Here is a 50,731-nt window from a genome sequence, read left to right as displayed (position 1 = left end):
GGACGGTCCGCCGTTGCTGGGTCCGCCGTTGGACGGTCCGCCGTGGCTCGGGCCGCCGTGGCTCGGACCGCCGTGGTTCGGGCGACCCGGGCCCGGCCACTGCGGACGGTCGCTCCAGTTGCCCGGCCACTGGCCCGGACGCCAGCGGCTGTCCCAGCGGTCGCTCCAGTCGTCCTGCGACACGATCAACGCGTAGGCGCCGCGGCGGATGCCCCGGCGAACCCGCTCGCAGTCGTGGTCGTCCCAGGCGTCGAAGCGCTCGCCGGTGCGGCCGGCCCGGTCACAGGACCGGTAGGTCCGGTAGTAGCCGACGACCTCGTCGTCGTCCCACCGCGCCTGCGCCGGGTTCGCCGAGGTGCCGCTGCCCGACTGCCCCGCGGCGGGCGCCGCCAGCGCCGGCCCCGCGAACAGTCCGGCGCCGGCCAGCATGCCCAAGCCCGCCAGCGTCAGCATGCGTGCTGCCTTCTTCATAACCATTCCCTTCAGTCGCCTCCCCCGGAAACACTCCCTAACCATGTCAGAACGGACTTAATACCCCTAAAGCCGCGTCTCATACTTTCGGCCGGAACTAGATCACGAACGATGACGGCGGGCTCGATGCGGACGACCCGGCCCGGAGCAGGCCGGACTGCTCAGGTCGTACCAAAAAGGGTCTTAGAAGGTCGTGGCGGGCACGTAACGACGAGGACGTTTCGTCACGCGCTGTATAGACAGCCAACAGGTAACAATCCGTAATGGACTCTCGGATGCTCAACCGTGACCATCGTGAGTGGTCGATTCGGGGGGATTACCACCTGTCCTTAGTGGGCCGCACCCCGTTCCGTTACCTGATCGAGAAAAGAACGTCATCGACCGCCCCTAATCTCCGCCCCACTCACTTCCATCGGAGGACCTATCTCGATGCGTCCATATACACGCAGCGTGAACCCCGGTGCTCGGGCGAACCAGACGGCACGGAGCCCCCACGCTCTTCGTGCCCTCGGTGCCGCGGCACTGGCCACCGCGCTGGGTCTGGGCTTCTCCGGGCCGGCTTTCGCCGCCGAAGCACAGATCCCCTTCATCAGCGAGATCCACTACGACAACGTCGGCGCTGACAGCGGCGAGGCGATCGAGATCCAGGCCCCGGCCGGGACCGACCTGTCCGGCTGGCAGATCGTTCTCTACAACGGCGGCGGAAACCCCGTCGGTGCCAGCTACAGCACCACCACGCTCAGCGGTCTGGTCCCGGCGTCCGGTGTGGTCGTGACGACCTACCCGACCGACGGCCTGCAGAACGGCTCGCCCGACGCGATCGCACTGGTCAAGCCGGACGGCACGCTCGCCGAGTTCCTCAGCTACGAGGGCGTCGTCACGGCGTCCAACGGCCCGGCGCTCGGACAGACCTCGACCGACATCGGTGTCGCCGAGTCGACCGCCACCCCGGTCGGGTACTCGCTCCAGAAGATCGACGGCGCCTGGAAGACTGAGGCGGCCAGCTCGTTCGGCACGCTGAACGGCGGCGGCGGCACCACCCCGGACCCGGAGCCGACGGTCGGCTGCGACACCGCGGTCACCAACACCATCGCCGAGGTGCAGGGCACCGGCGCGGCGTCCCCGCTGGCCGGTACGAAGGTCACCGTCGAGGGCGTCGTCACCGCGGTGCACACCACCGGCGGCTTCAACGGTTTCTACATCCAGACCGCGGGCAGCGGCGGTGACCGCAAGGTCGCCGAGGGCACCGCGTCGGACGCCGTCCTCGTCTACGGCACCGTCGCGAACCTGCCCACCGTCAACATCGGTGACCAGGTCCGGGTGACCGGCTCGGTGACCGAGTTCAGCGGCCTCACCGAGATCACCCTCGCGGCCAAGGCCGACACGCAGATCTGCGCCACCGGCGTGACCGTGCCGACCGCGGTGTCGCTGAGCCTGCCGGCCAGTGACGCGGTCCGCGAGTCCGCCGAGGGCATGCTCGTCGCCCCGGCCGGCAAGTACACGGTGTCGGACACGTACTACCTGAACACCTACGGCGAGGCCGTGCTGGCCGCCGGCGACGCGGTGGCGAAGGTCCCGACCGACGTGGCCAAGCCCGGCAGCGACGCGGCCAAGGCCCTGAAGGCCGCCAACCGCGACGCCCGGATCCTGCTGGACGACGGCAAGACCGCCAACCTGTCGACCGCGAAGATCGCGCCGCCGTACATCTCCAAGGACGAGCCGATCCGGACCGGCGACAAGGTCGCCTCCTTCGGCCCGGTCGTGCTGGACTACGCGTACGGCGACTGGCTGCTCGAGCCGACCACCCCGGTCTCCGCGGAGACCCCGGCGGCGAACCGGACCACCTTCACCGCCGCCAACCCGCGCACCACCGCACCGGTGGCCGTGGGCGGCGACCTCAAGGTGGCCAGCTTCAACGTGCTGAACTACTTCGTCCACTTCGGTGGCGAGGCGCGCGGCGCGACCGACGCGGCGGCGGCTGCCAAGCAGCAGGCGAAGATCGTCTCGGCGATCAGCGCGATGAACGCCGACGTCGTCGCGCTCATGGAGATCGAGAACTCGGTCAAGTTCGAGGCGAACGACCCGCAGCTGGCGCTGAAGACCCTGGTCGGCGCGCTGAACGACGTCGACGGCGCGGGCACCTGGGACTATGTCCGGTCGCCCGCCGAGCTGCCGAGCGCGGCCGAGCAGGACGTGATCACCACCGCGATCATCTACAAGCCGGCCAAGGCCACGCCGAAGGGCGCGTCCCGCTCGCTCAGCGACGAGACCGTGTGGTCGAACGCGCGTGAGCCGATCGCGCAGACGTTCCACGCCGGCTCGATCGACTTCACCGTGGTCGCGAACCACCTGAAGTCGAAGAGTGCCTCGGTCGCTCCGGCCGGTGACAACGTGGACTCCGGTGACGGGCAGGGCCCGTACAACGGTGACCGCAAGCGTCAGGCCGCGTCGCTGGTCAACTTCGTCAAGGGTGTCGAGAAGGACAGCGGCACCGACAACGTGATCCTGCTGGGTGACTTCAACTCGTACACCCAGGAAGACCCGATGCAGGTCCTCTACGAGGCCGGCTACACCGACGTGCACACCACGAAGGCGCCGGGCAAGTCCTCGTACGTCTTCGGCGGCGAGTCCGGTTCCCTGGACCACGCGCTGACCACGGCGGCGCTGACCGACCGGGTCACCGGCGTGGACATCTGGAACATCAACTCGGTCGAGTCGTACGCGTTCCAGTACGACGGTTACGCGCCGTTCTACGGTGCCGACCCGTACCGGGCCAGTGACCACGACCCGGTCGTCGTCGGCATCGACACCGACCCGATCGACCTGCAGCTGCTCAACATCAACGACTTCCACGGCCGGCTCGAGCAGCCGAGCACGAACGTCGGCGGCGCCGCGTACGTGGCCGGTCTGGTCGACAAGCTGCGGGCGCAGAACCCGTACACGATCTTCAGCTCGGCCGGTGACAACATCGGCGCGTCGACCTTCATCTCGTCGATCGACGCGGACAACCCGACGCTGGACGCCCTGAACGCGGCCGGCCTGTCGGTCTCCGCGGTCGGCAACCACGAGTTCGACAAGGGCCTCGCCGACCTGACCGGACGGGTCGAGGACCGGGCGAACTTCCCGTACCTCGGCGCGAACGTCTACAAGGACGGCGCGCGGGTCCTGGACGCCTACACGGTGAAGACCGTGGCCGGCATCCGGGTCGGCTACGTCGGTGTCGTCACCTCGCAGACCGGCTCGCTGGTCAGCCCGGACGGCATCAAGGGCGTCGAGTTCCACGACCCGATCGCCGAGGCGAACACGGTGGCCGCCCAGCTCTCCGACGGCGACGAGTCGAACGGCGAGGCGGACGTGCTCGTCCTGCTCGCCCACGAGGGTGCGGCGACCGAGAACATCACCTCCGCCGCGACGCTGCAGGCCGACCCGGTCTTCGGTGACTTCACCAAGGTGAGCGCCGAGTACGAGGCGATCCTCAGCGGACACACCCACCAGCCGTACGCCTTCGAGGTCCCGGTCCCCGGCACCACGAAGACCCGTCCGGTGATCCAGGCCGAGGACTACGGCGTCCGCGTCGGCCAGGCCACCCTGACCATCGACCCGGCGACCAAGCAGGTCACCGCGTCGACGGCCAAGCTGATCGACGTGCTGGCCAACGCCGGCACGCCGGACACCACCGCCGACGACATCACGCCGAACGCGGCGGTCGCCAAGATCGTGGCTGCCGCCAAGGCCAACTCGACGGTGCTCGGCGCGAAGCAGCTCGGCACCATCACCACGGACATCAAGCGGGCCTACAACGGCACCGCCGAGGACCGTGGCGCCGAGTCGGTGATGGGCAACTTCATCGCCGACGTGCAGCTCGACCAGACCAGTGAGGCTCGTCGCGGCGGCGCTCAGATCGCCTTCATGAACCCGGGCGGCCTGCGCAGCGACCTGCTGGTCGGCGAGGACGGCGTGATCACCTACTCCGAGGCGTACGCGGTCCAGCCGTTCGCCAACGACATGGTCACCCAGACCCTCACCGGTGCACAGATCAAGCAGGTGCTCGAGGAGCAGTGGCAGCCGTCCACCGCTTCCCGGCCGATCCTGCACCTGGGTGTGTCCAAGGGCTTCACCTATCAGTACGACGCCACGCAGCCGGCCGGTTCGCGGATCATCGCGTCCACGGTGAAGCTGAACGGCGTGGTCCTCGACCCGGCCGGTCAGTACCGGGTCTCGTCGAACTCGTTCCTCGCCTCGGGTGGCGACAACTTCTTCACCCTCGGCAAGGGCACCGCCAAGGTCACGACCGGCGACAACGACCTGACCATGCTGGTCAACTACTTCGCCAAGTACACGCCGATCACCGCGGACACCACGTTCCGCAGCAGCGTGTACGTCCCGGCGCCGTCGGACACCACCGCGCCGACCGGCACCTACCAGGCGAACGCCACGACCATCTGGCCCGGCCAGACGGTCACCCTGACGCAGACCTCGCTGACCGACGACAGTGCTGTCGCCGAGGTCACGCAGGTCGTCAACTGGGGCGACGGCAGCACGCCGGAGACCCTGACCGGCAAGTCGGCCGCTCACAAGTACGCCAAGGCCGGCACGTTCTCGATCACCGTGACCCTCACTGACAAGGCCGGCAACACGGCCACCGTCAGCGGTGGCACCGTGACGGCGGCCGCGCAGGCCGGCAAGTACTCGCTGAGCGCCGGTTCGATCTGGGCCACCCAGTCGGTCACCCTCCGCGTCAGCGGCGTGAACGGCACCTCGGTCAAGATCACCTGGGGCGACGGCACCACCGGCTCGGCGTCCGCCAACACCCCGGTCACGCACACCTACACCAAGGCCGGCACGTACTCGGTCAAGGTGACCCCGGTGAACGCGGCCGGCGCGGGCAGCACCGTGACGGCGGGCACGCTCAAGGTCGTCAAGGACGTCTTCGTACCGAAGGTGACCCTGACCGTCCCGCACAGCTCGAACAAGGCGACGTCCTGGAAGACGGTCACCGGCAAGGTGAGCGACACCGGTCTGGGCGTCAGCAGCGTGCGGGTCAAGCTGGTCGAGCAGCGCTCCGGCAAGTGGTACTACTACAGCCACGGCAAGTGGACGAAGGCGTCCTCGAAGTCCGCGGCGCTGAGCAAGGGCGAGCTGCTGACCGCGAAGGTCAGCGGCGGATCCTGGAGCCTCAAGGTCTCCGGGGTCGCCAAGGGCACCCTGCGGATCAGCTACCTCGCGACGGACAAGGCGGGCAACAAGTCGGCCGCCAAGGTCTACACCGTCAAGATCACCAAGTAACTCGGTAGTCCCGGGAGCCCTCGCCGCGGTTGCGGCGGGGGCTCCTGCCGTTTTGGCTGTTTTCGATCAGCTGAAAGCGGTGCGGCAGTGCTTCAGGAAGGCGGACAGGGCCGGGCTCGCGCGCTCCTGCCAGATCAGCGCGAGCAGGGCCGGAATGCCGACGTCGTCGATCGGGACCGCGACCAGGTCCGGGTGCGCGGCGGCCATCGACTCGCTCAGCACGGCGACCCCGAGACCGCGACGGGCCAGACCGGCGACGGTGTCCGGGGACGTGGCCACCAGGGCGACCTCCGGTCGCACACCGACCGCTGCGAGGACGGCGCGGTCGAGCACGTCACGGATGCCGGTCCCCACCGGCAGACAGACGATTTTGTACGACGTGAGCCCGGCGACCGGGACGCTGCCGCGCTGCGCCAGCTCGCTGCCCGGCGGGGTCAGCGCGACCAGGCGCTCGCTCACGATGATCTGCGCCGCGAGGTGGTCGGGCGGTTCACCCGCGAGTCCGGCGAGCGCGACGTCGAGGCTGCCGGTGCGTACCCCGGCGACCAGGTGATCCGAGTTCGCCTCGGCCAGCTCCAGCTCGATGCCGGGGTGATCGCGGTGGAACGCGGCGAGCGCGTCGAACAGCGGCGTCACCTCGCATCCGGTCACCATGCCGATCGTCAGCCGGCCCCGGATCAGCCCCTTCACGTCGTCGATCGCGTCGCGCAGGTCGAGGGTCGAGTCGAGCGCCGCACGGGCGTGGCGCAGCGCCACCGAACCCGCGTCGGTGAGGCGCGCGGTGCGGCCGCTGCGGTCGAAGAGCTCCGCGCCGAGCTCGTGCTCCAGGGCCTTGATCTGGGCGCTCACCCCGGACTGGGTGATGTGCACCCGCTCCGCGGCCCGGGTGAAGCTCCCGGTCTCGGCCACCGCCACGAAGTACTGAAGCTGCCGCAAATCCACAAGTGGGAATTGTAGTAGTCATAAGAACTATGCGTTGGACTTGTTGACCCGGGCGCGGAAGGCTGGAGCCATGAGCGAACGCGAGAAGGCACTCCAGCCGGAAGACCTCACCCGCCTCTTCGTCGAGCGCGCCAACGCGAAAGACGCCGAGGGCCTGGCGTGGCTGTATGAGGAGGATGCCGTGATGGCCTATCCACCAGGCAGCCAGACCGTCGGCCGCGCGGCGATCCAGAAGTTCTGGGCCGAGGTGCTGCCGAGGATGCCGCGGTTCGAGCCGGAGTCGCCGCTGCCCACGCTGATCAGCGGCGACCTGGCCCTCACCTCGACCCCGCCGAAAGACGGCGCCGGGGCACGGGCGCAGGTGGTGCGCCGGCAGCCCGACGGTTCCTGGCTGCGTGTGCTCGACCAGCCGGAGTTCACCCGGCCGGCGAGCTGACCAGGCGCGGGGTCCCTTGCCGCGGGACCCCGCACCCGCTTGTCAGAACGCCAGGCGCTGTCCCACGCGGAGGTGGTTCGGGCTGCTCAGGCGGCCCGCGTTGGCGCGGTAGAGCGCCTTCCACCCGCCCCGCACGTGATAGCGCGCGGCGAGGCTGGAGAGCGTGTCGCCGTGCTTCACCACGTAGGTGCGGCCCGCCTTCAGCGGCTTGGTGTAGGCCGCGAGGCGGTAGGGGCTCACCGAGGTGGTCCGTACCGTGGCGGTCTTCCGGGACTGGGTGAGGCCGCGGCGGCCACACGTCGGCCACGCGCCGATGCCCTGGTTGCGCAGCACCCGCTCGGCGACCGTGATCTGCTCGGTCTTGGAGGCGAGATTTGCCGTGGAGCCGTAGGAGCCGCCGCCGTGCGAGCGCCACGTGCCGCGGCTGAACTGCAGACCGCCGTAATAGCCGTTCCCGGTGTTGATTCTCCAGTTCCCGCCGGATTCGCACTTGGCGACGGCGTCCCAGTTGACGTTCGGCGCGGCGCTGGCCGGTGCGGCTTCCACGGCCAGCAGGCCGATGGCGCCGGCCAGGCCGGCCACCGTGATGCCGAGCGCGCGTTTCAGCCGGGTGCGTGTGAGCCCGGGCTGCGTGGACGTGACCTGCGCGGCCCGAAAATGGGCGCGCGGTGCCGGGGCTCGCCGGGAGAGGACACGACGAACCCGCTTGTTCAGGTGAAGCATGAAGTTTTCCCTCCACGCCTGCGAGGTGAGCTGTCGGGTTCGGGCCGAGGAGCCCGGCCGCTAGGTGCGGCTTCACCCCGAGGCGCGCTCCGAGGAGCGCGCCGGAGAACTTGTGGGTCCCCCGCTCCATGCCTGTGTGTTGTTGACCGTGACCAGCAGGCAGGACTCGGCGTTCCGGCCACGGTGTCCGCTAGTGCGGACTGCCGACGGTAGCCACCGCATCACGGAACTGACCACGTCCGATAGCGGGGCTGGTGACTTTGTTCTCACAAATTAGCCGCTTTGATCTGCCTTTGGTCCGACAACCACCCGTTTTCTTGAGTGGAGGGGAGACTTTCCACCACCGTGGTCGGCCGTACGGGGGAAACCCGTTGTCAGTCTGCATAGCCCGGTCGGGAGTGGGTAAACAGCGGCTTTTTTCGGGTCACCGCTGCTTGTTCGGTTCTTTTGTGGCGTCCGGATGTCCCGCCGCTGCGGTCCGGGGTGCACAATCTCGGACCATGAGCGATCGTTCACGTGACTTCGAGGTGATCGTCTACGGTGCCACCGGCTTCGTCGGGGCCCTCGTGGCAAAGCATCTCGCCGGATTCGCACCGGCCGGCACCCGTATCGCACTGGCCGGCCGCTCACCGGAGAAACTGGAGGCGCTCCGCTCTCGGCTGAACGTCGACTGGCCGGTTCTGATCGCGGACGCCACCGATCCCGACGCGGTGGCCACCCTGGCCGGACGCGCGCACGTCATCATCACCACCGTCGGTCCGTACGCGAAGTACGGCCGTCCCCTCGCTCACGCCTGCGCCGCGTCCGGCACCGACTATGTCGATCTGACCGGTGAGGTGCTGTTCGCCCGGGACAGCATCGACGAGAACCACGAGCTCGCCCGCACTACCGGTGCGCGGATCGTGCACTCCTGCGGCTTCGACTCCATTCCGTCCGACATCGGGGTGCACGTCCTGCATCAACTGATCGAGCAGGACGGCGCGGGGGAGCTCACCGACACCACGCTCGTGGTGACCAGCCTGAGCGGCGGGGTGAGCGGCGGCACCATCGACTCGATGCGTAACCAGGTCGACGTGATGAAGAAGGACCCCTCGCTGCGCCGGGTGGCCGGCAGTCCGTATTCGCTCAGCCCGGACCGGGCCGCCGAGCCGAAGGTGGGCCGGCAGAGCGACATGGACACGTTCCCGGCCTCCGACGTGGACCCGCGACTGCGCGGACGGCTCGCGCCGTTCGTGATGGCGTCCTACAACACCCGGGTGGTGCGGCGGAGCAACGCGCTGCGGGGCTGGGCGTACGGTCGCGGTTTCAAGTATCGCGAAGCGATGAGTGTCGGCGCGTCGCCGCTCTCGCCGGTGATCGCGGCCGGCACCAAGATCGTGCTCGGCGCGCTGTTCGTCGGGCTCGCGGTGCCGCCGGCCCGCTTCCTGCTGGACCGGCTGCTGCCGGCGCCGGGCACCGGGCCGAGCGAGAAGACCCAGCAGAACGGCCACTTCACCATGGACATCTTCACCACCACGACGAGCGGCGCGCGCTACACCGCGCGGTTCCGGGCCAAGGGCGACCCGGGGTACGCCGCGACCGCCGTGATGCTCGGCGAGTCCGCCCTGGCCCTGGCCCTCGACCGAGATGCCCTGCCCCCGTCCGAGGGCGGCGTTCTCACCCCGGCCACCGCCATCGGAGACGCCCTGGTCACCCGGCTGCGCACCGCCGGGGTGGAGATCACGGCCCGCAAGCTCTGACCCCGGCCACCCGCTCCTCCCGCCGCTCGTCGCTCCGGTCGCGCGCGGCGGGGTGGGGTCAGGTGGGGCGACGGGCGATCAGCTGGAAGACGTGCCAGTGTTTGGGGCCGCTGCTGGCGGCGCCGAGCTCGTCCTCCTCGTGCCAGTGTTCGATGGTCAGGCCGTCGGCCAGGGATTTTGCCTCGGTCTCGGTCAGGAACGTCATTCCCGGCGCACCGGCCCAGCTGTCGCGCACGCCGAACAGGTCCACGGCGATCCAGCCGCCGGGGCGCAGCGCCGAGCGGATCAGGGTCCACAGGCGATCGAAGTGCGACCGGTCCTGCCACGGGAGCGCGTAGGCGGCGTGGATCAGGTCGGTATCGGGGAGTTCGGTGATCTGCTCGAAGCTGAGCCGGCGGGCGGTCAGCGCCAGGTGCGGCTGATCGACAGCGGACAGCATGGTCGGGTCGCCGTCGAAGGCGGTCACCCGCCAGCCGGACTCGAGCAGCGCACGAGTTTCCCGGCCCGCTCCGCAGCCCAGGTCGACAGCGGTCCGGCCAGCACCGGGGCCGGCCAGTTCCATCGCCCGGCGGCAGGTCGCACGGACGTCACGCTCGGACTGCCGGGCGTTGTAGAGCGCCCAGTGTTCGTTGGAGTTGACCGGGTAGGCCGAGGACGTACCGGAAAGGGAAGACATGCACCGGATCCTGCCGTGCCGGACGCAAGCGGCGAAGCCGCCCGGAAGGCCCGCGGTAAAGCGATCGGCTATCCGACGGATGGACGGTCAAGAATCGTCAAAGACGACTTGTCGATCGCCACTAGCCGCAAACGGGTCCTTTTAGGCAGGATTCGAGGAGTGACCACCAGCCCGCTGCCGCACCCGCTCCGGTTGGCGGGCTATGGGGTCGTGCTGCGCGAATGGATGCCCGACGATCTGGAAGATCTGGTCACGCTGCTCGACGAGCCGGACATCGCCCGCTGGACGCCGATGCCGTCGCCGTTCGACGTCGAGGCCGGGCTGGCCTACCTGAAACGGGCCCAGCAGGGGCGGCTGACCGGGCGCCGGATCCAGCTCGCGATCACCGTGGACGGGCTCGCGCCGCTGGGCGAGGTGCTGCTCTTCGGGGTCAACCCGGTGCCGCGCGAGGCCGAGCTGGGTTATCTGGTGGGTGCGGCATACCGGCGGCGCGGGCTCGCGGTGGGCGCGTTGTCGCTGCTCACCGAGTACGCCTGCGGCACGCTGCACCTGCGTCGGCTGCTGCTGCGGATCGATCCGGGCAACTCGGCGAGCACGGCGGTGGCCCGTCGCTGCGGGTACCGTCTGACCGGCGAACCGCCGATACCGCAGGAGGGCCCGTACGGCCCGACCAGCCTGGACACCTGGGAATACGTCGAGGGACTGCCGGGCGCCCGCCGGGAACGCCTGAGAAATGTCGCATCCCGGCGGTACGGTCGTCGCACCTGATCGGGAGGTGCAGCGATGATCAACGTGGATCGTGCGCAGGTGATGGCATTCCGGCTGGCCGCGCTGGGGCTCACCGAGCGGGTCAGCGCCCGCCCCGCCGACCTGCCGGTGCTCGACCTGGGCGTGCAGGAATACACCCCGGGCTCCACCCACGTCGCGCTGGCCGCCCGCACCAGCGCCGAGCTCGACGACGATCGCCTGCTCACGGTGTGGGCCACCCGGGGCGCGCCCCACCTGCACCGGCGCGCCGACATCGCGTCGCTGACCGCCCAGCTGTGGCCGATCAGCGACGCCGACGCGACCGCGAGGATCAAGAGCGCACAGATTCCGTACGGTATGAGCCAGGGGATCGCGGCGATCCGGGCCACCGCGGCCGCCTTCCGCGAGGTGGTGCACAGGCCGATGCCGCGTGGCGAGGTGAGCACCGCGGTGAGCAGCCGGGTGCCCGCCGAGCTGACCTTCGACTGCAAGCCCTGCCAGGCCCGGCACGTCTCGGGCAGCGTCTGGCAGCTGGCCGGCCTGCCCGGTGGGGTCCAGGTGCTCTCCCGTGGCCGCGACGCCATGCTCGGTCCTCTCGACGCGCCGTTCCCGGAGCGCAATCACGGGTTCGGGGAGCTGGTCACGACGTATTTGCGCTTTTTGGGCCCGGCCACCCCGGCCGAGGTGGCGAAATATCTGCAGAGCACCACCGCCGAGGTCCGCGCGCACTGGCCCGCCGACCTGGTCGAGCTGCACGTCGACGGCCGCCGCTCCTGGCTGCCGGCCGACAGCGTGCCCGCCCTGGAGTCACCGCCCACCCCGGCCTCGGTCCGCCTGCTGCCGGCGATGGACCCGCTGCTGCAGGCCCGCGACCGAGACCTGCTGATCCCGGAGCGAGACCGGCACAAGGAGGTGTGGCGCGCACTCGGCAACCCGGGCGTCCTGCTGCTCGACGGCGAGATCGCCGGGGTGTGGCGCCCCCGCATGGCCGGCAAGAAACGAGTCGACCTCACGGTGACCCCGTTCGCCCCTCTGACCCCGAAGCAGCAGCACCGAGTCGAAGCGGAAGCGGGCGAGGTGGCCCGAGCCCGCAACGTCCCCACCGCCACCACCACCGTCACCTGACCCCGCTGCCACCCAAGCCGTCCCGCAGCCACCGCGGTGCCCGCGCGGTCACGTCGTGATCGTGCGGCCGTTACCGTGGCCGAGTGAGCACGATCGGGTTTCTGCATACCGCTGAAGTGCACGTGGCGACGTTCCGCGGTCTGGTCGCGGAGCTGGCGCCGGGCTGGCAGGACCGGCACGTCGTCGATCCGCAGCTGCTGGCCGACGCACGCGCCGGGCTGCCGGTCGAGGATCGGCTGCGGGAACGGCTGGCCGAGCTGGCCGACACCGACGTGATCGTCTGCACCTGCTCCACCATCGGCCCGGAAGCGGAACGCGCCGGCGCTCTGCGCGGCGACCGCCCGATGGCCCGAGCCGCGATCGCAGCGGCGAAGGGCGGCCGGATCGCGGTCGCCTACGCGGTCGAGTCCACCGTGGAACCCACAACGGCCGTGCTCCGGGACGAGGACGCCACCGCCGACCTGGTGCTGGTGCCCTGCCTGGACGCATGGCAGTTCTTCGAGGCCGGCGACCTGCCCGCCTACCACGCGGCCATAGCCGCCCAGCTCCGCGCCGTCGACGCCGAAGTGATCGTGCTGGCCCAGCCGAGCATGGCCCCGGCCGCCGCCCTGCTCCCCGGCCGCCCGGTCCTGACCAGCCCCCGAGCCGCCGTCCTAGCCGCCACCACCTGACCCACCAACGCGCGATTGCGGTGCGGAGCGCGCCCAAAGTCCCCACGCAGTGTGCGGCAACCGCGAGTGTGGGGGTTTTCGGTGTGGAGCGCGCCCAAACTCCCCACGCAGTGTGTGGCAACCGCGAGTGTGGGGAGTTGGGCCTGGAACTTCACACGCTTGCTGGGGACGTGATCGAGCCCGCGCCGTGCCGGGCGCGGGCTCGATCGGGGCAGGCTCAGCCGGCGACGACCACGAGGTCAGACGACCACGGGATGCGCGGGGTCAGCGGGAGCGGAACTTCTGGAAGCGGTACCCGGCCGCCGCCGCTGTCACCGCGCCCCACACCGCGACGATGATCGAGGCGATCCACCAGCCCACCGCGCCCAGGACGATCGCGGCGACAGCGATCACGGCGGCGGCGATGAAGAGGGCTATCGGGGGCCGGGGAGCCGGAACACTGAAGTTCCCGCCGCCCATCCGGGCACAGAAGTCGGGGTCGTCCCGCCGGAGCTGGCGCTCCAGCTGTGACAGGCGTCGGGTGTCCTCTTTGCTGAGCATGTGCTGCCGCCTTCCGGTCTGCCGCGCCGGTGAAGCAAGGATCGAGAGTCGGCTATCCCGATCAAAGCCCATTGTTACCTCTGAGTTGCTTCCGTGATACGTCTGCGTGTGCCGAATTTTCCGGCCGAACTACCCGAGACCCCGGAAGGCGCGCCCAAGAGGTGAGATGACCGGAAAGGGTTTCATCAGCCGGTACAACGGTTTTGCCGTGTTTTGGCGGCGGCACCGACACGGAGAGTGTCAGATGGCGATACAAGCGGCGGGCAACGCAACGCGGCGCCCGTAGTGGACGGACGCCGCGAAAAGGGTGAACCGGACGAAGGGCTCAGGACCGGGAGCCGCGGAACACCCACACCCGCATCATCAGGAACCGCACCGCGGTCGCCACCAGGTTCGCCAGCACCAGCACCGACAGCTCGACGAGACGGGACGGCTGGGTGGACGCCGCGTCCAGCAGTGCCAGCGAGCCACTGGTCAGCGCCAGTCCGATTCCGAACACCACGAGCCCCTGCGCCTGATGCCGCAGCGCGCCGTCGTTACCACGCACCCCGAAGGTCAGCCGCCGGTTGGCCGCGGTGTTCGCCACCGCGGTGACCAGCAGCGCGACCAGGTTCGCCGCCTGCGGCCCGACACCGACCCGGAGCAGCGCGTAGAGCACCAGGTAGGCGAGTGTGCTGGCGACGCCGACCGCGGCGAACCGGATCAGCTGACCGGTCAGGCCGGTCGGCACCCCGTCCACCGGCAGCGGATTGCGGCCGAGCTGTTCGCGGAGCGCCGCCAGGGGGATCTTGCCGGTGCTCAGCCCGCGGGTGATCCGGACGATGCCCTTGAGGTCGGCGATCGCGGTCGCCACGATGTCGACGCGGCTGTCCGGATCGTCCACCCAGTCGACCGGCACCTCGTGGATGCGCAGGCCGACCCGCTCGGCGAGCACCAGCATCTCGGTGTCGAAGAACCATCCGGTGTCCTCGACCATCGGCAGCAGTCGACGGGCCACATCGGACCGGATCGCCTTGAAGCCACACTGCGCGTCGGAGAATCGCGCGGCCATCGTCGTACGCAAAATGAGGTTGTAGCTCCGGGAGATGAACTCGCGCTTCGCTCCCCGGACCACCCGCGAACCTCGCGCCAGCCGTGATCCGATCGCCAGATCGGAGTGCCCGGAGATCAACGGCGCGACCAGCGGCAACAGGGCGCCGAGGTCGGTCGAGAGATCGACGTCCATGTAGGCGAGCACGGCCGCGTCCGATTGTGTCCAGACGTGGTTCAGGGCGCGGCCCCGACCCTTTTCGGTCAGGTGCACCGCCTCGACCTCGGGGTAGGTGGCCTTCAGGCGCTGCGCCACGGCCGCGGTGCCGTCGATGCTCGCGTTGTCCGCGATGGTGATCCGGAATTGGTACGGGAAGTAGGCCGCGAGGTAGGCGTGCAGGCGCTGCACGCAGGGCTCGAGGTCGATCTCCTCGTTGTAGACCGGGACGACGACGTCGAGCACCGGAGCGGTGACGCGGGTCGGTCCGGCGTCCTGCGATGGCAGCGTCGAGAGGCTCATGAGGACAATCTCCGCCGCGCATCTTTGCCCGCTGTATAAGAACGCTGTGCGCCGACTGTGAGTTCTTGGGCGTTGTTTCCGATTTATCACCAGGATCAACACCCCGAAAACCACTTTTTTGTACGACGTGAAAGCCGAGCGGGCGGCCGCCCCGAGAAGGGGAGACCGCCCGCGCCGTCGATCAGTGCTGTCAGGCCGTGGTGCCGGACACTCCCGTGGTCAGGTCGTAGACCGTGGTGCCGCCAACCGTCGTGGCGGTGAAGTTCTCGGTCACCCAGGAGGAGATCTGACTGCTGTCGCTGCTGCCCGAGCTGCCGCCCCCGCCGAAGCCACTGCCGCCGATGAAGTAGTGGATCTTGCCAGCGGCGACGTAGTCCTTGAACTGGGCCAGAGTGGGGGAGGGGTCGGTGCCGTTGAAGCCGCCGATCGCCATCACCGGCTGCTCGGTGGCCAGCTGATAACCGGAGGCGTTCTGCGAGCCGATCGCCGCGGCCACCCAGGTGTACTTGCCGGCGTCCTGCTCCAGCAGGGCCTTCATCTCGGCGCTGACGGTCGCGGCGTTGAGCAGGCCGCCCATCCCGCCGCCACCCATGCCCCGGCCCCCGCCGTCGGTGCGGTTGCCGCCACCTTGAGTGCCGCCGCCTTGAGTGCCGCCACCGGGCGCGCCACCTTGAGTCCCGCCTTGGGTGCCGCCTTGAGCGCCGCCTTGCGTTCCGCCGCCGGGGAAGCCGCCACCGTTCTGACCGCCGCCGGGGAAGGTGCCGCCGCCCGGGAACCCGCCGCCGCGGTTGCCGCGACCGGCGCCGCCGCCACCCGGCCCGCCGCGACCGCCGAAGCCGCCACCGGACACCGCCGGACCGGCCGACGGGATCGAGCCGGTGTGCGCCTCGGCCGCGGTCTGCACCGCGTACGCCGCCGGCCCGGCCAACGCCGTGATCAGCGCAACCGTCCCGCCGATCAGCGCGATCCGCCGGGACAGCCGGAACGACGCGACCACCGCGACCGCCGCCACGATCCCGACGATCAGCACCGGCAGCCGCAGCCAGGGCAGGAAGTCCGAGCTACGCCCGAGCAGCGTGTACGACCACCAGGCGGTGACCGCGACCGCCGCACCGAGCGTCAGCGCCGCGACGATGTTGGCCCGGTGCTTCCAGAGCAGCACCACGCCCATCCCGACCACCGCGCCGACCGCCGGCGCCAGCGCCACGGTGTAGTACGCGTGGAAGATCCCCTGCATGAAGCTGAAGATCAACCCGGTGATCAGCAGCCACGAGCCCCACAGCACCAGCCCGGCCCGTTGCAGATCGGTACGGGCCCGCCGCGCCGTGATCACCAAGCCGGCGGCCAGCACGATCAGCGCGGCCGGCAGCAGCCAGGAGATCTGCCCGCCCTGCGAGCTGTCGAACATCCGGGTCAGGCCGGTCGACCCCCACATGCTGCCGCCGTTGCCACCACCGCCCCCGCCGCCACCACCGACGCTGCCGGTCTCCTCGCCGTTGAGCCGGCCCAGGCCGTTGTAGCCGAGGGCCAGCTCGAGCAGGCTGTTGTTCTGCGACCCACCGATGTACGGCCGGGCCGACGCCGGCACCAGCTCGACGATGGCGATGTACCAGCCGGCCGACACGACCACCGCGCCCAGCGAGAGCAGCAACTGCCAGATGCGTTTGCCCAGCTTGGGCGGGCCGGCGATGAGGTACGCGAGACCGTACGCCGGGACCACGAGCAGGGCCTGCAGCATCTTGGTGAGGAAGCCGAAGCCGACGAACACGCCGGCCAGCACGATCCACTTGGTCGAGCCGCTCTCCACGGCGCGCAATGTCGCGTACGCCCCGGCCACCATCAGCAGCACGAGCAGCGCGTCCGGGTTGTTGAACCGGAACATCAGCACGGCCACCGGGGTGAGCGCGGAGACCGCACCGGCGATCAGGCCGGCCGCCGGTCCGAAGCCGCGCCGGACGGTCGCGTAGAGCAGGCCGGTGCTGGCCACGCCGAGCAGCGCTTGCGGCACGAGGATGCTCCAGGCGCTGAGGCCGAACATCCGTACCGAAATTGCCATGATCCACAGCGAGGCCGGGGTCTTGTCGACGGTGATCGAGTTCGCGGCGTCGGAGGAGCCGTAGAAGAACGCCTTCCAGCTCGCCGAGCCGGCTTGCACCGCCGCCGAGTAGAACGCGTTGGCCCAGCCGGACGCGCCGAGACCCCAGATGTAGAGGACCGCGGTTCCGATGAGCAGGGCGAACAGGGACGGTCGGACCCACGGGGCGTCGGTACGGCCGAGCAGGTACCGCGCAGCGCCGGTGCGGTCGTGCGGCGGGGGAGGCGGCGTCTCGGCGGGTGTCTCGGCCGGGCTCGCCTCGCCGTCGATCACGGCCGGCCGCTCGCGCTCGCGCTCGGCGAGAACGACTGCGGTGGCCGGCGCGGCAGGGGCGGCAGAAGCGGCTGCCGGAGAAACAGCGGCAGGCGTTGCGGCCGGCGTGGAGGGTTCAGCTGGCGCGGCAGCTTCAGGGGATGGTTCGGCGGGACCGGTGTCGGCGTCGACGAGCGATTCTTCGCCCGTCGACGCCGCCGACTTCGAGGTCATCGAGGTACTCCCAGAGCTGGCGGATTCGTACCTGATGAACTATTTACACCGCCGCTGTCGCGTCCTTGTGCCGCCGCTGTGTGGTCCCTGTGAGTACCGCGTCCTGCGGGTTACAGCGTGCGGCGCTTGGCGGACGCCGCGGCCAGCCGCTCCAGCACCGACACCGTGTTGTCCCAGCCCATGCACGCATCGGTGACCGACTGGCCGTAGGTCATCTCGGCGCCCAGCTCCTGCCGGCCCGGCACCAGGAAACTCTCCAGCATCACGCCGCTGATGGCGTGCTGCCCGGCCTCCATCTGCGCGGCGATGTCCTCGGCGACAAGCGGCTGCCGGTTGTGGTCCTTGCTGCTGTTGCCGTGCGAGCAGTCGATCACCAGGCGCTCCGGCAGGCCGCCCTTGCGCAGCAGCGCGATCGAGGCCTCGACGTCGGCGGCGCTGTAGTTCGGCTTGCCGCCCCCGCCGCGCAGCACCAGGTGACAGTCCGGGTTGCCGGTGGTGTGCAGGATCGCCGGGGTGCCGGAGTAGTCGATCCCCGGGAAGACGTGCTGCGCCGCGGCGGCCTGGATCGCGTCGACGGCGGTGGAGACGCTGCCGTCCGGGCGGTTCTTCATGCCGATCGGCATCGACAGGCCGGACGAGAGCTGGCGGTGCACCTGCGACTCGACGGTCCGGGCGCCGATCGCGCCCCAGGCCACGGTGTCCGCGATGTACTGCGGGGTGATCGGGTCGAGGAACTCGACGGCCACCGGCAGACCCCGGTCGACCACCTCGAGCAGCAGCTTGCGGGCGATCCGCAGGCCCTCGCCGACGTCACCGGTGCCGTCCAGGGCCGGGTCCATGATCAGACCCTTCCAGCCGACCGTGGAGCGAGGCTTCTCGAAGTACACCCGCATCACGATCAGCAGGTCCTCGCTGAGCCGTTCGGCCTCGACCTTCAGCAGGTCGGCGTATTCACCGGCGGCGGCGGGGTCGTGCACCGAGCACGGCCCGACCACGACCAGCAGGCGTTTATCTCGTCCGTTCAGCACGTCCTCGACCTGCCTGCGGCCGGCCAGCACGGTGTCGTGCAACGCGGAGGTGAGCGGCAGCTCGTGGTGCAGCAGCGCCGGGCTCATCAGCGGGACGACCTTCTCGATGCGCTGGTCGCGGACGCGCTGCACCTCAGGGGCGGTCATGATGGCTCTCCTTCTCAACCGGCCCTGCGCGAGAGCCGGTTTGCTCGAGGCAAACAAAAAGGCAGCGACGTCGTCGCTGCCTTGCCGGCTCTGGCGGGGTGTCTCAGGTCATGCGGTCATGGCCGAGGCACCGGCGCGAGCCGGCCCCCGAAAATAAAAGTGCTGCAACCAATAGAACGCCCAAGTCTGAGACACGCCGCCAGCATAGCCGGATCAGCCCACCCGCGGCAGATATGGCGTGTGATGTTCAGCTGATGGGACGACCTGAGGCACGGTGGCCGGCAGCATCACCGTGAAGATCGTCTGTCCGGGCCGGCTCTGCACGCCGACCTTGCCGCCGTGCGAGGTGACCACCGCGTGCACGATCGACAACCCCAGGCCGGTGCTGCCGGCCGCCCGGGATCGTGAGCTGTCGCCACGGGCGAAGCGCTCGAAGATGTGCGGTACTAGCTCGGCCTGGATGCCCTGACCGTTGTCGATCACCTGGAGCACTGCCGCGTTCGGCATCGTGCCGACCTTGACGGTGACCGTGGTGCCTTCCGGGGTGTGCGTGCGCGCGTTGGCCAGCAGGTTCGCCAGCACCTGGTGCAGCCGGGCGCCGTCGCCGATCACGGTGACCGGTTCGTCCGGCAGGTCGAGCTGCCAGTAGTGGCGCGGGGCGGTAGCGTGCGCGTCGCTGGTGGCGTCCACGGCCAGCATGGTCAGGTCGACCGGGTCCTGCGCCAGCGGGCGACCGGCGTCCAGGCGGGCCAGCAGCAGCAGGTCCTCGACCAGGGTGGTCATCCGCTTCGCCTCGGACTCGACCCGGCCCAGCACGTGGGCCAGCTCGTCCGGGATCGGCTGCCGGCTGCGCCGGGTCAGCTCGGCATAACCACGGATAGCCGCCAGAGGCGTCCGCAACTCGTGGCTCGCGTCCGCGACGAACTGCCGGACCTGCATCTCGCTGGCGTGCCGCGCCTCGAGCGCGTTGCCGACATGGTCGAGCATCCGGTTCAGCGCGGCGCCGACCTGGCCGACCTCGGTGCGCGGGTCGGTGTCCTGCGCGGGCACTCGCTGCGCGAGTTGCACCTCGCCGCGGTCCAGGCGCAGCTCAGCCACCCGGCTCGCGGTGGCCGCGACCCGATCGAGAGGCTTGAGGGTACGACGGACGATGAGCGCACCGGCCCACCCCGCGATCAGCAGCGAACCGAGGATGACGCACCCGGTGAAGCCGGCCACCTTGATCAGGGTGTCATTGGCGTCGGAGAGCGGCAGCGCGACGACGGTGTAGCCGCTGTTCTGACTGCTGCCCGGCTGGCCCGAGCGCGTTCTGAAGATGGTGACCCGGTAGTTGCCGATTTCACCGACCGAGACGGTCTTCTTGTTGCCGACCGCCCCGACGGAGAGCAGCGCAGCCTTTTCCACATCCGTCACGGGCTCGAAGTAGCCGGAGTATCGGCTGTTCGTGTTGGTCGTCGAGGTATCCCGGAACAGCAGCCGGCCGCCGTCCTGCTGGACCATCGACGAGTCGTAGTAGAGGAAGATCCAGTTGGCTTCGGCGCCAGGCGGCACGTTCACGCTGTCCTGGCTCGAGTCGCTCGAATCGGGGTTCTTCTGCCCACCCGGTCCGCCGCCGCCGAAGCCTCGGCTCAGCTTCTGGACCTCGTCCATGCGAGCGTCGATCTGGCTGTAGAGCGACTGTTTCAGATAGAGCTCGGCGGTACCGCCGACGACCAGGCCCAAGACCGCCAGCAGGGCGATCATGGTGGCGACCAGCCGGGTGCGCAGCGGCCAGCCCGCCGGGCTGCGCCAGCGGGCGGGACGGGTGTGGGCCTTGTCGGCAGCGCTCATCGTCAGTCAGCCGGCTTGAGGACGTAACCGGCGCCGCGCATCGTGTGGATCATCGGCGCGCGCCCGGCGTCGATCTTCTTGCGTAGGTAAGAGATGTACAGCTCCACGACGTTGGCTTGCCCGCCGAAGTCGTAGTTCCACACCCGGTCCAGGATCTGCGGCTTGCTCAGCACCCGGCGCGGGTTGCGCATGAGATAACGCAGCAGCTCGAACTCGGTCGCGGTCAGCGTGATCAGGTCACCGGCCCGGCGCACCTCGTGCGAGTCCTCGTCCAGCGAGAGGTCCCCGACGACGAGCTGCGACTCGGTACGCATCGGCGCGTGCCCCATCCGGCGCATCAGCCCGCGCAGCCGGGCCACCACCTCCTCCAGGCTGAACGGCTTGGTGACGTAGTCGTCCCCACCGGCGGTCAGCCCGGTGATCCGGTCCTCGACCGAGTCCTTGGCGGTCAGGAACAACACCGGCACCTCGGGGGACTCCCCGCGTAGCCGGCGCAGCACCTCCAGCCCGTCGATGTCCGGCAGCATCATGTCCAGGATGACGGCGTCCGGGCGGAAGTCCCGGGCCGTACGCACCGCGGAGAGCCCGTCGCCGGCGCTCCGGACGTCCCAGCCCTCGTATCGCAGGGCCATCGAGAGGAGCTCGGCCAGCGTCGGCTCGTCGTCCACCACGAGGACCCGCACCGGGGTCCCGTCGGGCCGCCGGAGTTCGGTGCTGGAGTCTGCGTTCGCCATCGTCATGCCCCTACTGTGGTGGGCGACGCTCTGCGCCGGCTTTCCGTTTCCTGTGTACCAGCTGTGACCCTGGCGCACAGTGAGGTCACGCTGATCGCACAGCGGGCTGACATCGTGCGCCGTCATGGTCTTCGGCATGACGGTTATGACGATTGAGGCAATCGGCGGCAGCACCCGATCGGCAACCTGGCGCTGGCGGGCGGGTGTGACCGCGGTGGCCGCCGCCCTCGCGGTGACCACGGTGTTCGGCCCCGCGGCGCCGGCCGTGACCCGGCTGGGCGCGAGTGAGGCGATCGGCTTCGCGGTGGACTCGATGACCGGTTCGGTGATGCTGACCGGGGCGGCCGACCAGATCAGGCGGACAAAAGCCGTATAGCGCCACGGTGTGGCCCCGGAACACTCGCCGTTCGCGCGATGTTGTGCAAGCGTTGGTCATTGTCGGCGGCGCAAGCGTGGGGAGCTGCACGTGGATCTTCTCGAGGAGTACCGCAGAGCCAATTTCTTCTTCGAGTCCGGTGACCCGCTCGGGGCGTCCCGGTTGCTCGAACCGATCATCGAGGCGGAGCCGCACAATTCGGCGGTCCGTCAGCTGCTCGCCCGGGCCTATTTCAACTCGGCCCAGCTGAACGCGGCGGAGACCCACCTGCGAGCCCTGGTCGACCACGACCCCTCGGATCACTACGCGCACCACGTGCTGGGCCGCACCCTGGAGCGGGCCGGCCGGTTCCGCGAGGCGTTACCGCACCTGCGCCTGGCTGCCGCGATGAAGCAGCAGCCGGATTACCAGGAGGCGGTCCGCCGGGTCGAGACCTGGCTCGGCAAGTCCGCCGCGGAATAGGGTCGTGCCATGAAATTGAAGCTCGACCTGCACGACATCTTCAACAAGGGCCAGCAGATCGACAAGGCCCTGCGGGGGATCATCGACGAGGCGATCGACAAGAAGGCCGCCATGGTCGAGATCATCCCGGGGAAGGGAACCGGCGCCTTGAAGAAGAAGGTGATCCGTTTCCTCGACCAGAAGGAGATCAAGCAGCTCTACCACCGGATCGAGAAGGACGGCGACAACTGGGGCCGCCTCTTCGTGCACTTCCGGCACGACGCCCCGACCGGCCGTCGCGGCCGGGGCAGATGAGGGTCGGTCAGAAGCTGTAGGTCTTGGCGACGGCGACCATCTCGCTGCTGTGCGAGCCGAGGACGCCGACGCCGGACGGTCGCGCGTGGAAACCGGGCATCTCGGTGACGGTGTCGCTGGCGTCCATCGCCCGCAGCCTCACCGGCCCGGTGCCACCGACCGTGAGCACCACCTCGACGCCCTCGGCCGGCGGGGCGTGGAAGACGAAACCGAAGCCCCAGCCACCCCCGGCCGACGTGGTCACCGGCAGCGGCCGGCCACCCACCGTCGCGGCGCTGACCTGGGTTCCCGCGGCCACGTGCAGGGTGACGAACCGGACCGTCCGCTGCGGGGCCAGGCGGAGCGTGAGCACCCGGCCGTCCGCCGCCGCGGTGTCCGAGACCAGGGTGAGGTTCGGGGCGGGCAGGGTGGCGGCCTGAGCCGGCCCGGTCCGCAGCTCCTCGGCGCCGAACGCCGGCAGGGTCCCGGCCACCGGCTTCGGGTCGCCGGCGACGTACTGCGAGGTCCACTTCTGGGTGTCCGTCTCGGCGCTGAGCCACTCCGCCGTGCCGGTGTCCGCGTCCAGCGCGTACATCAGCTGGGTGAGCGCCGGGTGCTTCGCGTCGAACCGGTCGACCACCAGGCCGGCGGCGGTGCAGGCCAGCACCGCGAGCGAGGCGACCAGGGTGGGCAGCGCGCCGCGGCGCCGGGCCCGTGCCGCGGGCAGCCCCTGCACCGGCTCGGCGGACGGGTGGAGCAGGTCGACGACCGGCAGCAGCGCCAGCATCATCAGTACGGTCAGGAACGCCCCGGCGGCGCCCAGGCCCATGCCCAGCGCCGGGAACAGCATGACCACGGTGGGCAGCAGGATCACCACGGCGACCAGGCCACCGGCGGTGATCACCGCGGTGGCCGCCCAGTCGCGCAGGTAGAGGGCCGCGATCCCGGCCAGCGCGCCGGCCAGCGCGGGCAGGGTGGCCAGGTAGGCACCACCGGGTACGGCCGCGGCCAGCACCACGCCGAGCGCCGCGAGCCAGCCCAGGCCCGCGACGGCGAGCGCGGCCGCACCGAGCTTGCGGCGCAGCAGCGCGAACCAGCACACCACCACGGCCACCGCCAGCGCGATCACCGCGATCCGGTACAGCCCCGGGCGGTACGGGTCGATCGGCAGCGCCGCGTACTCCGGCCGGATCAGGGTGAGCACGGTCCAGTACAGCTGGGCCAGCACTGGCGCGACCGCGATCGGGGCCAGCCCGAGCGCACCGGCCAGCGCCAGGTTTCGGCCGGTCAGCCGGCCCTTCCGGCGGGCCAGCCAGCCCAGCGCCACCACCGCGATCAGAGCCAGCCCGGCCAGCGGCCAGACCAGCGCGCCCGGGTACCGGACCAGCAGGCCGGGCACCGGGAAGTAGGTGGCGTCCCCGCCGCCGCGCAGCGTACTCAGGTCCCGGCCGCCCAGTTCGCGGGTGACGGCCAGCGCGTTCGACCCGTGGTGCTGCAGGCTGTCGCGGTCCATCGCCTCGGGAGTGTCGGTGGGTGCGTGGTAGACCGCCGCGCCGTCGATGTACGCCGAGTTCAGGCCGAGGAAGCCGGCCTCCCGGAACGAGGTGAAGTCGGTGTCGTTGGGCAGCCTGCGGTAGATCTCCACCGCGAACGAGGTGCCGACCGGGTACGGCGCGTGCGCATACGCCCCGACCAGGCTCGCGTTCCCGGTCGAGGTCTCGAACATGATCGCCGGGCCGGAGCTGCCGCGCGCCTCCAGGTTGAGCACCACGCCGCCGTCGCGGGCCAGTGGGTGCTGCCGGACGAACGCCTCGGCGCCGCACAGGCAGGCCTCCTCGGCGTCGGTCAGCACCAGCACCACGTCGTTGCGCAGCTTGCCGCCGCTGGTCAGCGCGCGGGCGGTCTCCAGGATGGTGGAGGTGCCGGCCGCGTCGTCGTTGCCGCCCGGCCCGGTCTGCGCCGAGTCGTAGTGTGCGACCAGGAAGATCCGCCCGGTCGAGGCGCTGCCCGGGATCAGGGTGACCACGTTGCGGACCCGGGCCAGGCCGGTGCCGCCCGCGCTGGCGGAGAGCTGGCCGCCCTGCGTCGAGACGGTGTCCTGCACCTCGGGGCTCAGGCCCAGGCCACGGAGGGTTTCGACGAGGTGCTCGCGCACCCGGTCGTTCGCCGCGCTGCCGGCCGGGTGCGGGGCGGCGGCGATCGTACGTACCTCGGAAAAAGCACGCTGGGCGCTGAACTCGTCGGCGGGCGCCGAGGCCGGGATCGCCGGAGGCGGCAGGATCGAGCGGACCGCGGCGAAGCCCGCCAGGGCGAGTACCGCGAGGACGGCCAGTACGGCGAAGCCGCGCCGAGCCGGCCGGATGAGAGCAGCGTCACGCATGGGTGACATCTAAGCTTGGTGGTCCGGCCGCCGGGTACCCGGTAGATCAATTGTTGCGTGCAATAGCGTTGTACGGGTGACTGCCTCGCTCGACCCGGCCGCTGTCATCGCGGAGTTCATCGACGCGGTGGCGCCATACGACCCGCATCCGGACGCCCCGCCGGTGGCGCTGATCGGACTGCGCACTGCTCTGGGTGATGAGATGTTCACCATGAGCGACCATGTGATCCGCGCGATGTGCCGGGCCCTGGCGTCCTATCGCGACCCGCAGGACCGCGGCGAGTGCGTCGAGTGTGGCGGTCGCCACCTGGACGAGAACCTGCACTGCCGGGACTGCGGGCGGTTGCACGGCATCCTTGGCCAGGTGATCGCTGATCATGCCCGCCGGGTGGCCGCGTCCGGGGATGGCAGCGCTCCCAGCGAGCCGGCGTGAAGCCAGGTCACGAGCTGGTGACCGGTGTTGTGCCGCGGGTCCCGGTGGTACACGATTTCCCGGTCACCTCAACGTCGAGTGGGGATTCTTCGATGATGGATCGTTCGCTCGCCTCCAGCACGTATGCGCTGAACCAGCAGCAGCTGGAGCATCTGCGCATCCTGCTCGTCGAGGACGACGAGGGCGATGCCTTCCTGGTCCGCGAGCTGCTGACCGAGGCGTCCGCGCCGTTCGAGCTGACCGTGGCGACCACGTTGCGTGAGGCCCGGGCCCTGATCGGCGGCGCCGAGTGCGTGCTGCTCGACCTCGGGCTGCCGGATGCCGAGGGCATCGATGGGCTCCGCAAGCTGCTCGCGGTGGCCGGCAGTGCCGCGGTCTGTGTGCTCACCGGCCGCTCCGACGAGCACCTGGGTGTCCAGGCGGTCGCCGAGGGCGCCCAGGACTACCTGGTCAAGGGCCAGGTCGACGGTGTCTGGCTGGTCCGCGCGCTGCGGTACGCGGTCGAGCGCAAGCGGGCCGACGAGAACGCCCGGCGGCTGCGCGAGATCGAGCTGCGCCAGGACGAGTCGGCCCGGCTGGAACGCGGCCTGCTGCCCAAGCCGCTGATGAAGACCACCGAGGTGGCGGTCGAGACGTTCTACCGCTCAGGGCGGGCGGCCGGCCTGCTCGGCGGCGACTTCTTCGACGTGGTGCAGATCGGCGAGGACCGGCTGCACGTGATCGTCGGCGACGTCTGCGGCCACGGGGTGGACGAGGCCGCGCTCGGTGTCGAGCTCCGGGTCGCCTGGCGCGCGCTGGTGCTCGCCGGGGTGCCCGAGGAGCAGGTGCTCGCGTCGCTGGAACAGGTGCTGATGTCCGAACGGCGGGCCCGGGAGGTGTTCGCCACGGTCGCCTCGGCGGTGATCGACCTGCCCGGCAACCGCGCGACGGTACGCCTGGCCGGCCACCCGCCGCCGGTCGTCCTCTCCGGCGGCCGGGCCGCGCCGGTGCACGCGCGTACCGGCATCGTTCTCGGGGTACGTCCTACTCCTACCCCCGCTACGGAGCTGGAGTTCACCGGCGATGACTGGTCCCTGCTGATGTACACCGACGGACTGATCGAGGGGCGCATCGGCGCCGGTGAGGAACGCCTGGACGTGGACGGGCTCTGCAAGCTGCTGGACGACCCGGACGCGCGCCAGGTGCCGCTGCCCGGGCTGCCGGCCTGGCTGGTGGCCCGCGCCGACCAGGACAACGGTGGCCCGCTCACCGACGACGTGGCGATGCTGCTGATCTCCCGGGGCACCGGACGGTGAGCGTGCTCAGCGTGCAGTCGTGGAGTCTCCGTGGCCGGATCCTCGCACTCACCTCGACGGTCGGCCTGATCCTGATCGGTCTCGGGGTGTTCGCGGCGCTCACCGCGACGGCCCACAACCGGCAACTCGACGACGTGCTGAACCGGGTGAGCCCGATGCGGGCCGCCGGCGAGACCCTGAACACCGCGCTCGTCGATCAGGAGACCGGCGTCCGCGGCTATGCGATCACCGGGCGCGACACCAGCCTCGACCCGTACCGGAAAGGTCTTGCCGACCAGAACGCGCAGATCGCCCGGATCGAGGGTTATCTGCACCCGGAGGACCGGGACATCCGGGCCACCCTGAACGACGTGAAGGCGCGGATCGTCACCTGGCACCGGGACGTGGCCCAGCCGGTCATCGACGCGGTCCGGGACAGCGGCACCGACGCCGGCCAGGCCCGGGTGACGGCCGGTGACACCACCGAGTTCGACGGGCTGCGCTCCGCGATCGGCGTGATGCAGAACCAGATCCAGGTGGTGCGGGCCCGCAGCGCGAACGAGGCCAAGGCCTCCAGCCAGACCATGGTGGCCATCGAGATCGCCGCGGCGGCGATCGTGGTGCTGGCCGGCGTGATCCTGCTGTTCCTGATGGACCGCCTGGTCAGCCGCCCGATCGTGCACCTTGCCGACGAGGTCCGGCAGGTGGCCTCCGGTGACTACGAGCGGCACATCGTCAGCCCGAACGGCTCACCGGAGCTGGTCGGGCTGGCCACCGACGTCGACCGGATGCGCCAGCAGATCGCCTCCGAGCTCTCCGAGGTGCGCGGCGCCCGCCAGCAGGTCGAGTGGATCAACGACCAGCTGAAGAGCCAGGCCGAGGAGCTGACCCGGTCCAACCGGGATCTCGAGCAGTTCGCCTACGTCGCCTCACACGACCTGCAGGAGCCGCTGCGCAAGGTGGCCAGCTTCTGCCAGCTGCTGCAGCGCCGCTACGCCGGGCAGATGGACGAGCGCGCCGACCAGTACATCGGGTTCGCGGTCGACGGCGCCCAGCGGATGCAGCGCCTGATCAACGACCTGCTGGCGTTCTCCCGGATCGGCCGGCTCACCAGCGGCTTCACCGAGGTCGACCTGAACCGGGTGCTGACCGACGTGACCTCGCAGCTGGAGGGCCGGACCGAGGACGGCGCCGAGATCATCTGGTCCGGTCTGCCCACTGTGGAGGGCGAAGACCCGCTGATCACCACGCTCTTCGTCAACCTGGTCGGCAACGCGCTGAAGTTCCGCCGCCCGGACGTGCCGTCCGAGGTGCGGATCACCGCGGAGCGCGACGGCAAGGAGTGGCGGATCAACGTGCGGGACAACGGCATCGGGATCGAGGCCGAGTTCGCCGACAAGGTCTTCGTGATCTTCCAGCGGTTGCACGCACGGGACGCGTACGAGGGGACCGGCATCGGACTGGCGATCGTCAAGAAGATCGTCGAATACCATGGCGGGCGGATCTGGCTCGATGTCGACGTCACCCCCGGTGCGTCGATCTGGTTCACGCTCCCCGCGGTGATCGGTCTCGACGAGTCGGGCGATGAGCAGGAAAGCCGAGAGGTGGTTGGCGCATGAGTGTCGAACGGGCGAATGGCACCCTGATCGAGGTCCTGTTGGTCGAGGACGACCCCGGTGACGTGCTGATGACGCAGGAGGCGTTCGAGGAGCACAAGGTCCGCAACCGGCTGAACGTCGTCTCCGACGGCGCCGAGGCGCTGGCCTACCTGCGCCGCGAGGGTCAGTACGCGGACGCGGTGCGCCCCGACCTGATCCTGCTCGACCTGAACCTGCCGCGCCGGGACGGCCGCGAGGTGCTCGCCGAGATCAAGAAGGACGAACAGCTGGGCCGGATCCCGGTGGTCGTGCTGACCACCTCGGCGGCCGATGAGGACATCCTGCGCAGCTACGAGTTGCACGCGAACGCGTACGTGACGAAGCCGGTGGACTTCGATCGGTTCATCCAGGTGATCCGGCAGATCGACGAGTTCTTCGTCAGCGTCGTGAAGCTGCCGCCGCGTGCTTGAACAGGTGTCCGCCCTCATCCGTGAGGTCGCGCAGACCATCGTGCTGCCCCGCTTCCAGAAGCTGAGCGCCGACGAGGTGCACCAGAAGGCGCCCGGTGACATGGTCACCATCGCCGATCAGGAGTCCGAGCGGGCGCTGACCCGGGGCTTGACCGCGCTGCTGCCCGGCTCGGTGGTGGTCGGCGAGGAAGCCGTCGCGGCCGACCCCGCGGTGCGGGACCGGATCGGGGCCGGCGGTGCGGTGTGGATCGTCGACCCGGTCGACGGCACCAACAACTTCGCGACCGGGCGCACGCCGTTCTGCGTGATGACCGCGCTGGTCCGGGACGGTGTCACGGTGGCGGCCTGGATCCTCGACGTGGTCGAGGACCGGATGACGCTCGCCGAGGCGGGCTCCGGGGCGTTCCGGGACGGGGTGCGGCTGAAGTCCCGCGCCGACGCGCCGGCCGCCGGGGAGCTGCACGGCGTGATCTCCCGCAAGTACCTCCCGGAGAACTACCGCGACCAGGTCGACGCGCACGCCGGCGGGCTCGGTGGCTACACCAACGGGAAGCACTGCGCCGGATACGAGTACCCGGCGATCGCCACCGACCTGCAGCAGTTCGGGATGTTCTGGCGGCTCTTCCCGTGGGACCACGCGCCCGGCTCGCTGATCGTGCAGGAGGCCGGCGGCGTCTCCCGGCTGCTGGACGGCACCGACTACCGGGCGGCGAACACCCGCCGGGGCCTGCTGGTCGCGGCGAACGAGGACATCTGGCAGACCGTGCACAGCACCCTCTTTCCGGACGGACCGCCCACGATCGAGGACTGATTCCGGGACGACGTGTCGGATCTCACACTCTGATCCGACTCGGTCACGCGAAGTTCTACCGTGCGGAGATGACCTCGTACCTCGATGAGCTCTTCGGGTTGGCCGGGCGGACCGCGGTGGTGACCGGCGGCAGTTCCGGGATCGGCCGCGACATCGCCTTGGCCCTCGGTCGTGCCGGAGCGCGGGTGGTGGTACTCGCCCGCCGGCCGGACCCGCTCGACGATGTGGTCGCTGAGCTGCGAAAACATGGTGCCGAGGGTGGCGCGATCACCGCCGATCTCGCCGGCCGCGAGGCCGTCCGGGCCGCGATCAGTGAGATCATTTCCCGGTACGGCGAACCGGACATCCTGGTCAACTCGGCCGCCGTGAACCTGCGCCCGCCCCTCGGGGAGCTGGGCGAGGACGTCTGGGACCTCACCCTGGCGGCGAACCTGACCTCGCCGTTCCTTCTCGGGCAGGCGTTCGGCCCGGCGATGGCCCGGCGCGGCTGGGGCCGGATCGTCAACATCGTCTCCCAGCAGGCGTTCCGCGCGTACGGCAACAGCGGCGCCTACGGAGCGGCCAAGGCCGGCCTGGTCGGACTGACCCGTTCGCAGGCCGAGGCCTGGTCACCGCACGGGGTCTGCTGCAACGCGATCGCGCCCGGAGTGGTGCACACCCCGCTGACCGAGCCGGTCTTCGCGGATCCCACGAAAGTGGCGGCACACGCGGCGCGCACCATGATCGGCCGCAACGGGGTGCCCGAAGATTTCGCCGGATGTGCCGTCTTTCTGGCAAGTGCCGCGAGCCAAGCGGTGACCGGGCAGACACTCTTCGTCGACGGTGGATATTCAGCGACCTGATCGATCTCCCTTACGCCAGGTCCGGCACGGTAAAGTACCCGCGCTCCCGACTTGGAGGTTTTCCGTGGCGGTCATCTCCCCGCGCCGGTGTACCGCCCTGCTCGCCCTTCTTGCGGCCGCGGTCATGGCTGTCCTCATCGTGCCCGGAACTCCGGCGTTCGCCGCCGACCCGGAGGGTGGGACGAAGAAGCTGCGGACCAACCTGGAAGCCGCCGCCAAGGGGTACGACCAGGCGAAGACGAAGCTGGCCGCCTCCAAGAAACGGCAGACCCAGCTCGCCGCCACGCTCAAGGCCGCGCAGACCCGCTCGGACAAGCTCACCTCCCGGGTCTCCGAGGTGGCGAACCGGTCGTACCAGATGGGCCGGATGAGCACGCTGGCGCTGCTGCTGAACAGCAACTCGCCGGACCGCTTCGTGGACCGGGTGCAGAGCCTCGACATGCTCGCCCAGGTGGACGGCGGCACGCTCGCCGACTACCGGGAGGACATCGACACCATCAAGAAGGCGCAGATCGGGCTGAACGCCGAGATCGGCGAGCAGAAGCGCCAGGTCTCGGTGATGGAGCGCAAGAAGAAGCAGGCCGAGTTGGCGCTCGCCGAGGTGGGCGGCGGATCGGCCGGCGGCTTCATCGACGCGTCCTCGCCGGCCGCCGACCCGGCCCCGCGCAACTCCGACGGCTCCTGGCCGAAGGAGTCCTGCTCGATCAAGGACCCGACGTCGGACGGGTGCCTCACGCCGCGGACGCTGCACGCGTACGAGCAGGCCCGCGCGGACGGCTTCAAGCACTACACGGTGTGCTGGAGCCAGCGGTCGTCCGGCGAGCACCCGAAGGGGCGGGCCTGCGACTTCTCGTCCAACGCCACCACCTTCAAGACCTCGGCGGCGACCGGCAGCGACAAGGCCTACGGCGACCGCCTGGCCGCCTACTTCGTGAAGAACGCCGACCGCCTCGGCATCATGTACGTGATCTGGTACCGGCAGATCTGGATGCCGAGCACCGGCTGGCGGGCCTACAGCGCGACAGGTGACGCGGCCGCGGTGCACACCAACCACGTGCATCTCTCCATGCTCTGACCCGGTTAGCATCGCGCGATGGACATCGTCGCGCCGCCCCGAGCACTGCCGGCGGCTCTGGCCGCCGCCCTGGCCTTCGGCGCCAGCGGTGCCGTCCTGGTCCTGGAGATCGTCGCCCTGCGCCTGGTCGGGCCGTACGTCGGTGTCACCCTGCAGGTCAGCAGCTCGGTGATCGGCATCTCGCTGGCCGCCATCGCCTACGGCGCGTGGCTGGGCGGCCGCCTCGCCGACCAGTTCGACCCGCGGATCCTGCTGGCGCCGGCGTTGATCCTCGGCGCGATCGGCACCGCCGTGACCCTGCCGCTGGTCCGCTGGGGCGGTGAGCTGCTCCGCGGCGGCGCGGCGCCGGCCGTGCTCCTGCTCGCCGCGCTGGCCGTCTTCCTGCCCGCGTTCGTGCTCTCCGCGATCCCGCCGATGGTGGTGAAACTCCAGCTCAGCAACCTGCGCGAGGCCGGCACCGTGGTTGGCCGGCTGTCCAGCATCGGCACCCTCGGCGCGATCACCGCCACCCTCGGCACCGGGTTCGTGTTCGTCGCCGCGATGCCGAGCAGCGCGATCATCCTGAGCCTGGCGGTGCTGCTGGCACTCGGTGGCCTGGTGCTCGGCTGGTGGTTGCGCCGCGATGAGAACCACCCCGACCTGCCCGGCTCACCCCGCTTCCGGGCGGTGGCCGTCTCGATCGGACTGGTCGGCGCCGGTCTGGGCGCGACCGCGCCGACACCGTGCGACGTGGAGACCGCCTACCACTGCGCCCGGGTACAGACCGATCCTGATCGGCCAGGTGGTCGGTTGCTGCTGCTCAATGCGGCACCCCATTCGTACGTCGATCTGAACGACCCGCGGCACCTCGAGTTCGCCTACGTCCAGTGGATCGCCGCGGTGGCCGACGTCGTGCGCCCGGCCGGCGCCCCGATCGACGCCCTGCACATCGGCGGCGGCGGTTTCACCGTCCCGGGGTACCTGCGCGCCACCCGACCCGGCAGCGAGCAGTTGGTCCTCGAACTCGACGGCGAGCTGGTCGAGCTGGACAAGCGCGAACTCGGCCTGGTCACCGGCGCCGACCTGCGGGTCCGGGTCGGCGACGCCCGGGTCGGCGTGGCCGGGCGCCCGTCGGCCGGTTACGACCTGGTGGTCGGGGACGCCTTCGGTCACCAGGTGGTGCCGTGGCACCTGGCCACCCGGGAGATGGCCGCGGACATCTCCCGCACCCTGCGCGAGGACGGGATCTACGCCCAGAACGTGATCGACTACCCGCCGGACCGCTTGATCCGCGCCGAGTTGGCGACGGTTCAGGCGGCTTTCCGGTACGTCGCGGTGATCGCCCCGGCGGACGCCCTGGCCGGCGACGTCGGCTCGAACTTCGTGATCGTGGCGTCCCGGAGCCCGCTCCCGCTGGCCGCGCTCGGCACCCGGCTCGCCCAGGTGAAGGAGCCGGTCACGCTGCTCTCCGGTGCCGAGCTGGCCGGCTATGTCGGCGACGCCACGGTGCTCACCGACGACTACGCCCCGGTCGACCAGCTGCTGCCCAGCTGAGGTCCTCGGCCGGGCCCGGGCTCTTCTCGCGCGGCGAGTTGGCCGATTTGGGCGGTTTTGGGCGATCCGGGCAGGGAATCCGCGCGGGTTTCGGAGTGCGGCACCGGAGGGTGAGCCGCGCGGGCGAGAATCGGCGCATGGGGCGTACGGAGCGAAACGGACACGAAGGACCGCTCCGTCTCGCCGGGCGCTACCGCCTCATCGAGAAGCTCGGCACCGGCGGGATGTCGGTCGTCTGGCGCGGCTACGACGAGACCCTGGGCCGTGAGGTCGCCGTCAAAGTGCTCGCGCCGCAGCTGGCCGAGGACCGGACGTCCCGCGACCGGCTCCGCCAGGAGGCGCTGGCCGCCGCCCGGCTCTGCCACCCGCACATCACCGGCGTCTACGACTTCGGTGAGGCCCTGCTCTCCGACCACCTGACCGTCCCGTACGTGGTGATGGAGCTCAACGACGGCGAGTCGGTCGGCGCCCGGATCGGCCGGCAGGGCTCGCTGGACTGGCGCGAGGCCGTGATGCTCTGCGCCGAGGTCGCCTCCGCACTGGCCACCGCGCACGCCCGGGGCGTCGTCCACCGCGACGTCACCCCGGCCAACGTGATGCTCACCGGCGCCGGCGCGAAGGTTGTCGACTTCGGCATCTCGGCCGTGGTCGGCCAGCGCGACGCCGGCCCGGACGGCAGCCTGCTCGGCACCCCCGCCTACCTCGCCCCGGAACGTCTCGGCGGCGCACCGGTCTCCCCGGCCACCGACGTGTACGCCCTCGGCCTGCTCCTCTACCGCGCGCTCACCGGCCGGATGCCCTGGCCCGCCGAGAGCACCGCCGAAGCCTTGCGCGCCCACCTCTACGCCGACCCCGCCCCGGTGCCGGACCTGCCCGGGATGCCACCCGCGGTGGCCGACCTGTGCCTGCGCTGCCTGGCCAAGAACCCGGCGGACCGGCCCGGCTCGGCCGAGGTGGCCCGCGCCCTGGCCGCCACCGTCGGGGTACGCCCGATCATCCCGCCGCTGCGCCCGGGGGAGCAGCCCTCGGTACCGGCCGCCCGCGGTGTGGTGTCGCTGTCGGGTGCGCTGGACTCGCCGGTCTCCCCGGACGGCCGCAAGCTCCGTCTGGGCGGCACCCAGGCCCTCAAGCTCCGCCTGCGCGTCGGTCTCAAGATCGGCGCGGCGTTGCGGATGGGCGGTGTGCGGCCGCTGGGCGGTGGCGTCTTCATCGGTGCCCGGATGCGGCGCGCCCGCGCGGCCGGCGCCTGGATGCGCCGCCCGGCCGGCGTCCGGAACCGGTTGTCCGCGATCACCGCCCTGGCCAGCGTGGTGCTGCTGGCCGGCAGCGCGGTGAACTGGTCGTCCCGGCGGGAACCCACCGAGGCCGACCAGTCCAGCGCCTCCGCGGCCGGACCGGCGCCGGGCCACGAGACCGTGAAACGGATCCGCTGCTCGGTCCGCTACCAGGTGCAACGCGACTCGGGCGGCTCCTTCCAGGCGCGACTGACCGTGCAGACCACGGCCGGGCCGGACGGCTGGCGGGTCGATTTCAGCTTCCCCGGCACCCAGCGGCTCGCCGCCGTGCCGAAGGCGGTCTCGCAGAGCGGCAAGCACGTCGTGGTGCACGGCAGCGGCAGCACCCGGAGCGTCACGCTGCGCGGCGGGTACCGCGACCGCAACCCGCTGCCGTTCGCCTTCGCCATCGACGGTCACCCGTGCCGGGTCGAGGTGCTGGGCAGCGTCACCGAGCCCGCACCGGTGGCCGACGACTCGGTGAGCGCCGCCTCGGCGAAGGAGGGCCCCGGGCCCGAGGAGACGGTCCGCAAGCGCAAGCGCGCACCGGCGCGATCCGGCGAGAACCCGCGCAAGCAGGTCACGCCACCGCCGGCCGGTCGCGCGACCGCGCCGCCACCGGCCAAACAGCGCTCCGGCGGGTTCTCGCTCGCCCTCTGAGCCCCGCCGCGCTGCCCGCCGAGCCCCTCGCCGCGTCGCCGCGTCGCCGCGTCGCCGCGTCGCCGCGTCGCCGCGTCGCCGCGTCGCCGTGTCGCCGTGTCGCCGCCGAGCTGCGGTCCCGGGTGCCCGCCGGGTCACGCTCCGAGCTGCGGTCCGGGTGCCCGCCGGGTCACGCTCCGAGCCGTGGTCCGGGTCGCGTCGGCAGGTCCGGGACACCGGCCGGTGACGCGTCGATAGGGTCGAGGCCATGACAAGACTGGCAGTGGTCACCGGTGGTGGCACGGGAATCGGCAGGTCGGTCGCCGGCATGCTGGCGGGCGAGGGCTACGACGTGATCATCGTGGGCCGCCGGCCCGAGGTGCTCGCCGACGCGGTGAAGTGGATCGGCCCGCAGGCCTCCCCGGTCACCGCCGACGTGTCCGACCCGGCGCAGATCCCCGCAGTGGTCGAGGCGGTGGCCGGTCGCCCGGTGGACGTCCTGGTCAACAACGCCGGCGCGTACCTCGCGGGCGACGAGAGCACGCTGGACGGGGTGGCCGCGCGCTGGCGGGCCAATCTCGACTCCAACGTGCTCACCGCGGTACTGATGACCACCGCGTTGCTGCCGCTGCTCCGCCGCCCCGGCGGCAAGATCATCCTGACCAGCTCGATCGCGGCGCAGCGCGGCGGCGGCGGGCCGTACTCGGCGGCCAAGGCGGCCCTGCACGGGTACGCCCTGGACCTCGCGGCCGGCCTCGGCGGCGAGGGGATCACGGCGAACGTGATCGCGCCCGGCTACGTCACCGACAGCGAGTTCTTCGACGGCCGGATGACGCCCGAGGGCCATGCCTCCCGGGTGGCCGCCACGCTGGTCAAGCGGGCCGGTGAGCCGCAGGACATCGCCGAGGCGGTGCGCTGGCTGGCCGGCCCGGGCGGCGGGTTCGTCACCGGCCAGATCATCAACGTCAACGGTGGCTCGGTCCTCGGCCGCTGACCCGGTCACTCGCTCCCGCCGGTGAACCGGCCCTCACCGGGCCGGTTCGGCCGGAAGCGGAGACCGGACCAGCGCGCGTCGATCGCCACCTGACCGCACGGGCGCATGTCGAAATCGGCCACGATCGGCCACAGCGAGTCCCGGTTGATGTCCGCCTGGTTGCCCTTCGGGTAGGCGATCCAGAAGGCGGCCGGTTTGTCCAGGTCGGCGCGGTGCTCGGTGAGCTCCGTTCGTACGATGTCGGCGTTGTCGGCAAAGAGCACAGCGGTGCTGGCGGTGGCCAGCGTGCCGGTCTCCCGCACGCCCTCCGGCATCGGGGTGAGCAGCGGCAGACGGGCCGGCTGGTTGAGCCAGACCGTGGAGTTCGGCTTGATCAACAGCTTCTCGGCAATCGTTTTGCTCATGAGTCGAGACTTCCATTCAGGAGCGGATGAGGGTCGGATTTCCGGTCACCTCGGCAGCATGGCCCAGCGCCGGGCTTCCCGCCGTCGGCCTGTGGACAGCGGCGGACTGTGGATAACTCCAGTTCTGTCGGTGCGGGCTGATAGACATGCCGGGTGACCGAGACGACGCGAATGACGGCCGGTGCGGCCGAGCGGGCGAGTGTGCGGGAGCGTGCCGAGGAGGTGCTGCGCCGGCTCGCCGGTGAGCACGCGAAACTGCGCGAGGACCAGTGGCGTGCCATCGAGGCGCTCACCGTCGACCGCCGCCGGGTGCTCTGCGTGCAGCGCACCGGGTGGGGCAAGTCGGCGGTCTATTTCGTGGCCACCGCGCTGCTGCGGGCCGACGGGTCGACCGGCCCCACGGTGATCGTGTCCCCACTGCTCGCGCTGATGCGCAACCAGGTGGACGCGGCCGCCCGGGCCGGCATCCGAGCCCGCACGATCAACTCGGCGAACCTGGACGAGTGGTCCGAGATCGAGCAGGAGATCCGGTCCGGCACCGTCGACGTGCTGCTGATCAGCCCGGAGCGGCTGAACAACCCCGACTTCCGCGACAACGTGCTGCCCGGCCTCGCGCACAGCACCGGCCTGCTGGTGGTCGACGAGGCGCACTGCGTCTCCGACTGGGGCCACGACTTCCGGCCGGACTATCGCCGATTGCGGACGTTCTTGAGTGGACTCCCCGGCCGCACCCCGGTGCTGGCCACCACCGCGACCGCCAACGCCCGGGTCACCGCCGACGTCGCCGACCAGCTGGGCGACGACGCGCTGGTGTTGCGCGGCTCGCTGGATCGTGACTCGCTGCGCCTCGCCGTGCTGCGCCTGTCCGACCCGGCCCACCGGCTGGCCTGGCTCGCCGACCACCTGGAGCGGCTGCCCGGTTCCGGCATCATCTACACCCTGACCGTCGCCGGCGCCACCGAGACCACCGACTTCCTGCGGTCCCGCGGCTTCCCGGTGGCCTCCTACACCGGCCAGGTGGAGGACGCCGAGCGCCGCGTCGCCGAGCAGGACCTGCTGGACAACAAGATCAAGGCGCTGGTGGCGACGTCCGCGCTCGGCATGGGCTTCGACAAGCCCGACCTCGGGTTCGTTGTGCACCTGGGCGCGCCGAATTCGCCGATCGCCTATTACCAGCAGGTCGGCCGGGCCGGCCGGGCCGTCGAGCACGCCGAGGTGGTGCTGCTGCCCGGCCCGGAGGACGCGGCGATCTGGCGCTATTTCGCCTCGCTGGCGTTCCCGCCCGAGGACCAGGTGCGCTCGGTGCTGGCCCAGCTCACCGCGGAGCGGCCGCTCTCCACCCAGGCCCTGGAGCCGCTCGTCGACCTGCGCCGCAACCGCCTCGAGCTGATGCTCAAGGTCCTCGACGTGGACGGCGCGGTGCGCCGCATCCGCGGCGGCTGGCTCTCCACCGGCGAGCCGTGGACCTACGACACCGCCCGCTTGCGGCGCGTCGCCGAGGCCCGGACCGCCGAGCAACAAACCATGATTGAGTACGCCGTGACGGCCACCTGCCGGATGGAGTTCCTGCGCCGCTGCCTCGACGACCCGGACGCCGCACCGTGCGGCCGGTGCGACAACTGTGCCGAGCCGCTGTTCGACGCGGAGGTGTCGGCCGGCTCGCTCGCCGCCGCCGAGGCGTTCCTCGGCCGGCCCGGTGTCGAGGTCGCGCCGAAGAAGCTGTGGCCGCCCGGGATGTCCGCCATCGGCATCTCCCTGAAAGGCAAGATCAGCCCCGTCGAGCAGATCGAGCCGGGCCGGGCCGTCGGGCGGCTCTCCGACCTGGGCTGGGGTGCCCGGCTGCGCACCGTGGTCGGTCCGGAGTCATCCGACGCGCCGGTCCCGGCCCAGCTCGCCGCCGCGGTGGTCGAGGTGCTCAAGGCCTGGGCCCGGGGCGCCGACGCCTGGCAGCAGCGCCCGGTCGGCGTCGTGGCGGTCGGCTCACGCCGTCATCCACAACTTGTCCACAGCCTGGCCGAGCACATCGCGACGGTCGGCCGGCTGCCGCTGCTGGGTGCCCTGAGCCCGGCCGGCGCCGGCGAGGAGACGTTCCGCGGCAACAGCGCGCAGCGGGTCCGCGCCCTGCACGACGCGTTCACCGTCAGCCCCGACCTGGTCGCCGCGATCGAAGCCCACCCGGGCCCGCTCCTGCTCATCGACGACCTGGTCGACTCCGGCTGGACGATGACCCTGGCCGGCCGCTCCCTGCGCCGCTCCGGCGCCACCGCCATCCTCCCGCTGGCCTTGGCCACGTCCAGCTGACCCGCGCGCCTTAGCGCGCCCGCGCCCCCACGCCCCCGCGCCCTCGTCTCGGCGGGCTCGGATCCGTGCCGCGCGGCCGTTCGACTACGCCACGGCCGGATCCGTCCCCCCGGCACCGGCCGACTCACGCCCACCCGCACCGTCGAGGGCGGCGCGAGTCCGCGATGACCGATCGCGTGCGCTCGCCGCCCGGGGGCGGGCGGTGCGAGTCCGCGTTGTTGGATCGCGGCCCGCTGCCGCCCCCTGGTGGGCGGTGTGGGTCCGCGGTGCTGGTGTGCGGTCTGCTGCAGCCCCGAGTTTGGCCGATGGTGTGTGTTGCCGGCGCGGTGGGGGCGGTGCGGGTCCGCGGTGCTGGTGTGCGGTCTGGTGCCGCCCTCTGGTGGGCGGCAGGAGCACGCGATGACCGATTGTGTGCTGCTGCCGCCCCTCCGGGCGGGTGGTCAGGCGCGGCCGAGGATGGCGTTGCGGGTGGGGCGGTGGTCGATTTCCATGAAGCGGTCCGGGCCCTCCAGCGGTGCGAAGCCCGACCGGCGGTAGACCTCGTGCGCGTCCTTGGTGGCCAGCAGGAAGCGCAGGATGCCCCGGCCGGTCAGATCCTCGACGATGCTGTCGACCAGCCACGTGCCCAGACCGTGGCCCCGGTGCTGCTTGTCGACGAAGACATCGCAGATCCAGGCGAAGGTCGCCCCGTCGGTCACCACCCGGGCGAACGCCACCTGCTGCTCGCCGGCGAGGACCGCATACGGCAAGGAGCCCGAGATCGAGCGGCTGACCAGCTCGTGGGATCGGCCGGCCGCCCAGTAGGACTCCTCGCTCAGCCAGTGGTGCACGAGGTCGACATCGACCCTGCTCGGGTCGTCGGTAAGGACGTAGCCGTCCCGTTCACGGTTTTCCACGGCCGCATGGTGTCACGGCCCGGGGGCGGATCCGCCAGCGCTTTCCCACGCCGGGACGACCCCGGCTGGTGGTGACGGCTGTGTCCGGGGCGTTGAGGCAGCCGTGAGCACCAGCCGACGTGCGGTGTGACGCGCGGCGGGGTGACGGTCACGGGTGGGCATGGCGGGTTCGCATACCGGCGGGGGGTATTCTGGCTCCATGTCCGAGGAGCCCACCCCGCAGCATGGACCGCACGGCTATTCCGGCGACAAGGCGGCCCTGCTCGGCCGGCTGCGCCGGATCGAGGGCCAGATCCGTGGACTGCAGCGGATGGTCGAGGAGGACACGTATTGCATCGACGTCCTGACCCAGATCTCCGCGGCGAAGAGTGCGCTGCATTCGGTCGCGGTCGGCCTGTTGGAGGATCACCTGGCCCACTGCGTCGTGGACGCGGCCCGGGCCGGCGACCCGTCCGCCAAGGTCAAAGAGGCGTCGGACGCGATCGCCCGGTTGATCAAGTCCTGACCGGCCGAAACGCCGGCCGAAACCCCGGCCGAACGCCGGGCGAAACCCCGGCCGAAACCCGGACCGAACGCCGGGTGAAACGCCGGGTGAAACGCCGGGTGGAACCCGGACGGAACTCCCGGGGTTCCCGGAGCGACTACCCACGAAGCTACGAAAGCGGCGAAAGGTTCCTCTCATGACCGTCACCAGCACCTACACCGTCAAGGGCATGACCTGCTCGCACTGCGTCAACGCGGTGACCGAGGAACTCACCGCGCTGCCCGGTGTCGCCGGCGTGCAGGTCGACCTCTCTTCCGGGGGAGTGACGGTGACCAGCGAGGCCCCGCTCGCCGACGACGCGGTGCGCGCGGCGGTCGACGAGGCCGGCTACGAGCTCGCGGATGCCTGACCAGCCCCGGGCTGACAACAAGCAGCGGTCCAGGTGGGCGCTGCCGGCGGACACGGATGACGTGCCGGAGACCGCGGAACCGGATCACCCGGTCACCGAGGGCTCCGGTTTCCGCTTCGCCGCGATCGGCGCCCTGCTGATCGTGGTGCTCTTCGCCGGCTACGGACTGGGCCGCCTCAACAACGGCACCGCGGCCGGCCCGGCGACCACCCCGGCCGCGACCACCAGCACCGGCTCCGGCGCAGGCGTGATCAACGAGAACATGCCGCACACCCACGGCGCGACCGGCGCCGGCCTGACCACTACGGCCGGTGCCGCGGTCGGCGGACTCTCGCTGAGCTCGGACGGGGTGACCCTGCGCCCGGCCGGCACCACGTTCCAGGCCGGGAAGAAGCAGCGGCTCAGCTTCACGATCAACGGCCCGGGTGGTGCGTCGGTCACGTCGTACGCGATCGTGCACGACAAGCCGCTGCACCTGATCGTGATCCGCCGGGACCTGACCGGCTTCCAGCACCTGCACCCGGAGATGGCCGCCGACGGCACCTGGGGCATCGACCTGACCCTGGCCCGGCCGGGCCTGTACCGGATGATCACCGACTTCACCGCTCTGGTCGGCGGCCAGCAGGTGACCACCACGCTGGGTAGCGACCTGACCGTGGCCGGCGACTACTCCCCGGAGTCACTGCCCGCGCCGACGCCGGTGGCGACCACTGACGGTCTGACCGTGGCGTACGAAGGAAATCCTGGCACCGCGGCGGTCCAGCCGCTGCTGATGACCGTTACCGGCGCGGACGGCAAGCCCGCCGCCGTCGAGCCCTACCTCGGCGCGTTCGGCCACCTGGTGGTGATCCGTCAGGGCGACCTCGCCTACGTGCACGTCCACCCGGAGCTGCAGCTGGTGGACGGCAAGGTCAAGTTCTGGATCACCGCGCCGAGCCCCGGCGACTACCGGATGTTCTTCGACTTCCAGGTGACCGGGCGGGTCCACACCGCGGCGTGGACCCTCAAGATCGGCTGAAAACGATCAGCTGAGCAGCACGGACAACGCCGGCTTCACGCCCCACTGCCCGATCAGCGCGTCGTAGTCGGCCTGCTGCTCGGCGGTGGGTGCCGCGCCGGTGCGCCGGGCCCGCAGCAGCAGGTTCCGCGGCGTGTGCGCCGAGTCCACGAACTCCACCACGTCGACCTTGTACCCGTTCAACCGCAGAAGAGCCGCGCGAAGTGAGTCCGTGAGGACGTCCGCGAAGCGCTCGCGGAGGATCGCATGCCGGGTGATTTCACCGTACGGCGAGGGCGCGGCACCGGCCTTGAGCTGCGCGGCGATGTCGTGATGACAGCACGGCGCGGCGAGCGTCCACCGGGCCTCCCAGCGCACCGCCCGAGCCAGCGCCTGGTCGGTCGCGGTGTCACAGGCGTGCAGCGCGAGCACCAGATCGGGTGCGAACGGCACGTCCGCCTCCTCGATCGTGCCGGCCACGAACGTCACCTCGTCGGCGCAGCCGAGCTGCTCGGCGAGCGCGCTGTTGCGTACCCTCTGATCCTCGCGGACATCGACCCCGACGACCTGGACCGAAGCGCCGCGCCCGGTCAGATAGCGGTAAGCGGCGAAGGTGAGATAAGCGTTTCCGCAGCCCAGATCGACGACGCGCAGCGGCGTCGGCAGGTCCTCGGGCAGCGTGGCGGCGAGCGCCCGCAGGAACGCGTCGATCTGCCGCCGCTTGGCGGCGTTCCCGCCGATCACCGTGAACAGCGGGTCACCCGGGTCGAGCAGCCACTGCTTGGTGCGGTCGTGCTCCTGCGCGGCCGGCGCGGGCGCCACGGCCGCGGACCGGTGCACCTGGGCGTCGCCCTTCTTGGTGATCCGCACCTGGACGGTGGCCGTCTCGGTCTCCACGTGCCAGTTGCCGAACGGCTCGGCCAGCAGCTCGTCGAGCGCGGCCTCCGCCTCCGGACCGGACATGACGTTGCGGGTGAACGGCCGCACACCGTCCTCGGTGACGATCTGCAACTTGAGACCGCTCTTCAATGTGACGGGGCGTACCTGAGCGCGGGTCACCGAGGGCACCTGACCGCGGCGCCGACCGGCCGCGACGGCACGGGTCAGCCCCGGAGCGAGGAGGAGTTCGCGCACCTCGGCGAGCGCTTGATCGAGCGGTTGTGGCATAGCCCTATTCTGCCCGCACCGCCGGAGAGCACCGACGGGCTAGGTTGTTGATCGACGAGGGGAGGGCGGGATGTGGCACACGGCCGATCCGCCCGCGACGGGTGCGCTGCTCGTGCCGCTGCAGAAGATCCTCGGAGACCTGGACGCCACCGCGCGTCGCAGCCGCTTCATCCAGGGTCTGGTCACCGGCCGGCTGCCGGTGGCGGCGTACGCGGAATTCGTCGCGCAGCACTGGTTCGTCTACGAGTCGCTGGAGCTGGCCACCACCGCGATGGCCGACGACCCGATGGGCGGCCGGTTCTACTTCCCGGAGCTGTTCCGGATCCCGGCGATCGAGTCCGACCTGCAGTTCCTGCACGGCCCGCGCTGGCAGAGCCGGATCGTCGCGCTGCCGGCCACCTCGACGTACTGCACCCGGCTGCGGTCCGCGGCGTTCGACAAGGCCACCGGGTTCGTGGCGCATCACTGCACGCGCTACCTGAGTGAGCTCGACGGCGGGCAGTGGCTGGGGGCGGCGGTGCTCGAGGCGTACCGGTTCCGTCGGCAGGGATATCGGTTCTTCGTCTTCGAGGGCGTCGACCCGGAGCTGTTCCGGGCGCGGTACCGCAACCGCCTGGAGAGCACACCGTGGAACCGCGCGGAGCGGGACGCGTTTCTGACCGAGGTGGCCGCGGCCGCCGAACTCAACCTGGCCGTGCTGACCGATCTCGACAACCGCTGGACCTGAAAACGCCGGGACCGCGAACGGTCCCGGCGGGAAAAGTACGACATGGGGCCACGAGGGGTGGCCCCATGCCTGCGCTACGCCTCGGAACCGCCGGTCACGGCCTCGGCCGTGTCACCGTCGGCCCGGGTGCTGCGCCGGCGGCGACGACGCGGAGCAGCCGCAGCCTCGCCCTCGGTGGAGTCAGCGGAGTCGGCGACGGCCGGAGCCGCGTCCGTTTCCGCGGCGACCGAAGCGCCGTCCGGAGCGCCGTCCGAGAACGCCGGCGCGGCGGCCGGGGCCCGGCGACGGCGGGTGCGAGCGCGGGGAGCCGCGTCCTCACCGGTCGACGAGACGTCGTCCGAGATCGGGACGGGAGCGTCGGACGTGACCGTGCTGTCCGGAGTACCCGGGGTCTCGGCGACCTGGTCCTCGCCCACCCGGCGGCGACGCCGCTGCCGCTTGGGCCGTTCGGTCCCCTCCTCGGTGACGGGTCCCGCGGCCGGGGCGCTCTCGGCCGGGGCCGAAGAGCCGCGTGACCGGCCGCCACGATCCCGGTCCCGATCACGGTCCCGGTCACGGCTGCCGCCACCGGGGCCACCGCTGCGCGACGGCGACCGGCGCCGGCTGACACCGCCGAGGTCTTCCTCGATCTCGGCGGACAGCCCGACCCGGCTCCGGTTCGCGGTCGGCAGGGTGCCCGAGATGTCGGTCGGGATGTCCAGGTCGGCGTAGAGCGCCGGGCTGGTGTGGTACGTCTCCGGGGGCTCCGGCATGCTCAGGTGCAGGGACTTGTCGATCAGCACCCAGCGCGGCATGTCCTCCCAGTCGACGAACGTGACCGCGACACCCGTCGCACCCGCGCGGCCGGTCCGGCCGATCCGGTGTGTGTAGGTCTCCGGGTCCTCCGGGCAGTCGTAGTTGACCACGTGGGTGACACCCGACACATCCAGGCCACGCGCCGCGACGTCGGTCGCGACCAGCACGTCGATCTTGCCGCTGCGGAACGCCCGGAGGGCCCGCTCGCGCGCGCCCTGGTTCAGGTCACCGTGCACCGCGGCGACCGCGAAACCGCGGAAGTCGAGGTCCTCGGCCACCCGGTCGGCGGCCCGCTTGGTGCGCGTGAAGATCATCGAGAGGCCCCGGCCGCGAGCCTGCAGCAGGCGGGCCACCATCTCCAGCTTGTTCAGCGGGTGGGTGCGGTAGACGACCTGCTTGGTCAGCGGCGAGGCGGCGCTCTCCGCGGTGTGACCGGCGTGGATGGTCATCGGGTTGCGCAGGAACCGGCGGGACAGCGCCACGATCGGGTCCGGCATGGTGGCCGAGAACAGCATGGTCTGCCGGTCGACCGGGAGCATCGCCAGGATCTTCTCGACGTCGTCGAGGAAGCCCAGGTCGAGCATCCGGTCGGCCTCGTCGAGCACCAGCGCCTGCACGGCGTTCAGCTTCAGGTGCTTCTGCTTGGCCAGGTCGAGCAGACGGCCGGGGGTGCCGACCAGGATCTCGACGCCCTTCTTCAGCGTCTCGACCTGCGGCTCGTACGCCACGCCACCGTAGATCGGCAGAACCCGGACGCCGCGCGTGGCACCCGCGGCGGCAAGGTCGCGGGCCACCTGAATGCCCAGCTCACGGGTGGGGACGACGACAAGGGCCTGCGGCCGGCCGTCGGAGCCCTCGGACGGGGCGAGGACCCGCTCCAGCAGCGGGAGGCCGAAACCGAGGGTCTTGCCGGTGCCGGTCGGAGCCTGGCCGATCAGGTCGGTGCCGCGCAGCGCGACGGGCAGCGCGTACTCCTGGATGGCGAAGGCGTGCGTGATGCCGGCCGCGGCCAGCGCCTCCACGGTCTCGGGGCGGACACCCAGCTCAGCGAAGGTGGGGCTGTCCGGCCGGACCGGGGCGCGGTTCGTAACGGGGACTAGAGCTTGCTCAATGTCGGTCATGAAGTTTTACGGGTGCCCTCTCGTGGTGCGCCCGTCGGATGTCTGGGGCGCGGTCTGTAGTGAGGCGCGGGCCGCACGCTCGAAAGCGGGCCACACGCGGGGCCGCCGAGTTGACGATCCACGTCGGCGGCGACACCTGCCACTCTACCCGACCCAATAGCAGACGCACGCGAGAGCGGATACGGGAGGGAACCCTGTGACACGACGTGTCCAGGGTTCCCTCCCGCAACCTCAGCGAGTGGTGAAGCCGAACGGCCGGTGCGAGGCCTCAGCGATCTCCACGTAGGCCAGCTTGGCGACCGGAATGATCACCTTGCGGCCCTTCTCGTCGGTGAGCGAAAGGACGCCGTCCTTGGCCAGAGCCTCGGACACGGCCTGCTCGACCTCCGCCGGAGACTGCGCGCTTTCGAGCACAAGCTCACGCGGCGAATGTTGCACGCCGATCTTGACCTCCACGGAGTCCTCCTCGTGATCAACCCGTGTACCGCTTGGAAAGGCTATCCGATTTCCGGAGACGTTCCGGCCGTTGAACCGCCCTGGAGGGGGAAGCTGGCGATCCCACGCCAGATCAGAGCGGCGACGAGGGCCTCAGCTTCAGCTTTAGGCGTACGCCGGCCGTTCGCCAACCAGTACTGAGCGGCCGCGCCGGAGGCCCCGGCGAGACCGGAAGCGAGCAGCTGAGCCTGATCCGGACGCAGGCCGGTGTCCGAGATGATGGTCTCGGTCAGCGCCTCGATGCAGCCCTGCTCGACCCGCTCGACCCGCTGCCGGACCTGTGGGTCGTTGCGCAGGTCGGACTCGAAGACCAGGCGGAACGCCTCGCTCTCGTGATCCATGAAGTCGAAGTACGCACGCACCGCGCCCTTGACCCGCTCCTTGTTGTCCGGCGTCGCCAGCAGCGCACTGCGCACCTTGGCGATTATCGCGTCACAGTGCGTGTCCAACAGGGCCAGGTACAGCTCGAGCTTGCCGGGGAAGTGTTGATAGAGCACGGGCTTGGAGACACCTGCCCGCTCCGCGATGTCGTCCATCGCAGCGGCGTGATAGCCGTGCGCGACGAAAATCTGCTGAGCGGCGGCCAGCAGCTGCTTTCGGCGTGCCGAACGAGGCAGCCGGGTGGGGCGGGTGGTCTGAGCCCCGCCGGACGCGGCGGTCATATCTGGTGAACCTCCAGGGGGTCGGTCCCCGCGGTTTGTCGTCGCGGATTGCCCGGATCGGCGCTTGTCGCGGTCGTGCGGGCAATTGTCGCGACGCTGCAACTTATCGCCACTGCAACCACACGGTAGCCTCAGCGGGGGCGAGCGAGGAGCACGCGGTGGATGAAACAGGGCATTCCGGAGACACCGGAGCCGCGGGTGGCGGCAACGGTGCCGACGCGCATGACCGCAATCGGATGAACGGCTGGGCGAACGGCGAAAACCCGTGGTCGAACACGGGTCCCGCGCTGGAGAAGGAGGCCGAAGTGCCTCCCTGGCGGCGAACTCCGATAGCCCGCCAGCCGTTCCCGGAACGCCCGTTCGGGCCCGCTCCGAGTTCGGCCGTGCCGCTGCAGGCACCCCCGCCGCCCGGGTTCGTGGACCCGCCGCCGTCCACCGAGATTCCCCCTTCCGGGAACACCGACATGGTGTCGCCCTGGTCCGGCGATCGCAGCCGGTTAGCTGACATTCTCGGCCACCGGCCGCGTCCGGTCGATACGGAGTCGTCCACCACGCCGTTCGAGGCGCCGATGTCATCACCGAGCAGCGCACCCCCGTATCCGTACGAGGGAGATCTCGACGACTCGTACCGTGCCGCCCCGCCGGCGACCGTGCAGCGCGCCGCCGTGCCGATGGCGCGGCCGGTCACGCAGGCACGCACCGATTGGACGCCCGGCGAGCCGGGCCAGAACCAGGGAGATCCACTGAGCCGTACCGACGCGCCGTCCGAACCGATCCGTTCCCGGCATGCGCTGGTCAACGACACGTTGGCACAGGGCCTCCCCCGGGTGGAACCTGCCGCACCGGCGGGGGACCAGCGATCGGTGGACAACGAGCCGGTGATGGGGCTGCCGACGTACGATGCCTCGAACTTCTCGCGCCGGGGCTACGAGCCGGCGCCGGGTGGCTTTCCCCCGCCCGCCGACGATCTGAGTTCCCCGTACTCGGCCGCGCCGACGTACCCGGGCTTCACCAATAGCCGCCCCGAGGAGCAGGAGGCCGCCACGGAACGCCCCGGTCCCAGCTCAGCGCTGGGCGAACCGAGCGGAGCACTGCCCCAGCGCGTGCCCGCCCAGCCGGACGTGCCCCGGGTTCCGGAGCCGCCCGTCGCCGCCGAGCCGTCGGCCGAGGCGCCCGCCCTGGCCCGGATCGCCACCCACCTGCGCCGCGGCGACGTGGTGCCCGCGCAGGAGCGCCACGACGGCTTCGACGTGCAGGCCATCCTGGCCGCCGTGCGCGGCGTGGCCGGTGTCCGGGACGCGTCGCTGCGCGCCACCCCGGCCGGCGCGCACAGTCTCCGGCTCGACCTCTCCGACGGTGCCGACGCGGCCGATGTGAGCCGTCACGTGGCCCGCCTGCTGCAGGAGCGGATGGGCCTGGACGCGGCGATGCCCGGCGACGCCGGCCTGCTGCCACCCGCCCAGCCGTTCGTGCCGTCCCAGGCCACCCGGCCGGGTCGCGCCTCGGTCCGCCCGGTCTCGGCCGCGCCGATGCCGTCCGCGCCGCGGTCCGCCGCCCCGCTGATGTCGGCCGCCATGACCTCGGCGCCGCCGGCGCCCGCCCCGGTCTCGGCCGCTCCGGCGCCGTCCCTGGCCCCGGTCTCGGCTGTCCCGGTGTCGGTCGCTCCGGTCTCGGCCGCCCCGGTCACCGCGCCGCCGGCCCGCCAGCCGGTGCAGCAGGCGCCGGCCGCCCTGATCCCGCAGGACCTGAACAAGCCCCGCCCGCTCGACCCGGGCAACCGCCCCGGCCCGCGCGTGCTGATCGAGAACGTGCACGTCAACACGTTCGGCGCGGACGCCACCGTCGAGGTGCGGCTGCGCGCCGGCGACCGGAGCGCGTCCGGTGTCGCCACCGGCCCGGCCGTCGACGGTTACCTCCTGCGCCTCTGCGCGACGGCCACCGCCGGCGCGGTCGACGAGCTGCTCTCCACCTCGCAGCACGCGGACGGCCCGGCGCGCTGCTTCGTCGAGCACGCGTCCGCCGTCTCGTTCGGCTCCACCCAGGTTGCCGTCGTGGTGCTGCTGCTGTCCTGCAGCGGCGGCTGGGTCGAGCAGCTGGCCGGCTCGGCCGTGGTGACCGGCGACGACCGGCACGCTATGGTCCGCGCCACACTCGCCGCGGTCAACCGCCGCGTCGAGGCACTGTTGGCCTGATGAAGGGCGCGATGCTGGCCGGCGACAGCGCACTGTTGCCGGATGGAGAGGTGCACCCACCCTGGCCCGCCCGGCGGGTCACGGTGGGCGGCTCGATGCTGCACGTGCGGGACACCCCGCCGCTGAGTCCGGACGCCGAGCCCGCGGTCTACGTGCACGGCCTCGGCGGCTCCTCGCAGAACTTCACCGACCTGGCCGGCCTGCTCGCCGACCGGTTCGCCGGGCAGGCCGTCGACCTGCCCGGGTTCGGGTACAGCGACCCCAGCCCGCGATATTCGATCCCGGCCTTCGCGGCCATCCTGATCGACTATCTGGACCACGCCGGCCGCGGCCCGGTCCACCTGATCGGCAACTCGCTCGGCGGCTCGATCTCGGTGCGGGTCGCCGCACTCCGCCCCGACCTGGTGCGGACCCTCACGCTGGTCTCCCCGGCGATGCCGTTCCTCGACCCGCGCCGGACGGCACAGGGCCCGGTGCTGCCGCTGCTGGCCCTGCCACGGGCGGAACGCCTGATGGCCTGGGCGCTGACCCGGATCACCGCGGAGCAGATGGCCGAGCAGGTGCTGGCCGCGTGCTTCGGTGACACCACGAAGGTGCACCCGCAGCGCCGGGCCGAGGCGATGGAGGAGATCCAGCTCCGGTACACCGTCGATCACTACCCGCGGGCCTATCTGGGCACCCTGCGCGGGCTGGTGGGCAGCTTCCTGCGGGCTTATCTCCCGGGCCCCGACTCGCAGTGGCGCCTGGCCGCGCGGGTGCAGGCGCCGACGCTGGTGATCGGTGGACTCAACGACAAGCTGGTCGATCCCCGGGTGCCGGTGCAGGTGGCCAAGGTCGTACCGGACAGTCGTCTTTTGATCCTGCCCGGCGTCGGCCATGTCGCGCAGATGGAGGTGCCCCGCCTGGTCGCCCGGGCGATCGTCGGCATGCTCGAGGAAGCCGGATCACCCGCGACGTAGCGCTGGTCTCACAAGATCGACTCGGCTGGTTGCGGGCCGTTCTCGTGTGCGAGGCTGGTTCGCGAGATGATCGATCCAGTCACTTCCGCGCTCGAACCGGAAGCTCCGCCGCCCGCCGAGGACCGCTGGCGCCAGTGGTGGCTCGCCCTGTTCGCCGTCACGTTGGTGCTGCTCACCGTCGTGACGGTGGCCGTGCGGAACACCGGTTCCCCGCGCCCGGCGACGACCCCTGTCGCTGCCGCCGCCTCCTCGGCGCCGATCCTGGAATCCGCGCCTTCGCTCCCGGCCGCGCCTTCGCCGTCGGCTTCGGCTTTCGCTTCCGCGGTGACTTCCGCGCCGCCGGTTGCCACTTCTTCGCCTGCCGCGCCTTCCGCTTCTCCCGTGCCTTCGCCACCCGAGGTCCTGCAGATCGCCGGCGTGGTCCCGACGCACGGTTCAGGCACTTTTTCGTACGCGGTGAAGCGCGGATCGCTCCTCGGCGACAAAGGCCCGGTACGCCGTTTCCGGGTGGCCGTGGAGAAGGGCAGCGGCGAGGACCTGGACGCCTTCGCCACGCAGGTGGTGAGCACGCTCGGCGACGAGCGGAGCTGGACCGGCAACGGGACGCTGCGCCTGCAGATGGTCAACGGCAACGAGAAGGCCGACTTCACGGTGTACCTGGCCACCCGGGACACCGCCGGGCAGATGTGCCAGCAGGGCGGCACCAACATCACGATCGGCGGCGTGCCGTACACGTCCTGCCGCACCACCGGCAAAGCGATCATCAACCTGGACCGCTACCGGAAGTCCGCCAAGCCCTACCTGAACGCCAAGGTCTCCCTCGCGGTCTACCGCAACTACGTGATCAACCACGAGGTCGGGCACGAACTCGGCCATCATCACGAGGGCTGCCCCAAGGCCGGCGGCCCCGCCCCGGTGATGGTCCAGCAGACCATCACCCTGCGCGGCTGCGTCCCCTACGCCTGGCCCCGCCGCGACAACAAACCCTTCTCCGGCCCCCACCTCTGACCCACCCCCTTCCGTCCCCGCCGACAGCCCGGCTGGTGCCCACGGTCGTCTCCCGCGGCTCTTGAGGGCCGCCAGGCCCAGCCGCGCGGTCTCGGCTGGTGTTCAGGGCCGTTTCGTGCGGGGGTTGAGGGCCGCCAGGCCCAGCTGTGCGGTGTCGGCTGGTGTTCAGGGCCGTTTCGCGCGGGGGTTGAGGGCCGTCAGGCCCAGCTGGGCCCGCAGCTGTGGAGTGGTGTCTGCCCGTGGGGCGGTAGAGGTCCGCACTCGACACCGAAGGGGCGGCGGAGGGCCGCGTCAGGGCGAGTTCAGGGGCGGTGGCGGTCCGCGATCGGGTTGTGCGTGCGTTTACCGCCCCCGGGCGGGCGGTAAACGCACGCGATCTGGCAGTGCGGACTCCGACCGCCCCTCCCGGGAGAGGCAGGCACCCCACCAAGATCAACTTAAGCTGAGCGGCATTG

General features: G+C 71.0%; 45 protein-coding genes and 1 riboswitch. Of the genes, 27 read left to right on the top strand and 18 right to left on the bottom strand.

All coding sequences use genetic code 11. From position 1 onward, the window contains the following. The coding region (locus Apa02nite_RS24915) for a hypothetical protein (protein WP_203827128.1) at window positions 1-453 on the bottom strand (453 nt) is incomplete at its 3' end. A 468-nt stretch (window positions 454-921) separates the two neighbouring features. Between Apa02nite_RS24915 and Apa02nite_RS24910 the strand changes: the two genes are divergently transcribed. Further along, window positions 922-5,757 carry an ExeM/NucH family extracellular endonuclease gene (locus Apa02nite_RS24910; protein WP_239164548.1) on the top strand — a complete coding sequence of 1,612 codons (4,836 nt, stop codon included), beginning with the start codon at window positions 922-924 and terminating at the stop codon, window positions 5,755-5,757. Window positions 5,758-5,823: 66 nt separating this feature from the next. Here the strand turns inward: Apa02nite_RS24910 and Apa02nite_RS24905 are convergent, their stop codons facing one another. Further along, on the bottom strand, window positions 5,824-6,699 hold the full coding sequence (locus Apa02nite_RS24905; RefSeq protein ID WP_203827126.1) for a LysR family transcriptional regulator: 876 nt from the start codon (window positions 6,697-6,699) through the stop codon (window positions 5,824-5,826). 70 nt (window positions 6,700-6,769) lie between these two features. On the opposite strand from Apa02nite_RS24905, the gene Apa02nite_RS24900 reads away from it, so the two are divergent. Continuing rightward, a complete protein-coding gene (locus Apa02nite_RS24900) occupies window positions 6,770-7,135 on the top strand; it encodes a YybH family protein (protein WP_203827125.1) in 366 nt (121 codons plus the stop codon). Window positions 7,136-7,177: 42 nt separating this feature from the next. On the opposite strand, the gene Apa02nite_RS24895 is transcribed toward Apa02nite_RS24900, so the two are convergent. Beyond that, window positions 7,178-7,858 carry a LysM peptidoglycan-binding domain-containing protein gene (locus Apa02nite_RS24895; protein ID WP_203827124.1) on the bottom strand — a complete coding sequence of 227 codons (681 nt, stop codon included), beginning with the start codon at window positions 7,856-7,858 and terminating at the stop codon, window positions 7,178-7,180. A 1-nt stretch (window position 7,859) separates the two neighbouring features. Continuing rightward, window positions 7,860-8,039, bottom strand: a riboswitch (cyclic di-AMP (ydaO/yuaA leader). A 319-nt stretch (window positions 8,040-8,358) separates the two neighbouring features. Here Apa02nite_RS24895 and Apa02nite_RS24890 point away from each other — a divergent pair. Next, on the top strand, window positions 8,359-9,597 hold the full coding sequence (locus Apa02nite_RS24890) for a saccharopine dehydrogenase family protein (RefSeq protein WP_203827123.1): 1,239 nt from the start codon (window positions 8,359-8,361) through the stop codon (window positions 9,595-9,597). A gap of 58 nt (window positions 9,598-9,655) precedes the next feature. On the opposite strand, the gene Apa02nite_RS24885 is transcribed toward Apa02nite_RS24890, so the two are convergent. Further along, window positions 9,656-10,273 (bottom strand): class I SAM-dependent methyltransferase, encoded by a 618-nt coding sequence (locus Apa02nite_RS24885; RefSeq protein WP_203827122.1) that lies wholly within the window; start codon window positions 10,271-10,273, stop codon window positions 9,656-9,658. A gap of 159 nt (window positions 10,274-10,432) precedes the next feature. Here Apa02nite_RS24885 and Apa02nite_RS24880 point away from each other — a divergent pair, with 159 nt between their 5' ends. From Apa02nite_RS24880 to Apa02nite_RS24870, 3 genes are all read left to right on the top strand, one after another. Then, window positions 10,433-11,041, top strand: a complete 609-nt coding sequence (locus Apa02nite_RS24880) for a GNAT family N-acetyltransferase (RefSeq protein ID WP_203827121.1) — start codon at window positions 10,433-10,435, stop codon at window positions 11,039-11,041. 15 nt (window positions 11,042-11,056) lie between these two features. Continuing rightward, a complete protein-coding gene (locus Apa02nite_RS24875) occupies window positions 11,057-12,145 on the top strand; it encodes a winged helix DNA-binding domain-containing protein (RefSeq protein ID WP_203827120.1) in 1,089 nt (362 codons plus the stop codon). A gap of 83 nt (window positions 12,146-12,228) precedes the next feature. Continuing rightward, window positions 12,229-12,816 carry a hypothetical protein gene (locus Apa02nite_RS24870; RefSeq protein ID WP_203827119.1) on the top strand — a complete coding sequence of 196 codons (588 nt, stop codon included), beginning with the start codon at window positions 12,229-12,231 and terminating at the stop codon, window positions 12,814-12,816. Window positions 12,817-13,080: 264 nt separating this feature from the next. Here Apa02nite_RS24870 and Apa02nite_RS24865 read toward each other — a convergent pair whose 3' ends face one another. The 6 genes from Apa02nite_RS24865 to Apa02nite_RS24840 all read right to left on the bottom strand — a co-directional run bounded on the left by Apa02nite_RS24865 (window position 13,081) and on the right by Apa02nite_RS24840 (window position 21,231). Then, window positions 13,081-13,356, bottom strand: coding sequence for a DUF3040 domain-containing protein (locus Apa02nite_RS24865; RefSeq protein ID WP_067694156.1), 276 nt, complete (start codon window positions 13,354-13,356; stop codon window positions 13,081-13,083). Between the two features lie 325 nt (window positions 13,357-13,681). Then, complete coding sequence (locus tag Apa02nite_RS24860) at window positions 13,682-14,905, bottom strand: bifunctional glycosyltransferase family 2/GtrA family protein (RefSeq protein ID WP_203827118.1); 1,224 nt, start codon at window positions 14,903-14,905, stop codon at window positions 13,682-13,684. A gap of 190 nt (window positions 14,906-15,095) precedes the next feature. Then, a complete protein-coding gene (locus tag Apa02nite_RS24855) occupies window positions 15,096-17,486 on the bottom strand; it encodes an ArnT family glycosyltransferase (protein WP_239164547.1) in 2,391 nt (796 codons plus the stop codon). Window positions 17,487-17,596: 110 nt separating this feature from the next. After that, the gene (locus Apa02nite_RS24850; RefSeq protein WP_083971549.1) at window positions 17,597-18,661 is read right to left on the bottom strand and encodes a 3-deoxy-7-phosphoheptulonate synthase; all 1,065 of its coding nucleotides are present in this window, start codon (window positions 18,659-18,661) and stop codon (window positions 17,597-17,599) included. Window positions 18,662-18,874: 213 nt separating this feature from the next. Next, complete coding sequence (locus Apa02nite_RS24845; RefSeq protein WP_203827117.1) at window positions 18,875-20,491, bottom strand: sensor histidine kinase; 1,617 nt, start codon at window positions 20,489-20,491, stop codon at window positions 18,875-18,877. A 2-nt stretch (window positions 20,492-20,493) separates the two neighbouring features. Beyond that, window positions 20,494-21,231 (bottom strand): response regulator transcription factor, encoded by a 738-nt coding sequence (locus Apa02nite_RS24840; protein WP_203827116.1) that lies wholly within the window; start codon window positions 21,229-21,231, stop codon window positions 20,494-20,496. Window positions 21,232-21,370: 139 nt separating this feature from the next. On the opposite strand from Apa02nite_RS24840, the gene Apa02nite_RS24835 reads away from it, so the two are divergent. From Apa02nite_RS24835 to Apa02nite_RS24825, 3 genes are all read left to right on the top strand, one after another. Further along, window positions 21,371-21,601: a hypothetical protein gene (locus tag Apa02nite_RS24835; protein WP_157441514.1), complete on the top strand. Its 231-nt coding sequence runs from the start codon at window positions 21,371-21,373 to the stop codon at window positions 21,599-21,601. Between the two features lie 90 nt (window positions 21,602-21,691). Beyond that, the gene (locus Apa02nite_RS24830; RefSeq protein WP_067694141.1) at window positions 21,692-22,063 is read left to right on the top strand and encodes a tetratricopeptide repeat protein; all 372 of its coding nucleotides are present in this window, start codon (window positions 21,692-21,694) and stop codon (window positions 22,061-22,063) included. 9 nt (window positions 22,064-22,072) lie between these two features. Continuing rightward, window positions 22,073-22,357, top strand: a complete 285-nt coding sequence (locus tag Apa02nite_RS24825) for a Smr/MutS family protein (RefSeq protein ID WP_067694138.1) — start codon at window positions 22,073-22,075, stop codon at window positions 22,355-22,357. A gap of 7 nt (window positions 22,358-22,364) precedes the next feature. Here Apa02nite_RS24825 and Apa02nite_RS24820 read toward each other — a convergent pair whose 3' ends face one another. Next, window positions 22,365-24,716, bottom strand: a complete 2,352-nt coding sequence (locus Apa02nite_RS24820) for a M28 family peptidase (protein ID WP_203827115.1) — start codon at window positions 24,714-24,716, stop codon at window positions 22,365-22,367. 76 nt (window positions 24,717-24,792) lie between these two features. Here Apa02nite_RS24820 and Apa02nite_RS24815 point away from each other — a divergent pair, with 76 nt between their 5' ends. The 10 genes from Apa02nite_RS24815 to Apa02nite_RS24770 all read left to right on the top strand — a co-directional run bounded on the left by Apa02nite_RS24815 (window position 24,793) and on the right by Apa02nite_RS24770 (window position 35,659). Next, on the top strand, window positions 24,793-25,149 hold the full coding sequence (locus Apa02nite_RS24815; protein ID WP_203827114.1) for a hypothetical protein: 357 nt from the start codon (window positions 24,793-24,795) through the stop codon (window positions 25,147-25,149). Window positions 25,150-25,241: 92 nt separating this feature from the next. After that, window positions 25,242-26,444: a PP2C family protein-serine/threonine phosphatase gene (locus tag Apa02nite_RS24810; RefSeq protein ID WP_203827113.1), complete on the top strand. Its 1,203-nt coding sequence runs from the start codon at window positions 25,242-25,244 to the stop codon at window positions 26,442-26,444. After that, entirely contained in the window at window positions 26,441-28,042 is a 1,602-nt protein-coding gene (locus Apa02nite_RS24805; protein WP_203827112.1) for a sensor histidine kinase, read from the top strand. The genes Apa02nite_RS24810 and Apa02nite_RS24805 overlap by 4 nt, the downstream gene beginning before the upstream one ends. Then, complete coding sequence (locus Apa02nite_RS24800) at window positions 28,039-28,491, top strand: response regulator (RefSeq protein ID WP_067694127.1); 453 nt, start codon at window positions 28,039-28,041, stop codon at window positions 28,489-28,491. The genes Apa02nite_RS24805 and Apa02nite_RS24800 overlap by 4 nt, the downstream gene beginning before the upstream one ends. After that, complete coding sequence (locus Apa02nite_RS24795) at window positions 28,484-29,302, top strand: inositol monophosphatase family protein (RefSeq protein WP_203827111.1); 819 nt, start codon at window positions 28,484-28,486, stop codon at window positions 29,300-29,302. The genes Apa02nite_RS24800 and Apa02nite_RS24795 overlap by 8 nt, the downstream gene beginning before the upstream one ends. A 68-nt stretch (window positions 29,303-29,370) precedes the next feature. Then, a complete protein-coding gene (locus tag Apa02nite_RS24790; RefSeq protein ID WP_203827110.1) occupies window positions 29,371-30,144 on the top strand; it encodes an SDR family NAD(P)-dependent oxidoreductase in 774 nt (257 codons plus the stop codon). Window positions 30,145-30,268: 124 nt separating this feature from the next. Further along, entirely contained in the window at window positions 30,269-31,219 is a 951-nt protein-coding gene (locus Apa02nite_RS24785; RefSeq protein WP_239164546.1) for a coiled-coil domain-containing protein, read from the top strand. A gap of 18 nt (window positions 31,220-31,237) precedes the next feature. After that, window positions 31,238-32,752: a fused MFS/spermidine synthase gene (locus Apa02nite_RS24780; RefSeq protein WP_203827108.1), complete on the top strand. Its 1,515-nt coding sequence runs from the start codon at window positions 31,238-31,240 to the stop codon at window positions 32,750-32,752. A 137-nt stretch (window positions 32,753-32,889) separates the two neighbouring features. Next, window positions 32,890-34,686, top strand: a complete 1,797-nt coding sequence (locus Apa02nite_RS24775) for a serine/threonine-protein kinase (protein WP_203827107.1) — start codon at window positions 32,890-32,892, stop codon at window positions 34,684-34,686. A gap of 247 nt (window positions 34,687-34,933) precedes the next feature. After that, entirely contained in the window at window positions 34,934-35,659 is a 726-nt protein-coding gene (locus Apa02nite_RS24770; protein WP_067694113.1) for an SDR family NAD(P)-dependent oxidoreductase, read from the top strand. Window positions 35,660-35,664: 5 nt separating this feature from the next. Here Apa02nite_RS24770 and Apa02nite_RS24765 read toward each other — a convergent pair whose 3' ends face one another. After that, on the bottom strand, window positions 35,665-36,063 hold the full coding sequence (locus tag Apa02nite_RS24765) for a hypothetical protein (protein WP_067694110.1): 399 nt from the start codon (window positions 36,061-36,063) through the stop codon (window positions 35,665-35,667). Window positions 36,064-36,234: 171 nt separating this feature from the next. On the opposite strand from Apa02nite_RS24765, the gene Apa02nite_RS24760 reads away from it, so the two are divergent. After that, window positions 36,235-38,364: a RecQ family ATP-dependent DNA helicase gene (locus Apa02nite_RS24760; protein WP_203827130.1), complete on the top strand. Its 2,130-nt coding sequence runs from the start codon at window positions 36,235-36,237 to the stop codon at window positions 38,362-38,364. Between the two features lie 440 nt (window positions 38,365-38,804). On the opposite strand, the gene Apa02nite_RS24755 is transcribed toward Apa02nite_RS24760, so the two are convergent. Continuing rightward, window positions 38,805-39,260 (bottom strand): GNAT family N-acetyltransferase, encoded by a 456-nt coding sequence (locus Apa02nite_RS24755; RefSeq protein ID WP_203827106.1) that lies wholly within the window; start codon window positions 39,258-39,260, stop codon window positions 38,805-38,807. Window positions 39,261-39,459: 199 nt separating this feature from the next. Here Apa02nite_RS24755 and Apa02nite_RS24750 point away from each other — a divergent pair, with 199 nt between their 5' ends. From Apa02nite_RS24750 to Apa02nite_RS24740, 3 genes are all read left to right on the top strand, one after another. Further along, window positions 39,460-39,765: a metal-sensitive transcriptional regulator gene (locus Apa02nite_RS24750; protein WP_067694101.1), complete on the top strand. Its 306-nt coding sequence runs from the start codon at window positions 39,460-39,462 to the stop codon at window positions 39,763-39,765. Between the two features lie 175 nt (window positions 39,766-39,940). Further along, window positions 39,941-40,153: a heavy-metal-associated domain-containing protein gene (locus Apa02nite_RS24745; protein WP_067694098.1), complete on the top strand. Its 213-nt coding sequence runs from the start codon at window positions 39,941-39,943 to the stop codon at window positions 40,151-40,153. Beyond that, window positions 40,146-41,171: a DUF8832 domain-containing protein gene (locus Apa02nite_RS24740; protein ID WP_239164545.1), complete on the top strand. Its 1,026-nt coding sequence runs from the start codon at window positions 40,146-40,148 to the stop codon at window positions 41,169-41,171. Before Apa02nite_RS24745 ends, Apa02nite_RS24740 begins: the two co-directional genes overlap by 8 nt. 6 nt (window positions 41,172-41,177) lie before the next feature. Here Apa02nite_RS24740 and Apa02nite_RS24735 read toward each other — a convergent pair whose 3' ends face one another. Further along, entirely contained in the window at window positions 41,178-42,317 is a 1,140-nt protein-coding gene (locus Apa02nite_RS24735) for a class I SAM-dependent methyltransferase (RefSeq protein ID WP_067694095.1), read from the bottom strand. Window positions 42,318-42,387: 70 nt separating this feature from the next. On the opposite strand from Apa02nite_RS24735, the gene Apa02nite_RS24730 reads away from it, so the two are divergent. Continuing rightward, window positions 42,388-43,044 carry a biliverdin-producing heme oxygenase gene (locus Apa02nite_RS24730; RefSeq protein ID WP_067694092.1) on the top strand — a complete coding sequence of 219 codons (657 nt, stop codon included), beginning with the start codon at window positions 42,388-42,390 and terminating at the stop codon, window positions 43,042-43,044. 74 nt (window positions 43,045-43,118) lie between these two features. On the opposite strand, the gene Apa02nite_RS24725 is transcribed toward Apa02nite_RS24730, so the two are convergent. The 3 genes from Apa02nite_RS24725 to Apa02nite_RS24715 form a co-directional block, all read right to left on the bottom strand. Further along, window positions 43,119-44,960, bottom strand: coding sequence for a DEAD/DEAH box helicase (locus Apa02nite_RS24725; protein WP_203827105.1), 1,842 nt, complete (start codon window positions 44,958-44,960; stop codon window positions 43,119-43,121). Window positions 44,961-45,191: 231 nt separating this feature from the next. Next, a complete protein-coding gene (locus Apa02nite_RS24720) occupies window positions 45,192-45,416 on the bottom strand; it encodes a DUF3107 domain-containing protein (RefSeq protein ID WP_067694086.1) in 225 nt (74 codons plus the stop codon). Window positions 45,417-45,457: 41 nt separating this feature from the next. Further along, window positions 45,458-46,117 (bottom strand): TetR/AcrR family transcriptional regulator, encoded by a 660-nt coding sequence (locus tag Apa02nite_RS24715; protein WP_067694083.1) that lies wholly within the window; start codon window positions 46,115-46,117, stop codon window positions 45,458-45,460. A gap of 464 nt (window positions 46,118-46,581) precedes the next feature. Between Apa02nite_RS24715 and Apa02nite_RS24710 the strand changes: the two genes are divergently transcribed. Together Apa02nite_RS24710 and Apa02nite_RS24705 are read left to right on the top strand one after the other, a co-directional pair. After that, on the top strand, window positions 46,582-48,309 hold the full coding sequence (locus Apa02nite_RS24710) for a Daple (protein WP_425548433.1): 1,728 nt from the start codon (window positions 46,582-46,584) through the stop codon (window positions 48,307-48,309). Further along, on the top strand, window positions 48,309-49,268 hold the full coding sequence (locus tag Apa02nite_RS24705; RefSeq protein ID WP_203827103.1) for an alpha/beta fold hydrolase: 960 nt from the start codon (window positions 48,309-48,311) through the stop codon (window positions 49,266-49,268). Before Apa02nite_RS24710 ends, Apa02nite_RS24705 begins: the two co-directional genes overlap by 1 nt. A gap of 8 nt (window positions 49,269-49,276) precedes the next feature. On the opposite strand, the gene Apa02nite_RS51195 is transcribed toward Apa02nite_RS24705, so the two are convergent. Continuing rightward, entirely contained in the window at window positions 49,277-49,618 is a 342-nt protein-coding gene (locus Apa02nite_RS51195) for a hypothetical protein (RefSeq protein ID WP_239164543.1), read from the bottom strand. A 31-nt stretch (window positions 49,619-49,649) separates the two neighbouring features. Here Apa02nite_RS51195 and Apa02nite_RS24700 point away from each other — a divergent pair, with 31 nt between their 5' ends. Next, window positions 49,650-50,276: a DUF3152 domain-containing protein gene (locus tag Apa02nite_RS24700; RefSeq protein ID WP_239164542.1), complete on the top strand. Its 627-nt coding sequence runs from the start codon at window positions 49,650-49,652 to the stop codon at window positions 50,274-50,276. Window positions 50,277-50,731 lie beyond the last annotated feature (455 nt).

Origin of the sequence: Actinoplanes palleronii (assembly GCF_016862315.1) — a bacterium.
GTDB lineage: Bacteria > Actinomycetota > Actinomycetes > Mycobacteriales > Micromonosporaceae > Actinoplanes > Actinoplanes palleronii.
This window is presented reverse-complemented; position numbering and strand designations above follow the sequence as displayed.

Bases quoted from the DNA above. Each gene is read 5' to 3' on its own strand.
- Apa02nite_RS24900 (WP_203827125.1), top strand. From the start codon at position 6,770: ATGAGCGAACGCGAGAAGGCACTCCAGCCGGAAGACCTCACCCGCCTC.
- Apa02nite_RS24895 (WP_203827124.1), bottom strand. From the start codon at position 7,858: ATGCTTCACCTGAACAAGCGGGTTCGTCGTGTCCTCTCCCGGCGAGCC.
- Apa02nite_RS24890 (WP_203827123.1), top strand. From the start codon at position 8,359: ATGAGCGATCGTTCACGTGACTTCGAGGTGATCGTCTACGGTGCCACC.
- Apa02nite_RS24885 (WP_203827122.1), bottom strand. From the start codon at position 10,273: ATGTCTTCCCTTTCCGGTACGTCCTCGGCCTACCCGGTCAACTCCAAC.
- Apa02nite_RS24875 (WP_203827120.1), top strand. From the start codon at position 11,057: ATGATCAACGTGGATCGTGCGCAGGTGATGGCATTCCGGCTGGCCGCG.
- Apa02nite_RS24865 (WP_067694156.1), bottom strand. From the start codon at position 13,356: ATGCTCAGCAAAGAGGACACCCGACGCCTGTCACAGCTGGAGCGCCAG.
- Apa02nite_RS24860 (WP_203827118.1), bottom strand. From the start codon at position 14,905: ATGAGCCTCTCGACGCTGCCATCGCAGGACGCCGGACCGACCCGCGTC.
- Apa02nite_RS24855 (WP_239164547.1), bottom strand. From the start codon at position 17,486: ATGACCTCGAAGTCGGCGGCGTCGACGGGCGAAGAATCGCTCGTCGAC.
- Apa02nite_RS24850 (WP_083971549.1), bottom strand. From the start codon at position 18,661: ATGACCGCCCCTGAGGTGCAGCGCGTCCGCGACCAGCGCATCGAGAAG.
- Apa02nite_RS24845 (WP_203827117.1), bottom strand. From the start codon at position 20,491: ATGAGCGCTGCCGACAAGGCCCACACCCGTCCCGCCCGCTGGCGCAGC.
- Apa02nite_RS24840 (WP_203827116.1), bottom strand. From the start codon at position 21,231: ATGACGATGGCGAACGCAGACTCCAGCACCGAACTCCGGCGGCCCGAC.
- Apa02nite_RS24835 (WP_157441514.1), top strand. From the start codon at position 21,371: ATGACGATTGAGGCAATCGGCGGCAGCACCCGATCGGCAACCTGGCGC.
- Apa02nite_RS24825 (WP_067694138.1), top strand. From the start codon at position 22,073: ATGAAATTGAAGCTCGACCTGCACGACATCTTCAACAAGGGCCAGCAG.
- Apa02nite_RS24820 (WP_203827115.1), bottom strand. From the start codon at position 24,716: ATGCGTGACGCTGCTCTCATCCGGCCGGCTCGGCGCGGCTTCGCCGTA.
- Apa02nite_RS24810 (WP_203827113.1), top strand. From the start codon at position 25,242: ATGATGGATCGTTCGCTCGCCTCCAGCACGTATGCGCTGAACCAGCAG.
- Apa02nite_RS24800 (WP_067694127.1), top strand. From the start codon at position 28,039: ATGAGTGTCGAACGGGCGAATGGCACCCTGATCGAGGTCCTGTTGGTC.
- Apa02nite_RS24790 (WP_203827110.1), top strand. From the start codon at position 29,371: ATGACCTCGTACCTCGATGAGCTCTTCGGGTTGGCCGGGCGGACCGCG.
- Apa02nite_RS24785 (WP_239164546.1), top strand. From the start codon at position 30,269: ATGGCTGTCCTCATCGTGCCCGGAACTCCGGCGTTCGCCGCCGACCCG.
- Apa02nite_RS24780 (WP_203827108.1), top strand. From the start codon at position 31,238: ATGGACATCGTCGCGCCGCCCCGAGCACTGCCGGCGGCTCTGGCCGCC.
- Apa02nite_RS24775 (WP_203827107.1), top strand. From the start codon at position 32,890: ATGGGGCGTACGGAGCGAAACGGACACGAAGGACCGCTCCGTCTCGCC.
- Apa02nite_RS24770 (WP_067694113.1), top strand. From the start codon at position 34,934: ATGACAAGACTGGCAGTGGTCACCGGTGGTGGCACGGGAATCGGCAGG.
- Apa02nite_RS24765 (WP_067694110.1), bottom strand. From the start codon at position 36,063: ATGAGCAAAACGATTGCCGAGAAGCTGTTGATCAAGCCGAACTCCACG.
- Apa02nite_RS24760 (WP_203827130.1), top strand. From the start codon at position 36,235: ATGACGGCCGGTGCGGCCGAGCGGGCGAGTGTGCGGGAGCGTGCCGAG.
- Apa02nite_RS24750 (WP_067694101.1), top strand. From the start codon at position 39,460: ATGTCCGAGGAGCCCACCCCGCAGCATGGACCGCACGGCTATTCCGGC.
- Apa02nite_RS24745 (WP_067694098.1), top strand. From the start codon at position 39,941: ATGACCGTCACCAGCACCTACACCGTCAAGGGCATGACCTGCTCGCAC.
- Apa02nite_RS24740 (WP_239164545.1), top strand. From the start codon at position 40,146: ATGCCTGACCAGCCCCGGGCTGACAACAAGCAGCGGTCCAGGTGGGCG.
- Apa02nite_RS24735 (WP_067694095.1), bottom strand. From the start codon at position 42,317: ATGCCACAACCGCTCGATCAAGCGCTCGCCGAGGTGCGCGAACTCCTC.
- Apa02nite_RS24730 (WP_067694092.1), top strand. From the start codon at position 42,388: ATGTGGCACACGGCCGATCCGCCCGCGACGGGTGCGCTGCTCGTGCCG.
- Apa02nite_RS24725 (WP_203827105.1), bottom strand. From the start codon at position 44,960: ATGACCGACATTGAGCAAGCTCTAGTCCCCGTTACGAACCGCGCCCCG.
- Apa02nite_RS24715 (WP_067694083.1), bottom strand. From the start codon at position 46,117: ATGACCGCCGCGTCCGGCGGGGCTCAGACCACCCGCCCCACCCGGCTG.
- Apa02nite_RS24710 (WP_425548433.1), top strand. From the start codon at position 46,582: ATGGTGTCGCCCTGGTCCGGCGATCGCAGCCGGTTAGCTGACATTCTC.
- Apa02nite_RS24705 (WP_203827103.1), top strand. From the start codon at position 48,309: ATGAAGGGCGCGATGCTGGCCGGCGACAGCGCACTGTTGCCGGATGGA.